This is a genomic window from Pseudomonas sp. GW531-T4, from assembly GCF_017349615.1.
GTDB classification, from domain to species: Bacteria; Pseudomonadota; Gammaproteobacteria; order Pseudomonadales; family Pseudomonadaceae; genus Aquipseudomonas; species Aquipseudomonas chlororaphis_I.
Genome location: NZ_JACMZT010000013.1, coordinates 57,672 through 113,670, shown reverse-complemented (window position 1 = coordinate 113,670; position 55,999 = coordinate 57,672). Strand labels below are relative to the sequence as shown.

At 62.9% G+C, this 55,999-nt stretch carries 51 protein-coding genes and 1 pseudogene (1 of these 52 running past the window's edge); 21 read left to right on the top strand and 31 right to left on the bottom strand.

Annotated features, from left to right (window positions below; genetic code table 11):
• Positions 1–112: 112 nt before the first annotated feature.
• Positions 113–574: a MarR family winged helix-turn-helix transcriptional regulator gene (locus J4D28_RS13195; RefSeq protein WP_007931403.1), complete on the bottom strand. Its 462-nt coding sequence runs from the start codon at positions 572–574 to the stop codon at positions 113–115.
• Between the two features lie 75 nt (positions 575–649).
• Positions 650–1,600, bottom strand: coding sequence for a LysR family transcriptional regulator (locus J4D28_RS13190; RefSeq protein ID WP_016704328.1), 951 nt, complete (start codon positions 1,598–1,600; stop codon positions 650–652).
• A gap of 108 nt (positions 1,601–1,708) precedes the next feature.
• Here J4D28_RS13190 and J4D28_RS13185 point away from each other — a divergent pair, with 108 nt between their 5' ends.
• Positions 1,709–2,458, top strand: a complete 750-nt coding sequence (locus J4D28_RS13185; RefSeq protein ID WP_038577195.1) for a sulfite exporter TauE/SafE family protein — start codon at positions 1,709–1,711, stop codon at positions 2,456–2,458.
• Here the strand turns inward: J4D28_RS13185 and J4D28_RS13180 are convergent.
• On the bottom strand, positions 2,448–3,302 hold the full coding sequence (locus J4D28_RS13180; RefSeq protein WP_162184990.1) for a LysR substrate-binding domain-containing protein: 855 nt from the start codon (positions 3,300–3,302) through the stop codon (positions 2,448–2,450). The two genes, J4D28_RS13185 and J4D28_RS13180, sit on opposite strands and share 11 nt — an antisense overlap.
• Before the next feature lie 97 nt (positions 3,303–3,399).
• On the opposite strand from J4D28_RS13180, the gene J4D28_RS13175 reads away from it, so the two are divergent.
• Positions 3,400–3,621 (top strand): DUF1127 domain-containing protein, encoded by a 222-nt coding sequence (locus J4D28_RS13175; RefSeq protein ID WP_009050122.1) that lies wholly within the window; start codon positions 3,400–3,402, stop codon positions 3,619–3,621.
• Positions 3,622–3,685: 64 nt separating this feature from the next.
• The gene (locus J4D28_RS13170) at positions 3,686–4,897 is read left to right on the top strand and encodes a winged helix-turn-helix domain-containing protein (RefSeq protein ID WP_103331000.1); all 1,212 of its coding nucleotides are present in this window, start codon (positions 3,686–3,688) and stop codon (positions 4,895–4,897) included.
• Positions 4,898–4,947: 50 nt separating this feature from the next.
• Here J4D28_RS13170 and J4D28_RS13165 read toward each other — a convergent pair whose 3' ends face one another.
• Positions 4,948–6,294: a class II 3-deoxy-7-phosphoheptulonate synthase gene (locus J4D28_RS13165; protein ID WP_009050120.1), complete on the bottom strand. Its 1,347-nt coding sequence runs from the start codon at positions 6,292–6,294 to the stop codon at positions 4,948–4,950.
• A 162-nt stretch (positions 6,295–6,456) separates the two neighbouring features.
• On the opposite strand from J4D28_RS13165, the gene J4D28_RS13160 reads away from it, so the two are divergent.
• Complete coding sequence (locus J4D28_RS13160; protein ID WP_009050119.1) at positions 6,457–7,212, top strand: spermidine synthase; 756 nt, start codon at positions 6,457–6,459, stop codon at positions 7,210–7,212.
• A gap of 77 nt (positions 7,213–7,289) precedes the next feature.
• On the opposite strand, the gene J4D28_RS13155 is transcribed toward J4D28_RS13160, so the two are convergent.
• Positions 7,290–8,081: a crotonase/enoyl-CoA hydratase family protein gene (locus tag J4D28_RS13155; protein WP_009050118.1), complete on the bottom strand. Its 792-nt coding sequence runs from the start codon at positions 8,079–8,081 to the stop codon at positions 7,290–7,292.
• Positions 8,047–8,382, bottom strand: a complete 336-nt coding sequence (locus J4D28_RS13150) for a hypothetical protein (protein ID WP_164485202.1) — start codon at positions 8,380–8,382, stop codon at positions 8,047–8,049. Before J4D28_RS13150 ends, J4D28_RS13155 begins: the two co-directional genes overlap by 35 nt.
• Before the next feature lie 85 nt (positions 8,383–8,467).
• Here J4D28_RS13150 and J4D28_RS13145 point away from each other — a divergent pair.
• A pseudogene (locus J4D28_RS13145) lies at positions 8,468–10,175 on the top strand (DEAD/DEAH box helicase).
• 112 nt (positions 10,176–10,287) lie between these two features.
• Here J4D28_RS13145 and J4D28_RS13140 read toward each other — a convergent pair.
• Positions 10,288–11,055 (bottom strand): class III extradiol ring-cleavage dioxygenase, encoded by a 768-nt coding sequence (locus tag J4D28_RS13140; protein WP_016704324.1) that lies wholly within the window; start codon positions 11,053–11,055, stop codon positions 10,288–10,290.
• A 101-nt stretch (positions 11,056–11,156) separates the two neighbouring features.
• Between J4D28_RS13140 and J4D28_RS13135 the strand changes: the two genes are divergently transcribed.
• Entirely contained in the window at positions 11,157–11,813 is a 657-nt protein-coding gene (locus J4D28_RS13135) for a thiopurine S-methyltransferase (RefSeq protein WP_016704323.1), read from the top strand.
• A gap of 65 nt (positions 11,814–11,878) precedes the next feature.
• Here J4D28_RS13135 and htpX read toward each other — a convergent pair whose 3' ends face one another.
• Both htpX and J4D28_RS13125 read right to left on the bottom strand, forming a co-directional pair.
• Entirely contained in the window at positions 11,879–12,769 is an 891-nt protein-coding gene (htpX, locus tag J4D28_RS13130) for a protease HtpX (protein ID WP_007931437.1), read from the bottom strand.
• A 303-nt stretch (positions 12,770–13,072) separates the two neighbouring features.
• Positions 13,073–14,284, bottom strand: coding sequence for a pyridoxal phosphate-dependent aminotransferase (locus tag J4D28_RS13125; RefSeq protein WP_009050115.1), 1,212 nt, complete (start codon positions 14,282–14,284; stop codon positions 13,073–13,075).
• A 224-nt stretch (positions 14,285–14,508) separates the two neighbouring features.
• Between J4D28_RS13125 and msrB the strand changes: the two genes are divergently transcribed.
• The 3 genes from msrB to J4D28_RS13110 all read left to right on the top strand — a co-directional run bounded on the left by msrB (position 14,509) and on the right by J4D28_RS13110 (position 15,957).
• A complete protein-coding gene (msrB, locus tag J4D28_RS13120; RefSeq protein ID WP_009050114.1) occupies positions 14,509–14,901 on the top strand; it encodes a peptide-methionine (R)-S-oxide reductase MsrB in 393 nt (130 codons plus the stop codon).
• A 112-nt stretch (positions 14,902–15,013) separates the two neighbouring features.
• Entirely contained in the window at positions 15,014–15,499 is a 486-nt protein-coding gene (locus J4D28_RS13115) for a glutathione peroxidase (protein WP_009050113.1), read from the top strand.
• Positions 15,496–15,957 (top strand): MarR family winged helix-turn-helix transcriptional regulator, encoded by a 462-nt coding sequence (locus tag J4D28_RS13110; protein ID WP_009050112.1) that lies wholly within the window; start codon positions 15,496–15,498, stop codon positions 15,955–15,957. Before J4D28_RS13115 ends, J4D28_RS13110 begins: the two co-directional genes overlap by 4 nt.
• Here J4D28_RS13110 and J4D28_RS13105 read toward each other — a convergent pair.
• Complete coding sequence (locus J4D28_RS13105) at positions 15,941–18,262, bottom strand: response regulator (protein WP_009050111.1); 2,322 nt, start codon at positions 18,260–18,262, stop codon at positions 15,941–15,943. The genes J4D28_RS13110 and J4D28_RS13105 overlap by 17 nt on opposite strands.
• Positions 18,263–18,426: 164 nt before the next feature.
• Here J4D28_RS13105 and J4D28_RS13100 point away from each other — a divergent pair, with 164 nt between their 5' ends.
• The gene (locus J4D28_RS13100; protein WP_009050110.1) at positions 18,427–19,317 is read left to right on the top strand and encodes an ATP-binding protein; all 891 of its coding nucleotides are present in this window, start codon (positions 18,427–18,429) and stop codon (positions 19,315–19,317) included.
• Positions 19,314–19,796 (top strand): GAF domain-containing protein, encoded by a 483-nt coding sequence (locus J4D28_RS13095; RefSeq protein ID WP_007931444.1) that lies wholly within the window; start codon positions 19,314–19,316, stop codon positions 19,794–19,796. Before J4D28_RS13100 ends, J4D28_RS13095 begins: the two co-directional genes overlap by 4 nt.
• 7 nt (positions 19,797–19,803) lie before the next feature.
• Here J4D28_RS13095 and J4D28_RS13090 read toward each other — a convergent pair whose 3' ends face one another.
• The 10 genes from J4D28_RS13090 to J4D28_RS13045 all read right to left on the bottom strand — a co-directional run bounded on the left by J4D28_RS13090 (position 19,804) and on the right by J4D28_RS13045 (position 37,381).
• Positions 19,804–22,752: an HD domain-containing phosphohydrolase gene (locus tag J4D28_RS13090; RefSeq protein ID WP_103330999.1), complete on the bottom strand. Its 2,949-nt coding sequence runs from the start codon at positions 22,750–22,752 to the stop codon at positions 19,804–19,806.
• A gap of 219 nt (positions 22,753–22,971) precedes the next feature.
• A complete protein-coding gene (locus J4D28_RS13085) occupies positions 22,972–25,176 on the bottom strand; it encodes an ATP-binding protein (protein ID WP_103330998.1) in 2,205 nt (734 codons plus the stop codon).
• A gap of 8 nt (positions 25,177–25,184) precedes the next feature.
• Positions 25,185–25,811 (bottom strand): response regulator transcription factor, encoded by a 627-nt coding sequence (locus J4D28_RS13080; RefSeq protein WP_009050106.1) that lies wholly within the window; start codon positions 25,809–25,811, stop codon positions 25,185–25,187.
• A 290-nt stretch (positions 25,812–26,101) separates the two neighbouring features.
• Positions 26,102–31,060, bottom strand: a complete 4,959-nt coding sequence (locus tag J4D28_RS13075) for a hemagglutinin repeat-containing protein (RefSeq protein WP_103330997.1) — start codon at positions 31,058–31,060, stop codon at positions 26,102–26,104.
• A 111-nt stretch (positions 31,061–31,171) separates the two neighbouring features.
• On the bottom strand, positions 31,172–32,896 hold the full coding sequence (locus tag J4D28_RS13070; RefSeq protein ID WP_103330996.1) for a ShlB/FhaC/HecB family hemolysin secretion/activation protein: 1,725 nt from the start codon (positions 32,894–32,896) through the stop codon (positions 31,172–31,174).
• A 742-nt stretch (positions 32,897–33,638) separates the two neighbouring features.
• Positions 33,639–34,970 (bottom strand): deoxyguanosinetriphosphate triphosphohydrolase, encoded by a 1,332-nt coding sequence (locus J4D28_RS13065; protein WP_028683053.1) that lies wholly within the window; start codon positions 34,968–34,970, stop codon positions 33,639–33,641.
• Positions 34,971–35,038: 68 nt separating this feature from the next.
• Entirely contained in the window at positions 35,039–36,202 is a 1,164-nt protein-coding gene (locus J4D28_RS13060; protein WP_009050102.1) for an EAL domain-containing protein, read from the bottom strand.
• Positions 36,203–36,340: 138 nt separating this feature from the next.
• On the bottom strand, positions 36,341–36,682 hold the full coding sequence (locus tag J4D28_RS13055) for a hypothetical protein (RefSeq protein WP_038634107.1): 342 nt from the start codon (positions 36,680–36,682) through the stop codon (positions 36,341–36,343).
• The gene (locus J4D28_RS13050; protein WP_009050100.1) at positions 36,679–37,065 is read right to left on the bottom strand and encodes a phage holin family protein; all 387 of its coding nucleotides are present in this window, start codon (positions 37,063–37,065) and stop codon (positions 36,679–36,681) included. The genes J4D28_RS13055 and J4D28_RS13050 overlap by 4 nt, the downstream gene beginning before the upstream one ends.
• Before the next feature lies 1 nt (position 37,066).
• Positions 37,067–37,381, bottom strand: coding sequence for a YqjD family protein (locus J4D28_RS13045; RefSeq protein ID WP_009050099.1), 315 nt, complete (start codon positions 37,379–37,381; stop codon positions 37,067–37,069).
• Positions 37,382–37,711: 330 nt separating this feature from the next.
• Here J4D28_RS13045 and J4D28_RS13040 point away from each other — a divergent pair, with 330 nt between their 5' ends.
• Positions 37,712–38,920, top strand: a complete 1,209-nt coding sequence (locus J4D28_RS13040) for an ammonium transporter (protein WP_103330995.1) — start codon at positions 37,712–37,714, stop codon at positions 38,918–38,920.
• Between the two features lie 49 nt (positions 38,921–38,969).
• Here the strand turns inward: J4D28_RS13040 and J4D28_RS13035 are convergent, their stop codons facing one another.
• Positions 38,970–40,928, bottom strand: coding sequence for a monovalent cation:proton antiporter family protein (locus tag J4D28_RS13035; RefSeq protein ID WP_009050097.1), 1,959 nt, complete (start codon positions 40,926–40,928; stop codon positions 38,970–38,972).
• A 204-nt stretch (positions 40,929–41,132) separates the two neighbouring features.
• Between J4D28_RS13035 and J4D28_RS13030 the strand changes: the two genes are divergently transcribed.
• From J4D28_RS13030 to J4D28_RS13015, 4 genes are all read left to right on the top strand, one after another.
• Entirely contained in the window at positions 41,133–41,369 is a 237-nt protein-coding gene (locus J4D28_RS13030; RefSeq protein ID WP_009050096.1) for a glutaredoxin family protein, read from the top strand.
• A gap of 112 nt (positions 41,370–41,481) precedes the next feature.
• A complete protein-coding gene (locus J4D28_RS13025) occupies positions 41,482–41,910 on the top strand; it encodes a S24 family peptidase (protein WP_009050095.1) in 429 nt (142 codons plus the stop codon).
• A 56-nt stretch (positions 41,911–41,966) separates the two neighbouring features.
• Positions 41,967–42,287, top strand: coding sequence for a hypothetical protein (locus J4D28_RS13020; protein WP_007923266.1), 321 nt, complete (start codon positions 41,967–41,969; stop codon positions 42,285–42,287).
• An 88-nt stretch (positions 42,288–42,375) separates the two neighbouring features.
• Positions 42,376–43,266 carry a pseudouridine synthase gene (locus tag J4D28_RS13015; protein ID WP_053269643.1) on the top strand — a complete coding sequence of 297 codons (891 nt, stop codon included), beginning with the start codon at positions 42,376–42,378 and terminating at the stop codon, positions 43,264–43,266.
• A gap of 82 nt (positions 43,267–43,348) precedes the next feature.
• Here the strand turns inward: J4D28_RS13015 and J4D28_RS13010 are convergent, their stop codons facing one another.
• Together J4D28_RS13010 and mobA are read right to left on the bottom strand one after the other, a co-directional pair.
• Positions 43,349–43,570: a YgdI/YgdR family lipoprotein gene (locus tag J4D28_RS13010; RefSeq protein WP_007923269.1), complete on the bottom strand. Its 222-nt coding sequence runs from the start codon at positions 43,568–43,570 to the stop codon at positions 43,349–43,351.
• 71 nt (positions 43,571–43,641) lie between these two features.
• On the bottom strand, positions 43,642–44,250 hold the full coding sequence (gene mobA, locus J4D28_RS13005) for a molybdenum cofactor guanylyltransferase MobA (protein WP_103330994.1): 609 nt from the start codon (positions 44,248–44,250) through the stop codon (positions 43,642–43,644).
• A gap of 79 nt (positions 44,251–44,329) precedes the next feature.
• On the opposite strand from mobA, the gene moaB reads away from it, so the two are divergent.
• Entirely contained in the window at positions 44,330–44,869 is a 540-nt protein-coding gene (gene moaB / locus J4D28_RS13000; protein ID WP_007923271.1) for a molybdenum cofactor biosynthesis protein B, read from the top strand.
• Entirely contained in the window at positions 44,853–46,079 is a 1,227-nt protein-coding gene (gene glp, locus J4D28_RS12995; protein WP_103330993.1) for a gephyrin-like molybdotransferase Glp, read from the top strand. Before moaB ends, glp begins: the two co-directional genes overlap by 17 nt.
• 58 nt (positions 46,080–46,137) lie before the next feature.
• Here glp and J4D28_RS12990 read toward each other — a convergent pair whose 3' ends face one another.
• Entirely contained in the window at positions 46,138–46,401 is a 264-nt protein-coding gene (locus J4D28_RS12990) for a hypothetical protein (RefSeq protein WP_009050091.1), read from the bottom strand.
• Between the two features lie 224 nt (positions 46,402–46,625).
• On the opposite strand from J4D28_RS12990, the gene yegS reads away from it, so the two are divergent.
• On the top strand, positions 46,626–47,528 hold the full coding sequence (gene yegS, locus J4D28_RS12985) for a lipid kinase YegS (RefSeq protein WP_009050090.1): 903 nt from the start codon (positions 46,626–46,628) through the stop codon (positions 47,526–47,528).
• On the opposite strand, the gene J4D28_RS12980 is transcribed toward yegS, so the two are convergent.
• From J4D28_RS12980 to J4D28_RS12970, 3 genes are all read right to left on the bottom strand, one after another.
• Entirely contained in the window at positions 47,525–48,184 is a 660-nt protein-coding gene (locus J4D28_RS12980) for a response regulator transcription factor (protein WP_009050089.1), read from the bottom strand. The two genes, yegS and J4D28_RS12980, sit on opposite strands and share 4 nt — an antisense overlap.
• The gene (locus tag J4D28_RS12975; protein ID WP_009050088.1) at positions 48,181–49,074 is read right to left on the bottom strand and encodes a sensor histidine kinase; all 894 of its coding nucleotides are present in this window, start codon (positions 49,072–49,074) and stop codon (positions 48,181–48,183) included. The genes J4D28_RS12980 and J4D28_RS12975 overlap by 4 nt, the downstream gene beginning before the upstream one ends.
• A gap of 503 nt (positions 49,075–49,577) precedes the next feature.
• Complete coding sequence (locus J4D28_RS12970) at positions 49,578–50,045, bottom strand: hypothetical protein (protein WP_009050087.1); 468 nt, start codon at positions 50,043–50,045, stop codon at positions 49,578–49,580.
• Between the two features lie 540 nt (positions 50,046–50,585).
• Here J4D28_RS12970 and J4D28_RS12965 point away from each other — a divergent pair.
• Positions 50,586–51,521, top strand: coding sequence for a chemotaxis protein CheV (locus J4D28_RS12965; RefSeq protein WP_009050086.1), 936 nt, complete (start codon positions 50,586–50,588; stop codon positions 51,519–51,521).
• Between the two features lie 99 nt (positions 51,522–51,620).
• On the top strand, positions 51,621–52,424 hold the full coding sequence (locus J4D28_RS12960) for an MOSC domain-containing protein (protein WP_038634095.1): 804 nt from the start codon (positions 51,621–51,623) through the stop codon (positions 52,422–52,424).
• Positions 52,425–52,510: 86 nt separating this feature from the next.
• On the opposite strand, the gene J4D28_RS12955 is transcribed toward J4D28_RS12960, so the two are convergent.
• The 4 genes from J4D28_RS12955 to J4D28_RS12940 all read right to left on the bottom strand — a co-directional run.
• Complete coding sequence (locus J4D28_RS12955) at positions 52,511–52,795, bottom strand: pyrimidine/purine nucleoside phosphorylase (protein WP_007930001.1); 285 nt, start codon at positions 52,793–52,795, stop codon at positions 52,511–52,513.
• An 82-nt stretch (positions 52,796–52,877) separates the two neighbouring features.
• Entirely contained in the window at positions 52,878–53,420 is a 543-nt protein-coding gene (locus J4D28_RS12950) for an exonuclease domain-containing protein (RefSeq protein WP_009050084.1), read from the bottom strand.
• 69 nt (positions 53,421–53,489) lie between these two features.
• A complete protein-coding gene (locus tag J4D28_RS12945) occupies positions 53,490–55,451 on the bottom strand; it encodes an acetyl/propionyl/methylcrotonyl-CoA carboxylase subunit alpha (RefSeq protein WP_038634092.1) in 1,962 nt (653 codons plus the stop codon).
• A 114-nt stretch (positions 55,452–55,565) separates the two neighbouring features.
• On the bottom strand, positions 55,566–55,999 hold the 3' portion of the coding sequence (locus J4D28_RS12940; RefSeq protein WP_038634090.1) for an enoyl-CoA hydratase/isomerase family protein. Its footprint extends 364 nt past the window's final position; 434 of the gene's 798 nt are visible here — the last part of the coding sequence; its start codon lies beyond the right edge, outside the window — the gene reads right to left on this strand; the stop codon is at positions 55,566–55,568.

The window sequence follows — 55,999 nt, the reverse complement described above, 5'->3', positions numbered from 1 at the left end:
TAATATTTTTATCGAGAAATTTTTCGTCGATACGCTGTTGGCGGCATCGAAATAGAGAGGATCGCGAGCAAGCGCTGCTGCAGGAGGGGCAGGCGTGCTCGCGAGAGCGCGGTTAAAGGCTGTCTTGCAGATGGCCGCGCAGGTTCAGCAGGTCGGCCTGCAGTTTGCGCAGCTGTTCCAGGGTCAGGCCGCTGGCGCCGAGGATGCATTGGGGAACGCCGCGCGCCCGGTCATACAGGGCCCGGCCTTGCTCGGTCAGCTCGATGATCACCACCCGTTCGTCTTCGCGGCTGCGGGTACGGCTCAGCAATCCCTCGGCCTCCAGGCGCTTGAGCAAGGGCGTCAATGAACCGGGATCGGTCAGCAGGCGGCTGCTGATTTCGCCGACGGTCAGGCCGTCCTGCTCCCAGAGCACCATCATCGCCAGGTACTGGGGATAAGTCAGGCCCAGCTCCTGCAGCAGCGGTTTATAGACTTTGGTCATCAGCAGCGAAGTCGAGTGCAGGGCGAAGCACAACTGGTTATCCAGCAGCAGATCGTCGCATTTTTCCGGGGTGGAGCCTTTGGTGTTCATGGTCGGGCCTTGATCGATACTCGCCCTGAATCTAGCGGGCAAATCTTTAATGCGCCAGATAATTCTCGCCGGCTCTCAGCCCATGGCGCTCTGCAGGGCCAGATCCCATGGCGGAATCGGGCTGAAGCGAGTCTTCAGGTATTCCAGCAACAGACGGCTGCGGGCGTTGGTGTGCTGTTCCAGGCGCAAGGCGTAGATACCGGCGCTTTCCGGTTTGGGCAGGCCGGTTTCGCAGAACAGCGGCAATAGCTCCCCGCGCAACAGGTATTCGCTGGCCAGCCAGGTCGGCAGGTGGGCGATGCCCAGCCCGGCCAGGGCTCCGGACAACAGGGCCTCGGCATTGTTGGCGCTCAGGCGGATGCGTTGTGGGCGGTGAGTCTGCAATTGCCCGTCCAGTTCGAAGCGCCAGGCGAACAGCGGAGCCAGGCCGTCCCAGTCCAGGCCATCATGCTGGCTCAGCTCGGCGGGATGGACCGGAGTGCCGCGAAGCTTGAGGTAGGCCGGGCTGGCACAGGCGATGCGCACGATGCTCGCCAGCGAGGTCGCCACCATGCGGGTATCGACCCTTTGCCCGGCGCGCAGCACCAGGTCGACCTTGCCCAGGTGCGAGCCCTGCATGTCGACGAAGCTGTCGATCAGGTGCAACTGCACATCCAGCCCCGGATAGAGCATCAGGAAATCGGCGATGGCCGGCGCCAGGTGTCGCCGGCCGAACGCCGCGGGCGCGTCGATGCGGATCAGGCCTTCCGGCGCATGGCTCAAGGACACGGCTTCCGCCCGGGCCAGTTGCAGTTCGGCGACGATGCGCCGGGCGCGTTCGGCGAAGGCCTGGCCAGCCGCCGTCGCCACCACCGCGTGGGTGGTGCGCATGAACAGCTTGCTGCCGACCGCGTTTTCCAGGCTGTCGATACGCCGGGCCACCGCCGAAGGGGTCAAGGGATGCCGGCGCGCGGCGGCGGAAAAACTCCCGGCTTCCAGGACATCGAGAAACAGGCCGAGCTGGTCGGTGAGGGCGTTGGGGTTCATGGCGGGCATTTGCCTGTGCGAAATTGGCAAAGCCATTGTGCGTTGCTGTGCGTTTCCGCACCAGAGCCGACTGCGTAGCATGCAAGGCCTGAGGTGAGGAGAGCGGCGGTGATCGATTTAGCGATGTATGTGGTGTTGGGCGCGGCGCTGGGCACGGTGGGCGGCTTGTTCGGGATCGGCGGCGGCCTTATCGCGATTCCGGTGCTGGGTGTGCTGTTCGGGCTGGACCAGCAGATCGCCCAGGGCACGGCGTTGGTGATGGTGGTTCCTAACGTGATGCTCGCGTTGTGGCGCTATCACCAGCGCAACCGGATCGAGGCACGGCATGCGCTGCCATTGGCCTTGATGGGCTTCTGTTTTGCCTGGCTCGGTTCGATCTGGGCGGTGGGCATCGATGCCCAGGTCATGCGGATCGGCTTCGTCGCGTTCCTGGTGGCCTTGTCGGCCTACAACCTGCTGCGCATGTTCCTGGCCAATGTCCCGGCTTCGGCGCAGATGCGTTACCCCTGGCCGTGGCTCGGTGTGCTGGGTGCAGCTTCCGGAACCATGGGCGGGCTGTTTGGGGTCGGTGGCGCGGTGGTTGCCACGCCGGTGCTGACCAGCGTGTTCGGCACCACCCAGGTGGTCGCCCAAGGGTTGTCGCTGGCCCTGGCCCTGCCGAGCACCGGGGTGACCCTGGTCACCTACGGGGTGCATCAGGAGGTGGACTGGATGATCGGCCTGCCGCTGGCGGCAGGTGGCCTGCTGAGCATCAGTTGGGGGGTGAAAATCGCCCACGCGCTGCCCGAACGAATGCTGCGCGGGCTGTTCTGCGGTTTCCTGGTGGTCTGTGCGGTGATGCTCGCCTTTAAAGTTTGAAGCCTTCGACTATGTGCTCGGCCAGGCATTCGGTGATGGGCGAGGGCGTGTTGAGGTTGCGCACCAGCATGATGCTGGCTTCGGGCAGCTGGGGCAGGTCTTCGGCGGCGCCCAGGATGCGCATGTCCGGGGTGATCAGGCTTTCCAGTTGCGCGGTGATCGCCAGGCCGGCGCTGACCACGGCCATCAGGGCGGCCAGGCTGGAGCTGTTATAGGCAATGCGATAGTCGCGCCCGGCGGCGTCCAGCGCATTGCAGGCCCACTGTCTGCAGAAGCAATCGCTGTTGAACATCGCCAGGGGCAGCGGCGTCTGTTCGTGGGGACAGAAGCCCTGGGCCTCGGCCCAGACGAAACGCTCCTTGCGCAGCAACTGGCCGATTTCGCTGCCCGGCTCGCGAGTGACGATGGACAGGTCCAGGTCCTGGCGCAGCAGCAGTTGCTTGGACGACTCGCAATGCACTTCGATCTGGATCAAAGGGTAAGCCTGGGCAAAACGCGACAGGATCCCCGGTAGAAAACGCATCACGTAATCGTCCGGCGTACCGATGCGCACGGTGCCGACCATGTGCGGCTCGCGCAGGGTATTGAACACCTCGCTGTGCAGTTTCAGGATGCGCCGCGCGTAACCCAGCAGCACCTGGCCTTCGGCGGTCAGGCGCACTTGCCGGCCCTCACGCTGGAACAGCTGGCGTTGCAGCACATCTTCCTCGAGCCGCTTCATCTGCATGCTCACCGCGGACTGGGTGCGATTGACCTGCTCCCCGGCCTTGGTGAAACCGCCCTGATCGGCGATGGCGACGAAGGTGCGCAGGACCTCGGTATCAATGCTTGGGTAGCTGGACAATTCATCAAACTCCGAGATGTATTGCATAAGAAACATTCGTTGGATTGATCTTATCCCCGGGTGGAGACTTGAGCCATCCCCACTGGAGGGCAAGACGATGAAAGGTCAAAAAGGTTTTGTACTGGCTCACCGATTTGCATGGCATGGCATTTCCGTGCGGCATCTGCTGCAGAGGATTGTCCGCTGGCATGAGCTGCACCGTGAACGGATCATGCTGGCCGGCATGAGTGACGAAGCGCTGAAGGATATCGGCCTCAGTCGCGCGGATGTGGAACGGGAGACCGTGCGGCCGTTCTGGGACGATCCGATGCACAAGTGAATGTCAAAGCGCTACACAAGCCACTTCTCACTGAGGTAGTTTGCGGGCAGACAAGGAGATTGCCATGCCCGCAGAACTGTCCTTTTCCCTCAAGCAAGCTCGGCGTCTGGCGCTGGCCGCCCAAGGTTTTTCCGGGCGGGCGCTGCCTGCGACGATCAGGCCGGCACAGGTCAATCGCCTGATCGCGCGCCTGGGCATCCTGCAGATCGATTCGGTCAACGCCCTGGTGCGTTCGCACTACCTGCCGCTGTTTTCCCGCCTTGGCGACTATCCCGCGCAACTGCTGGACCAGGCCGCCTGGAGCCAGGGCCGGCAACGCACGTTGTTCGAGTACTGGGGGCACGAAGCCTCGTTGCTGCCGCTGTCGCTGTACCCGCTGATGCGCTGGCGCATGCAGCGGGCCAGCCAGGGGCAGGGGATCTACCAGCAGTTGGCGCGTTTCGGCCAGGAGCAGCAGGCGACTATCCGCCGGGTCCTGGCCGCGGTCGAGGAACAGGGCGCCCTCGGCGCGGGCAGCCTGTCTACCCGCGAGGAACGCGCCGGCCCCTGGTGGGACTGGAGCGCGGAGAAGCACGCGCTGGAATGGCTGTTCGCCGCCGGTGAGGTGACGGTCGCCGGTCGGCGTGGATTCGAGCGTTTGTACGACTTGCCGGAGCGGGTGATTCCTTCGAGCATCCTGCAACATTCGCCGCTCAGCGAGGCCGACGCCCAGCGCGGTTTGCTGTTGCATGCCGCCAGTGCCTTGGGCGTGGCCACCGAGAAGGATCTGCGTGACTACTTTCGCCTGGAACCGGCAGACAGCCGGGCACGCCTGGCGGAGTTGCTGGAAGGCGGCGAGTTGCTGGCCTGCGAGGTGGAAGGCTGGAAGCAAGCGGCCTATTGCCTGCCGCAGGTGAAGGTGCCGCGTAGCGTGCCGGCCAGTGCCTTGCTTTCTCCCTTCGATTCGCTGATCTGGGAGCGCAGCCGCACCGAGCGCCTGTTCGATTTCCGCTATCGGCTGGAGATCTACACGCCGCAGCACAAGCGGGTGTATGGCTATTACGTGTTGCCGTTTTTGCACCACGAACGGATCGCCGCGCGGGTCGACCTGCGGGCAGAAAGGGCGCAGGGACGCCTGGCGGTGCATGCCGTGCATGAGGAAGAGCAGGGGCTGGACGAGCAGGGCATGCAGGCGCTGGCGAGCAACTTGCGGGATATGGCCAATTGGTTGGGGCTGGCCGACGTCCAGCTCAATTGCCCGAGGGCCAGCGCCCAGCGCTTGCGAGGGTTTCTTTGAAGCGCGTCGATCATCCAGCAGCGTTTCCTGGATGATCGAGCGCTACAGGTTCAACGCTTGACCTGTTTCAAGGTCTCGGCAATCAGGAACGCCAGCTCCAGCGACTGATCGGCGTTCATCCGTGGGTCGCAATGGGTGTGGTAGCGATCCGACAAGGCATCTTCGGTAATCGGCCGCGCGCCACCGATGCACTCGGTGACGTTCTGCCCGGTCATCTCGATGTGGATACCGCCGGCATAACTGCCCTCGGCTTCGTGGACCTGGAAGAACTGCTTCACCTCATTGAGGATCTGCGCGAAATCCCGGGTCTTGTAACCGCTGCTGGCCTTGATGGTGTTGCCATGCATCGGGTCGGAGCTCCACAGCACCTTCTTGCCTTCGCTTTCCACCGCGCGGATCAACTGCGGCAGATGGTCGCCGACCTTGTTCACACCCATGCGCACGATCAGGTTCAGGCGGCCCGGGTCGTTGTCCGGGTTGAGGATGTCGATCAGGCGGATCAGCTCCTCGGTGTTCATGCTCGGGCCGACCTTGACCCCGATCGGGTTATTCACCCCACGCAGGAATTCGACGTGGGCGCCGTCGAGCTGGCGGGTACGGTCGCCGATCCACAGCATGTGCGCCGAGCAGTCGTAATAGTCGTTGGTCAGGCTGTCGCGACGGACGAAGGCTTCTTCATAGTTCAGCAGCAGCGCCTCGTGGGCGGTGAAGAAACTGGTCTCGCGCAACTGCGGCGAGCTGTCCATGCCGCAGGCGCGCATGAAGGCCAGGGTTTCGTCGATGCGGTCGGCCAGCTGGCTGTACTTCTCGGCCAGGGCGGAGTTGGCGATGAAGTCCAGGTTCCATTTGTGCACCTGGTGCAGGTCGGCAAAACCGCCCTGGGCAAAGGCGCGCAGCAGGTTCAGGGTAGCGGTGGCCTGGTGATAGGACTGCAGCAGGCGGTCCGGGTCCGGCACCCGGCTTTTTGCGTCAAAGCCGATGCCGTTGACGATATCGCCGCGGTAGGCCGGCAGGGTCACGCCATTGATGGTTTCGTCATTGGCCGAACGTGGCTTGGCGAACTGGCCGGCCATGCGCCCGACCTTGACCACCGGGCAGCCGGCGGCGAAGGTCATGACGATCGCCATCTGCAGCAGGACCTTGAAGGTGTCGCGGATCTTCGCCGCGGAGAACTCGGCGAAGCTCTCGGCGCAATCGCCGCCCTGCAGCAGAAAGGCGCGGCCCTGGGTCACCTCGGCAAACTGGCGGCGCAGCTCGCGGGCTTCGCCGGCAAACACCAGCGGCGGGTAGCTGGCCAGGGTCTGCTCGACCTGCAACAGGTGGGCGGCGTCGGGGTAGGCGGGTTGTTGCTGGATCGGCAGGGCGCGCCAGCTGTCAGGACTCCAGGGTTGGCTCATCACGGACTCGGGTGTTTTTTAAGGTCGGACAGGCATGTTATCAGCAATTAGTGCGTGACCTGTTCCCGCCGGTTCGCGGACAATCGCGCCTTTCCCGCTCGGCGCCGAGCGGCCGGTTTATCGCGACGGCGAGGTTGAGCCCCGTCGCGGCTAGGAGAAGAGATGACTGAGGAGCGCGTCGAGCGCCTGCTCGCCGAAGTGCATGATGAGTTCGGCATGATTCGGGTACTGGAAGTGGCGGATTACCGCTTCCTCGAATTCGGCGATGCCATCGAGCAGAGCTGCGTGTTTACCGCCGACCCGAGCTGGCTGGAGTATGACTACACCCGGGCCATGCTGATCGGCGCGCTGTGCCATGAACAGCCCGAGAGTGCGCTGTTTCTCGGCCTGGGCGCTGGCACCCTGACCCAGGCCTGCCTCAAGTTCTTGCCGCTGGAAGATGTCGAGGCCATCGAGTTGCGCCCCGACGTACCGCGCCTGGCCATCGAGTACCTGGGGCTGGATGACGATCCGCGTCTCTATATCCGGGTCGGCGATGCGCTCGAACTGCTGGACAGCGCCGAGTCGGCGGACCTGATTTTCGTCGACCTGTATACCGACGTCGGACCGGGCGTCGGGCACCTGGCCTGGGGCTTCCTGGAAAACTGCCAGAAGCGCCTCAACCCGGGCGGCTGGCTGGTGATCAACCAGTGGGCCACCGACGATGGCAAGCCACTGGGGGCGGCCTTGCTGCGTGGGCTTTACCACCGGCATTACTGGGAGCTGCCGGTGAAGGAGGGCAACGTGATTCTGATCGTGCCGTCCGACCTGGACCAGGATCTGGACATGGACGGCCTGAGCGCCCGGGCCGAGGCGCTGGCGCCGCGCCTGGGCTATTCGTTGCAGTCGTTGATCAAGTGCATTCGGCCGGCGACCTGAGTCGGTTGGCCGAGCGCATCTGTAGGAGCGAGGCTTGCCCGCGATAAGGCCTCACATTTGGCAACTGCCTGAAGCGTTCAACACCCCTTGAACACCCCCGGCCGCTTCTCGACCATCGCTCGTACACCTTCCTTGGCGTCCTCGCTGTTCAATAGCTTCTTCACCAGCGGCGGCAGCCCCTGCGCCGCCGCGCTTTCCCCTTCGAGCCGGGCTTGCCGGGCCGACATCAGGGTCGCCTGAACCCCCAGCGGCGCCTGGCTGGCGATCCGTTCGGCGAGGGCCAGGGCGCGGGGCAGCAGGTCTTCGCTGGCCATGACTTCTTGCACCAGCCCCAGGCGCAGGGCTTCATGGGCGTCGAATTCGTCGCCGGTGAGCAACCAGCGCATGGCGTTGCCCCAGCCGGCGATCTGATGCAGGCGCAGGGTGGCGCCGCCGAACGGAAAGATGCCGCGTTGCACTTCCAGCTGGGCGAAGCGGGTATTGCTGGCGCACAGGTTGATATCCGCCGCCAGCATCAGCTCGATGCCTATGGTCAGGCAGTAGCCCTGCACCGCGACTATCACCGGTTTGCTGACCCGTGGCCCGGCGAAGACGCCCCAGGGATCGCAACCGCCGGCCGGCGCCTGCCAGCCTTTGGCGAGCTTGGCCCCGACGTTGGCCAGGTCCAGCCCCGCGGTGAAGTGCTCGCCATGGCCGAACACCACGGCGACTCGGGCTTCGGCACAGGCCTCGAACTCGCCATAGGCCAGGCTGAGTTGATCGAGCAACTGCAGGTCGAAGGCGTTGCGCTTGGCGACCCGGTCCAGGCCGATGAGGAAGAGATGACCACGTTGTTCACGGCTGACGCGACTGCAACTGGGCTGGCTCATGGGGCATTTCCTCGGACGGTAAAGAGTGTCTCGGACCGACGGTATCGGCCGGCAAGATGAACCGTTTAAGCGTCATCCCCCGACAGGCGTGGGCCTGTGCAAAATAGACCTTTGCCGGATTATCCGCAAAGCCTGTGACAACTAGGTATTCAGCGGGTTTTTCCGATAAAAAAAACTCCCTTTTTTGAGTAATTCCGGTATAGTGCGCGCCGGCCTTTAACCGGGCCTCGTTTAGGTGATGCAATTCCCCGAAGTCAGCTTCGGCTGCTTGTCCGCTGCGCGGACTATCCTTGACGTTCATTTCTTTCAATCGTTTTCGCAAATCCCCGCCGACAAAGCTGCCAGGGTGACTCTTGAGTCTTACACGGCATGCGCAGCTTTGGAGCATGGGTCTTTGCGGATGCACTTAGAGGCAGACCCATGACCCAGGAAATCGGCGGCTTCGCCGCTCTTGAACTTCATCCCAATATTGTCGCTGCAGTAGTCGCTACCGGCTATGAAGAGCCTTCGGCCATTCAGCAGCAGTCGATCCCGATCATCCTCGCCGGTCACGATATGATTGGCCAGGCGCAAACCGGTACCGGTAAGACCGCCGCGTTCGCCCTGCCTATCCTGCACCGCATTGATCCGTCCAAGCGCGAGCCGCAAGCTCTGATCCTGGCCCCAACCCGTGAGTTGGCGCTGCAAGTTGCAACCGCTTTCGAAACCTACGCCAAGCAAATGCCGGGCGTAACTGTTGTGGCTGTCTACGGCGGCGCGCCGATGGGCCCACAACTGAAAGCAATCCGTAATGGTGCACAGATCGTTGTCGCCACTCCGGGCCGTCTGTGCGACCACCTGCGTCGCGACGAAAAAGTCCTGGCGACCGTGAACCACCTGGTTCTCGACGAAGCCGACGAAATGCTCAAGCTGGGCTTCATGGATGACCTGGAAGTGATCTTCAAGGCCATGCCGGAAACCCGCCAGACTGTACTGTTCTCGGCCACCTTGCCGCAGTCGATCCGTGCGATCGCCGAGCGTCACCTGAAGGACCCGAAACACGTCAAGATTCAGAGCAAGACCCAGACCGTCACCGCGATCGAACAGGCTCACCTGTTGGTTCACGCTGACCAGAAGACTTCTGCCGTTCTCAGCCTGCTGGAAGTGGAAGATTTCGACGCCCTGATCATGTTCGTGCGCACCAAGCAAGCGACCCTGGACCTGGCCAGTGCCCTGGAAGCCAAAGGCTACAAAGCCGCTGCGCTGAACGGCGACATCGCCCAGAACCAGCGTGAGCGCGTGATCGACTCCCTCAAGGATGGCCGCCTGGACATCGTTGTGGCGACCGACGTTGCCGCCCGTGGCCTGGACGTACCGCGCATCACCCACGTATTCAACGTGGACATGCCGTACGACCCGGAATCCTACGTGCACCGTATCGGCCGTACCGGCCGTGCCGGTCGCGAAGGTCGTGCGCTGCTGCTGGTGACTCCACGCGAGCGCCGCATGCTGCAAGTGATCGAGCGTGTAACCGGTCAGAAGGTGGCCGAGGTTCGCCTGCCGGACGCCCAAGCCGTTCTCGATGCGCGCATCAAGAAGCTGACCAACAGCCTGTCGCCGCTGGTGGCTGACGCTGAATCGACCCACGGTGATCTGCTCGATCGCCTGACCGCCGATATCGGTTGCAGCCCGCGTGCCCTGGCCGCGGCCCTGCTGCGCAAGGCCACCAACGGTCAGGCGCTGAACCTGGCAGCGATCGAGAAGGAACGCCCACTGGTGCCGAATAGCGCGCCACGTGGCGACCGTCCTGAACGTTCTGGCGATCGTCCTGATCGCGGCGAGCGTGAGCGTCGTGCACCGATGCCTCTGGCTGAAGGTCGTGCCCGTTGCCGTACCGCGCTGGGCGCGCGTGACGGTATCGCGGCCAAGAACCTGCTGGGCGCCATCCTCAACGAAGGCGGCCTGGCCCGCGAAGCCATCGGTCGCATCCAGGTGCGTGACAGCTTCAGCCTGGTCGAGCTGCCGGAGGAAGGTCTGGAGCGTCTGCTGACCAAACTGAAGGACACTCGCGTGGCCGGCAAGCAGCTGAAGCTGCGTCGTTATCGCGAAGACTGATCGGCGCTGAGCTGATCGGTTGAACGAAAAAATCCCCGCCTGGTGCGGGGATTTTTTTTGCCTGGCGTTTTGATCCGGTAGGGCTCGCCAGGCTTCATGCCCGACAGTGGCATCAACCGAAGCGGTAGATATCCATGCCCAGCGCGCCCATGGTGAAGCCTTGATGGGCGATGCTGAAGTCGCCACCGGCGCCTCTGGCGAAGTACAGCGGCAGCAGGTGTTCGTCGCTGGGATGGCTGCGCACGGCATTGGGTGCCTGGCGACGGTAGTCGTGCAGCGCGGCTTCGTCGTTGGCGGCGAGTTTCTCGATCATCCAGTCGCGAAAAGCCTTGGCCCAGGGCTCGACGCTTTCCGGGCCAGCGTGCCAGTCCAGCTCGCGCAAGTTGTGGGTAATGCTGCCCGAGCCGATCAATAACACCCCCTGTTGCCGCAGGCTGGACAGTGCATGGCCGACCCGAGTCTGCAAGGCCGGGCCCATTTGGCTGGGCAGGGAAACCTGGACCACCGGAATGTCCGCCTGTGGGTACATCAGCGACAGCGGCACCCAGACCCCATGGTCGAACGGGCGCTGGTCGTCGAGCTGCGCCGGCAGGCCGTCGGCCCTGAGCAGCTGTGCCACCTGTTCCGCCAGTTCAGGCTGGCCAGGGGCTGGGTATTGCACGGCGAACAGCGCCGCAGGGAAACCACTGAAGTCATGCCAGGTTTGCGGTTGCGGGTTGCTACTGACCCGCAGGTCCTGGCTTTCCCAGTGGGCCGATACCAGCACTATGGCCTTGGGACGTGGCAGCTCGGCGGCCAGGCGGGCGAGGGCCGGGCCGCTGGCGCCGGGTTCCAGGGCAAGCATCGGCGATCCGTGGGAGATAAACAGGCTAGGGAGCATGAATAAGGTCCTGAGCGTTAAGATGCACCATCTTCAATCAGATCATTGATCTAAATCTAATATAAGTTTTTGTGGTTTTTGATCGAATTTCAGGGTGATTTATGCAGCCGGAGTTTTGGCACAAACGGTGGGAGCAGAATCAGATCGGCTTCCATTTGTCCGAGGTTAATCCTTATCTGCAGCGCTACTGGCCTCAGCTGGGACTGGCGCCGGGGTCGCGGGTACTGGTGCCGCTGTGCGGCAAGAGCCTGGACCTGAGCTGGCTGGCCAGCCAGGGCCATCAGGTGCTGGGTATCGAGTTGTCGGAGAAGGCCATCCAGGACTTTTTCAGCGAGCAGCAGTTGCAGCCGCAGGTCAGCCTTCGAGGTGGGTTCAAGGCTTATGAGTACGGTCCGATCCAGCTCTGGTGCGGCGATTTTTTTGCCCTGCGGGCCACGGATGTCGCCGACTGCCAGGCGTTGTACGACCGGGCGGCGTTGATCGCCTTGCCGCCGGAGATGCGCGAGCGGTATGCGGCGCATCTGCAGTCCATCCTGCCCCAGGGCTGCCAGGGGCTGCTGATCACCCTGGATTACGACCAGGTACTGATGGCGGGGCCACCTTTCGCCGTGCTCGATGACGAGGTCAAGGCCTTGCTCGGTAAACGCTGGCAGCTGCGGGTCGAGGAGGAGCGGGACATTCTTGGCGAGAGCTGGAAGTTTCTCCAGGGCGGCGTGACCCGCCTCGAAGAGCGGGTCTATCGCTTGCTGGTGCGCTGAGTTCCGGTTTCCACAGGCAATAAAAAAGGGCGACCTGGGTCGCCCTTTTTTGTGTTGCGCCAGCATTATCCGCGACGACGACTCAGTGCGTCGATACGCTCTTCCAGCGGCGGGTGGCTCATGAACATGCGAGCCAGGCCTTGCTTGAGGCCACCGTTGATGCCGAAGGCATTCAGGGTGTCGGGCATGTGCACCGGCAGGCCCTGTTCCGAGCGCAGGCGTTGCAGGGCGCCGATCATTGCCGCGGTACCGGCCAGTTGCGCGCCGGCTTCGTCGGCACGGAATTCGCGCTTGCGCGAGAACCACATGACGATGGCGCTGGCCAGGATGCCCAGGACCAGTTCGGCGAAGATGGTCGCGATGTAGTAGGCGATACCCTGGCCTTCTTCGTTCTTGAAAATCACCTTGTCGACGAAGTTGCCGATGATGCGCGCGAAGAACATCACGAAGGTGTTCACCACGCCCTGGATCAGCGCCAGGGTAACCATGTCGCCGTTGGCCACGTGACCGATCTCGTGGGCCAGCACGGCTTTCACTTCATCGGGCGAGAAGCGCTCGAGCAGGCCCTGGCTCACCGCGACCAGTGCGTCGTTCTTGTTCCAGCCGGTGGCGAAGGCGTTGGCCTCGTAGGCCGGGAAAATACCGACTTCTGGCATCTTGATCCCGGCTTCGCGGGACAGTTGCTCGACGGTTTGCAGCAGCCATTGCTCATGACGAGTACGAGGCTGGGTAATGATCTGGGTGCTGGTGCTCATTTTCGCCATCCACTTGGAGATGAACAGCGAGAACAGGGAACCGGCGAAACCAAAGACCGCACAGAAAACCAGCAGCTGATTGAGGTTGAGATCAACCCCATTGGCCGCCATGAACCCGTTGAAGCCGAAAAGGCTCAGGGTGATGCTGGCAATCAGCACGACCGCCAGGTTAGTGGCCAAGAACAGCAGGATGCGCATCATGGTTGTAGAAATCTCCTCATGCTAAAGATGTAGCGTTCTGCGGGGTATATAAGGTGCGGCACCGGCCTATTCAACCGGGTGACTATTTCAAACTGTGTCCTGCAGGCTGATTTTAGACGCTTGCATGAGCTTTCTGTCGCAGGTGGGGAAGGCACCGGAAGCTGACCAGCGCTTCAGAGGCGTGTTACCACTGGGCACGAGGTGCAAGGCAAAGATACAGAAGGGTAGGCGCAGCAGGGAGTACAGAAGTGTTGCTGAATTAATCGCAGTGCGACCCGGGGCGGTCGCACTGCGTCGCAAGGCTTACTGGCGATACGACTTGAGGAAGCTGCCGATACGGCCGATCGCCTGTTCCAGGTCATCGACCCGCGGCAATGTCACGACACGGAAGTGGTCCGGCCATGGCCAGTTGAAGGCGGTGCCCTGAACCACCAACAGTTTCTCCGAGAGCAGCAGGTCCAGGACGAACTTCTCATCGTTGTGGATCGGGCAGACTTTCGGGTCGATTTTCGGGAAGGCGTACAGCGCGCCCATGGGCTTGACGCAGCTGACGCCGGGGATGTCGTTGAGCAGTTCCCAGGTGCGGTTGCGCTGTTCCAGCAGGCGGCCCGGCGGCAGCACCAGGTCGTTGATGCTCTGGTAGCCGCCCAGCGCGGTTTGGATGGCGTGCTGGCTCGGCACGTTGGCGCACAGGCGCATGTTGGCCAGCATGTCGATGCCTTCGATGTAGCTCTGGGCGTGGTGCTTGGGACCGGAAATGGCCACCCAGCCGGAACGGAAACCGGCCACCCGGTAGGACTTGGACAGGCCGTTGAAGGTCAGGCACAGCAGGTCCGGCGCCAGGGAGGCGGTGCAGACGTGCACGGCGTCATCGTAGAGGATCTTGTCGTAGATCTCGTCGGAGAACACCACCAGGTTGTGCTGGCGCGCCAGTTCGAGCATCTCCAGCAACACTTCCTTGGGGTACACCGCGCCGGTCGGGTTGTTCGGGTTGATGATCACCAGGGCCTTGGTGTTCGGGGTGATCTTGGCCTTGATGTCGGCGATGTCCGGCCACCAGTTGGCCTGCTCGTCGCACAGGTAGTGCACCGGGTTGCCGCCGGCCAGGCTCACGGCCGCGGTCCACAGCGGGTAGTCCGGGGCCGGTACCAGTACTTCGTCACCGTTGTTGAGCAGGGCCTGCATGGCCATGACGATCAGTTCGGAAACGCCGTTGCCCAGGTAGATGTCTTCGATGCCGACGCCTTCCACCTGCTTTTGCTGGTAGTACTGCATGACTGCCTTGCGGGCGCTGAACAGGCCCTTGGAGTCGCTGTAGCCCTGTGCGGTCGGCAGGTTGCGGATCACGTCCTGGAGAATTTCGTCCGGCGCTTCGAAACCAAAAGGCGCCGGGTTGCCGATGTTCAGCTTGAGGATGCGATGGCCTTCCTCTTCCAGGCGTTTGGCGTGCTTGAGCACTGGGCCGCGAATGTCATAACAGACGTTGGCGAGCTTGTTCGATTTGCTGACCTGCATGGCGATGTGTTCCCGAAAATGAACGATCCAGACGGTGAGTGAGCTACCGTACTGGGAATCCTGCGTTTGCACACAGGCCTGAAGCCTGGGTTCGCGGCGGCAAAATCCGTTTGAACCCGTGTAACACGGCTGCCAGACTGGCGTCTAACGAGGCGCAATCATACGTGCCGCCCGATCCGTGGAAAAGATACAGATCGGGCTTTTTCAGTTGCAGAGGAAGGACCATGGAAAAGCTGGAAAAAACCCTTGAAGAATGGCGTGCCATGCTCGATCCGGAGCAGTACAACGTCTGCCGCCTCAAAGGCACCGAACGGCCGTTCTCGGGCAAGTACAACGCCACCAAGACCGACGGTGTGTATCACTGCATCTGCTGCAATGCGCCACTGTTCGACTCCAAGGCCAAATTCGACTCCGGTTGTGGCTGGCCGAGCTTCTACGAGCCGATCGGCGAGAGCGCCATGGTCGAGATCCGTGACCTGAGCCACGGCATGATCCGCACCGAAGTGGTCTGCGCCAAATGCGATGCGCACCTGGGGCATGTATTTCCGGACGGTCCGCCGCCGACCGGCCTGCGCTACTGCATCAACTCGGTGTGCCTGGACCTGGTTCCACGCTGATCGTAGTGGGCGCCCAAGGCGATTTTTCGAAATCGCTTTTTGGCTAATTAAATTGCACACAATTTAATTGAGCGCTATTTTTATCGCACCTTTCGTTTCTGGAGTCCGCGCCATGAGTGACACATTGCTGAACATTCCGTGCACCACCATCAAGGGCGAGCAAAAGACCCTGGCCGACTTCGCCGGCAAGGCCGTGCTGGTGGTCAACACCGCGAGCAAGTGCGGTTTCACCCCGCAGTACAAGGGCCTGGAAGAACTGTGGCAGACCTACAAGGACCGGGGCCTGGTGGTGCTGGGCTTTCCCTGCAATCAGTTCGGCAAGCAGGAGCCGGGCAACGAAGGGGCGATTTCCGAGTTCTGCGAGCTGAACTACGGCGTCAGCTTTCCGCTGTTCAAGAAGATCGACGTCAATGGCGCCGAGGCGCATCCACTGTTCGTGCAGTTGAAAAAACGCGCGCCGGGGGTATTGGGTTCCCAGGGCATCAAGTGGAACTTCACCAAGTTCCTGATCGGCAAGGACGGCGCGCTGGTCAAGCGTTTCGCCCCGGCTACCAAACCCCAGGACCTGACCCGCGAGATCGAAGCCCTGCTCCAATGACCGACCTGTCCGCCGATTCGCTGAAACTCGACAGCCAGCTGTGCTTCAAGCTGTACGCCGCCTCGCGGGCCGTAGTGCGGGGCTACAAGCCGATGCTCGACCAGTTGGGCCTGACCTATCCGCAGTACCTGGTGATGCTGGTGCTCTGGGAATGGCAGGCCACGCCGCCCGAGCTGCCGACGGTCAAGGCACTGGGGGAACGCCTGGCGCTGGATTCCGGGACCCTGACACCGCTGCTCAAGCGCCTTGAACAGCTGCAACTGGTGCAGCGCCAGCGTTCGTCCCGCGACGAGCGCGAGGTGCACCTGAGCCTGAGCGAGGCCGGCCTGACCCTGCGCGATCAGGTGCCGCCGCTCAAGGCCGCGCTGTTATGCGACAGCGGTGTCGACCTCGACAGCCTGAGCGAATTGCGCAATGGCCTGGACCGTCTGCTGGCCCAGGTCAAAGCGCTGTCGTAGTCGGCACCCAGAGGTCCAAGAGGGCGATCAGCTCTTCACGGCGGAAGGGTTTGGCCAGGTAGTCGCTCATGCCCGCGGCCCGGCAGCGCTCGCGCTCTTCGGGCATGGCATTGGCGGTCAGGGCGACGATCGGCAGGTCCGGCCAGCGGCCGCTGCGGCGGATCTGCCGGCTGGCCTCGTAGCCATCCATCACCGGCATGTTGCAGTCCATCAGCACCAGGTCGAAATGCTGGTGCTCCAGCACGTCCAGGGCTTCGGCGCCCTGGGAGGCGACCGTCACTTCGCAGCCGAGCTTGCTCAGCATGCCTTTGGCCACCAACTGGTTCACCGGGTTGTCCTCCACCAGCAGGATGAAGGCGCGGCGCAGGGGCGCCAGGGTTTCCAACTGGGTTTCATTGATCACCGCGGTTTCGGCCAGCAGGGCCCGGCGCAGGGTCTGATACAGGGCGTTGCGCGCCAATGGCCGCGCCTGTTGCTGCAACGGCGCCAGGGCGCTGGCTTCTTCGCTGGGCAGGAAACTGCCGTAGGCGGTGACCAGCAGAATCGGCGCGCTGATGCTCGGGCGCAGGCCGAACAGGCATTCCGGGCAGTCGGTGATCAACAGGTCCGGCTTCTGCCCGAGCAGTGATTCATCGAGATCGCAGCGCCGATATTCCAGCCCCCAGAACGGCAACTGCACGCTCAGCAGTTCGGCCAGCCCGCTGCCTTCGGAGGTAATGGCCAGGACCTGGCCGTGCAGAGGCGACGGTGGGCTGGCAGGCGTGTGGCAGGGCAGCGGCAGGTCGGCACAGAACTGGCTGCCAAACCCCACTTCCGAGCTGATGCTCAGGCGCCCCTGCATGGCTTCGCAGAGGTTGTAGGTCAGCGCCAGGCCCAGGCCGGTGCCGCCGTATTGCCGGGTGATCCCGGCGCCGGCCTGGGTATAGGGCTGGAAGATCTTCACCTGGGCCTCGCGGGCGATGCCGATGCCGGTGTCGCAGACTTCGATCCTGACCCCGTCTTCGAGCCTACGCAGGCGCACATCGACACGGCCGAAGCGGGTGAACTTGAGGGCGTTGGACAGCAGGTTGCTGACGATCTGCCGCACGCGCGTGGGGTCGCCGAGGACCAGCGCCGGGAACTCCGGCTCGATCAGGCAGGCCAGCTCGACACTCGGCGCGGCGTTCTGCGACAGCAGGTTGGCGGTGTCCTCCACCAGCACCCCGAGGTCGAAGGGGATGCGCTCCAGCTCCAGCTGGCCGGCGTCGAACTTGGACATGTCGAGAATATCGTTGAGCAGCTCCACCAGCACTTTGCCGGAGTCGTGGGCGATCGACAGTTGCTGGCGTTGTTCGGCGTTCAGCGGACTGTCCAGCGACAGGGCGATCATGCCCAGCAAGCCATTGAGCGGCGTGCGGATTTCATGGCTCATGTTGGCCAGGAAAGCGGCTCGCGCCTGGGCCATGTCGAGGGCGGTACTACGAGCGATTTCCAGCTCTTCGTTGGACTGGCTCAGCCGGTCGTTGATCGCCTTGAGCTCGGTGGTGCGCGCCGAGACGATATTTTCCAGCTGCCCGAGGTAGTCGGTCAGGCGGTTTTCGGCATTGCGCCGTTGCTGGATCTCGGTGGCCATGTTGTCGAACTGCTGGTTGGCGACCTTGACCAGTACGCCGATCTCGTCCTGTTCGTGGCTGGGCGGAAAGTCCAGTCGCGTCTGGTCGGGGTTGCGCGGATCGCGGCCGCTGAGCTCGCGAATGACGCCGACCAGGGGTTTGGTCAGCATCACGTAGAACAGCGCCAGGAGCAGACCGGTGAGGATCAGGCTGCGCATGAAACCGTTGATCAGGGTGATTTCCGCACGGCGCAGGAAGCGGCTGCCGAACGAGTAGGTGTCGACTTCCAGGTGCAGGACGCCGAGGGATTCCGAGGGCAGGTGATCGAGGTACAGGCGGTCCTGGAACTCGCGCTTGGCGCCGAACAGGAAGTCGCTGAGCATCCGGTAGGGGCTTTGCTGGGCCGGTCGGGTGACGTTGGCCAGCAAAGTGTCGTTGTTGTCGATCAGCCGGGCGCGGATGATCGCCGGCGAGCGCAGCAGGCCGAGCGTCAGCTCCTGGGCGAGTTCGGAGTCGATGTTGTAGGCGATACGCGAGGCCGGATTGTGGCTGATTTCCAGGAGCGCGTTGATTTCCCGGTTGATGGAGGCATCTTCGCTGGCATAATCGATGCCGATTTGCAGCAGACTGAGCGCCGTCCCCAGGACAAACCCGACCAGCACAGTGAGCCTGGCTTGCTTGTAAGACAGGCGGTTGGTGAACTTGATGTCCATGGGGTGTTGAACCAATTTCCGTTTCCCTTCGCTGGGCAAGCATAGCTGATCGTCAGTGTGTGCCGGCAGGGCCCGGCACCGTTCGCCTGCGATAGACCTGGCCGGCGGAAGGTCGTTTCGTCTGCGTGCCACATCATTACTGGGAACCTGCCCGAGGAGAAGTCGTGGAATCTCGATTGAATGCTTTTCTTGAACGCGCCGACGCGGTTCTGGCGCGTATCGAGCCGCTGTTGCCCGCGCCGCGACAAGCCATCGACTGGAGCCAATGCCTGGCCGCGCGCTGGCAGCGTGAAGGCCGCAGCGGTTTTCTGCTGCCGCTGGAGGTCAGCCTGGACATGCGCTTGTCCGACCTGATCGGCGTCGACAACCAGCGCGACCAGTTGGGGCGCAATACCCGGCAGTTTCTCGACGGCCTGCCGGCCAACCACGCCTTGCTGTGGGGCTCGCGTGGCACCGGTAAATCGTCGCTGGTCCGCGCGCTGCTGGCCGAGCATGCCGAGCATGGCCTGCGCCTGATCGAAATCGAGCGCGATCACCTGGCCGACCTGCCGCGGGTGGTGGAGCAACTGGTCAAGCTGCCGCAACGTTTCGTGCTGTTCTGCGACGACCTGTCGTTCGAGTCGGGCGAGGGCGACTACCGGGTACTCAAGAGCGTGCTCGACGGCTCGCTGGAGCAGGCCCCGGATAACGTGCTGCTGTATGCCACCTCCAACCGCCGGCACCTGGTGCCGGAGAAGGAAAGCGACAACGAGAACTGGAAGCGCGTCGATGGCGAGCTGCACCCGAGCGAGGCGGTGGAAGACAAGATTGCCCTGTCGGACCGCTTCGGCCTGTGGCTGTCGTTCTATCCCTTCACCCAGGAGCATTACCTGAACGTGGTCGAGCACTGGATCGGCGAGTTGGGAAGCAAGGCTGGCCTGCAATGGCAGCGTGACGAAGCCCTGGACATCCTCGCCGTGCGCTGGGCCACCGGCCGCGGCAATCGCAATGGTCGCTGCGCGTATCAGTTCGCGCGCTACTGGGTAGGTTTGCAGTTGTTGGAGCAAAAAGCATGATCGATCTGCAGAACACCGGCAAAGGCCTGGACGGCTATGCCTTGCTGTGCGCCCAGCTGGAATCGTTGCTGGCCGACGAGCGCGATTTCATTGCCAACGCCGCGCAATTCTCGGCGTTTCTGTTCAATCAGCTGGACGACTTGAACTGGGCCGGGTTCTACCTCAATCGCAACGAGGAACTGGTGCTCGGCCCGTTCCAGGGCCAGATCGCCTGTGTGCGCATTCCCTTCGGACGTGGCGTGTGCGGTGCGGCCGCGGCGAGCCTGCAGACCCAGCGGGTCGAGGATGTGCACGCGTTCCCCGGGCATATCGCCTGCGACAGCGCTTCCAACAGTGAGTTGGTGGTGCCCCTGGTCAAGGATGGACGGCTGATCGGCGTGCTGGATCTGGACAGCCCGAAAATCGCCCGCTTCACCCTCGAGGATCAGGCCGGCATCGAGCGCCTGGCGGCAATTTTCCTGCGCCTGACCGACTGCTGAGCCCGCGTCAGGCCCTGAGGCCGGCCTTGCCCAGCACGCCCTCGGGATCTACCGCATCGATCTGCTGCGGTTCCATGAAGCGGTCGGCGTACTGCTGGTAGATCCCGGTCTGGATAAACAGCTCGAACAGCTGTGGATCGATATGGGCATCGCGGCACATGGTCGCCATGATGCCCAGCGCTTCGCTCAGGGTCTTGCCCTTCTTGTAGGGGCGATCGGCCGCGGTCAGCGCTTCGAAGATATCGGCGATCGCCATCATCCGCGCCGGCAGGCTCATCTGCTCCCGTTTCAGCTGCCTGGGATAACCGGTGCCATCCATTTTCTCGTGATGGCCGCCGGCGATCTCGGTGATGCTGTTCAAGTGGCTGGGGAAGGGCAGGTGGCTGAGCATCCGGATGGTCTGCACCATGTGGTGATTGATCACGTAGCGCTCTTCACGGGTCAGGGTGCCTTTGCCGATTTTCAGGTTGTACAGCTCGCCACGGTTGTACTTGTAGGGCGGCACATCGAGCTTGAAGCCCCAGGGATTGTCCGCCGGAATCAGCTCGCAAGGGTTGCGTTCGATCAGATGCTCGGGCTTGTCGGCCAGCAGCGGTTCGATGACCGGCAGGGGCGCCGCCGGGGTACGTTGCTGGCGGCGGTTTTCTTCCCAGGACACGCCCAGGCGATCGTCCAGGGTGCGGCTCCAGGTGCGTTGGGCAATTCGTTCCAGGTGTTGCAGATCGGCCTCGGCCATGGCTTCGCTGCCGAGGTTGCAGCGGGCGATAAAGGCAAAGTCGTCGTCCAGTTCCGCCAGGCCGGCATCGCGGATCGCCGCCAGCGAAGCCTCATCGCCACCCTGGGCACGAGCCTGCCAATAGTCGATCCAGAGATCGCGCTTGAGCACCTCGAAGCGGGTGCGGATCTCGTGGATGCGGTCGTTCAGGGTTTCCAGCTTGGTGGCCTTGTCCACCACGTACTCGGGGGTCGTGATCTTGCCGCAATCGTGCAGCCAGGCCGCGATATGCAACGCCTCCCACTCGTCCTCGGTGGGCTGGTAGGCGCTGAACGGCGGTTGCTGGCTGGCCGCGGCGGCCTGGGCCAGCATCAGGGTCAGCGCCGGCACCCGCTGGCAATGCCCGCCGGTGTACGGGCTCTTGGCATCGATCGCCCCGGCCAGCAGTTGGATGAAGGCGTCGAGCAATTGTTTTTGCCGGTTCTGCAAGCGCTGGCTGTCGATGCTGACCGCCGCGGCGCCGGAGACTGCCTGCAAGAAAGCGATGCGGTCCGGGCGCAGCTTTTCCAGGTCGGCTTCCTGGCCGCTGTCGGCCAACAGCAGGACAAGGATGCCGACGGTTTCGTTGTGACGATTGTGCAGGCGGATACCGATCAGATGGACGCTGGGGCAATTCATGGCCAGCAGCACGCTTTGCAGGTCGGCCGCCTGCTCGAACCCCAGGGTCGTGACCACGTTCTCGCTGTTCGCCAGTTGCCGCAGCCACACCGGGCTTGCGTCGTGCTGGGCATCCTGGCTCCGTATGTCGAATGCCGGCAGGTCCTGGACATTGCCGGCGATGATCAGGCCGTGAGGCTCCAGGCTCATGCCTTCGTTTTCCCGCAGGTAGATCAGCCCGGCCTGGGCCTGGCCGATCTTCATGGTTTCAAACAGCACCCGTTGCAGCAGCGGGTCGAAGCGGGTTTCCGCGGAAAGGCTGGCGGTGATTTCAAAAAAGCTGGCCAGGGTGTCTTTCATGCGGGCCATCGACACGCTCAACTGGTCGACTTCCAGCACCGGCGAGCGGCGGGTCAGCGGGTAGTTGAAATCGAAGCTGCGGACGGCGTCGGCTTCCTGCACCAGGGCGCGCAACGGCCTGACCAGCACCCGTGAGGTCAGCCAGCCGAGTGGCAGGCACAGCAGCAGAATGCTCAGGGTGATCAGCGCGCCTTGCCAGCGCATGCGATAGGCGTCCGCCAGCAACTCGTCCTCGGGCACCAGCAGCGCCAGCTGCAAGCCACGGGGCCCACCTTCCTGCAGATGACGACTGGCAACTATCCATTGGCGATCCTTGAGTCGCAGGCGATTACCCTGGGCCTTGCCCTGCAACAGCGCATCGAGGGCCGGGTTCAGGTCGTTGGCGCGGATCAGCCGGGCACTCTGTTCTTCGACGATCAGGCGACGGCTGTCCGGATAAGCCACGGCATGGCCATTGCCATCCACCAGGGCGATTTCAGTGCTGGGCGTGACCCGATGCTTGGCCAGGGTGGCCGAGAGTTGTTCCAGGGTCAGGTCGGCGCCCATCACCGCGTTATGGCCACTGCGGCGGGCGAGGGTGGTACCGACGTTGCGGGTGGAGAAAAAGACGTACGGCTCGGTGGTGATCTGATCGGTATCGGCCTTGGCGTTGGCAAACCAGTTGCGGCTGCTCGGGTCGTAGGCTTCCTGGGAATTGTCCCGGCGGCTGACCAGGGCGAGGTCGGCGTCGTAGAACAGCGACTGTGAATGCAGTTGCCCGGTATGGCGGTCGCGCTCGATGCTCCAGACTTCATAGGCCGCGGGTCCGGGGGCCTGGCGGGCCTCCTTCAAGGCCTGGCTGCGCAAGGGCCGGACCATGAAAAAGTCCCCGTCGGCATAACCCACATAGAGGGAAGCCAACTCGGGATTGTCCTTGAGCGATTGGCTGAAAGGCCCGAGCAGCGCCAGGCGTTGCCCCAGATCGGTGGCCTGGACGGCCGGATTGCCCACCAGCAGGCTGAGCAGATGGCGAATCGGTTCGTAGGTCGCTTTCAGGTCCAGCTGCACGTCCTGTTCGATGCGCTGGAACAGTTTTTCGCTGCTGGAAAGGATGATGCGGGTGGTCTGCTGGTAATTGAAAACGCCCAGCACCACGCCGGTCAGCAGAAGCAGGCAAGTGAACATCACGCTGATATGCACATGGAGAGGAAATCGGCGTTTATCGAACGACAGCGTGCTCGGCATTACAGCTCTCTCCAGGGGGCGCGTGATGCGCAGCTCAACGTCTCAGCATAGTTAAGGCAGGTGCATTGTGCTCAGGGGAGGCGGCTCCGGGGGCGTTGCGAATTGCAGTCTGATGGAGACTCGCCATGAGGCTTTTGCGGCCGACTGACAGGATAGTGGCTTTTTGATATTTATCTGGCAACTAGCGGCAAACACAAGCTGTTGCGTTGGTGATGGGGCTCAGGTCAGGGGCGCGCTGGGCTGTTGATCGATCTGCCACAGCAGGGCCCGTTCGAGCTTGAGCATGGCCTGTTCCAGGGCGGTTCTGCGCTGCGTCAGGGTTTGCCTGTCCGCGTCTTCCAGAACGGCCTGCTCAAGGGCTTCGCACTGCGCTTCAAGGTCTTTGGCCTGCACCATCAGCGCCGAGCCCTTGATCTTGTGGGCCAGTTCCGCGAGTGCTCGGGGCGGTGGCTCGCAGGGCAGGGCCATCAGTTGCTGGCGGTCCCGATAGCTGCAATGCAGCAGTTCGGTGAGGATGCGCAGGGCGAACTGCGGTTTGCCACGGGACAGGGTGCGCAGCGCTTTCAGGCTGAACACGCCATTCCAGGGCCGCGGTTGCAGGCCAGCCAGTTTGTGACTGAGGGTCGCCAGGCTGACAGGCTTGAACAGGCAGTCATCGATGCCGGCCTGTTCGCACTGCTGTCTCTCTTGCGGTCGGGGGCTGGCGGTCACCCCCAATACCCGGCAGGCCGCGCGGGACTCCAGGCGTTCATGCTCGCGGATGGCGCGGATCAGCTCGTAGCCGTGCATGCCCGGCATGTTGCAATCGACGATGAGCAGGTCGAAGAACCCCTTGCACCAGAGCTCGAAGCCTTGCTCGACGTCTTCGGCGGTGCGGCAGCGGTGCCCGAGAAAATGCAGTTGTTCCCCCAGCAGCAGGCGGTCCGCCGAATGATCGTCAATCACCAGTACGTTCAAGGCCCGGGTGGCAGGGGCAATGAGTGGCTCGACGAGGGTCGCGGGTTTTCGCGCGGGCTGACAGGCCAGCGGCAACAGGACCCGTACTTCCGTGCCTATGCCCGGCTGGCTGGCCAGTTGCAGCGTGCCTTGCATGAGTTCGCAGAGGTGACGGCAAAGGGTCAGGCCCAGCCCGGCGCCGTCAGGCCGGGAAAGGGGGCGAGCCTGGGCCTGGAAGAAGGGTTCGAACAGCCTGTGCTGATCCTGCTCGTCGATGCCGATGCCGCTGTCCGTCACTTGCAGCATCAGTTGCACCTGTTGCGGCTGCGTGGCCGCTTGCAGGTCGAGATGGACCCTGATCTGGCCCTGTTCGGTGAACGTGATCGCGTTGTGCAGCAGGTTGCCCAGGACCTGCCTGAAACGCAGCGGGTCGAGCAGCACATCGACCGGCTCGAGGCTGGAGTGGAAGGTCGGCAGCAGCTTGAGATGCTTCTCCCGGACCTGGCTGTCGAACTCGCTGACAACGGTTTCGACAAGCAGGCGCGGGTCGAGCCATTCAGGCTTCAGCGCCAGGCTGCCTGATTCGATGCGGGCGATATCGAGGGTATCGTCGACCAGGGCCTGCATTGTCCGCGCCGAGCGATAAGCCATTTCAATGACCGGACCATCCTGGGACTGGCTGGCGGAGCGCTGCTGCAGCAGTTCCAGCGCACCGATCAACGCATTCATCGAGCGGCGCAGTTCGTGGCTGGTGCTGGCCAGGAATGCACTTTTCGCCCGGCAGGCCGCTTCGGCCTGTTGCCGGGCGGCCTCGAGGCTGTCGCTGAGCCGATGGCGTTCGCTGATATCGACCCAGCCGCCGATGATGCCCCGGACCTCGCCGTTCGCGTCCCGATAGGGCAGGACCCAGTGCTGGACGGTCAGTTCCTGCCCGTTCAGGCGCAGTGGCCGGTCACGCAGCAGCGGGCGGCCTTGCGCCATGACCCGCTGGTAGTCAGCGTGATATTCGCGGGCCTGCCCGGGATCGTCCATGACGCCCTGCAACAGGGTTTTGCCGATGAGCGCTTCGCGGTGGGCGGCGAGACTTTCCAGGTAACTGGCATTGCAGCTTTGCAGCAAGCCCTGGCGGTCGCGCACGTAAGTCGGATGCGGCACGCCGTCGATCCAGGCCTGCATGAATGCGAGCTGCTGCCCAAGATCATGCGCGGCCTGTTGCTGGCGGGCCAGGCGTAGGTGCAGCCAGGCATTCCAGCCCAGGGACGCCAGCAGCGGCACGCCAAGCCCCAGGCCAGCGAGCAGGAGCAGCCCGCGATGGCCGTTATCGAGAGGTGGGTCGGCAGCCGATTCAAGACAAGGCGCGGTGCCAGTGCACTGAGGGGCGGATGTTATTCCGGACTCTCGTTGCCCGGCCTCGACCAGGCCAAGAAACAGTACCGCCAGAACGGTCGTGGCCGTCAGGGTTAAATAATAAGAAATGTGTTTGAACATCCTGTTTCTCACACCAGTTCGTGACGTTGTGCCAACTCGATAAGTTCCGCCATGGAAGTCGCGCGAAGTTTGTGCATGATTCTTTTTTTATAGGTGCTGACGGTCTTGCCACTGAGAAATATGCTGTTGGCTATTTGCGTACTGGTGCTGCCCTTGGCAAAAAGTTGCAACACCATGAGTTCCCGATCACTGAGCAACATCAGGCGGTTCAGTTCGTCGTTCGAAGTTTCATCCTGCCTTGGCGTTTGCAGGGCATGACTCGGAAAGTAGTTGTAGCCGCACAGCACGGCCTTCATGGCGCTGAGCACTTCGCTCAGGTCTTCCTGCTTGCACACATAGCCGCAGGCCCCGGCCTGCATGCAGCGCCCGGCGAACAGGGCTGGCGACTGCGCCGTCAGCACCAGCACCCGCAGCGACTTGTCCAGGGCGCCGAATCGCAACAGCAGCTCCAGCCCGTCGAGCTTGGGAATGCTGATATCGAGCACGATCAGGTCCGGCATGCTGTCACGGACCATTTGCAGGGCATCGACCCCGTTATCGGTTTCGCCGACGACTTTATAACCTTCATGTTCCAGCAACATGCGGATGGCCAGTCGGATAACGGGATGGTCGTCGATGATGAAAACAGAACTCATGGTCAAACCCGTGGGAATAAATACAGGGCTGGACCTTAGCGCAGGCAGGACAGTGGATATATGCGGGTTAAGGCGGGGTTGGGGACAATAAGGCAGTTCTTACATGAAAGACGGTTTCGGATTACAGCGGTTTTTCAGTTGAAAGTAGGAATGAGTATCCAGCCATGTAAAAGGTAAGGAGATGTTGGCGGTTTAGTGCAGTTTTCGCAGGGCAATAAAGGGAGGAGGGAAGGGAACAGAGCGAGGCTGCCCCCCGTTCATGGGGGGCAGCCGATCACGGAGCGCTTGCCTCAGGGCGCTTTCTGATCGATGCCGGCCTGCAACAGCTGGCTGTCGCTATGGCCGCCGACGCGCAGCGGCCCCAGGTTGAACGCCTGATCCTTCTGGGTGGCCTCGTCCTGCTTGCGGGTCAGCTCATCCTTGGCGCCGAGGGCCAGGTTGACCGGCGACTTCGACAGGTTCAGCCCGACGTCGGCACGGTAATCCGTACCGGCCAATGCCGTGGTGCTGACGGTCGAGCCGCCGAGGTCGACCTTGCCCTCGCTGGCGCCGATCCGCGCGCCGCTCAGGCGGGTCTCCCCCGACACTTGCAGGCTCACGCCCCGGGTCCCGCTGATGCCTGAAGCCTCTGCCACGCTGTCCTTGCTCTGACGGCTGACATTCAGGTTCAGGGTCGGCGTGTAGGAAGTGTTGCCGCTCTTGTCGCCGAACAGCACGCCTTCCGCGGTGTTGGTCAGCTTGCTGCCAGCGCCGGTTTTCTCGCTGACGGCGTAGCTGTCGCTGGTTTTCGGCCAGACCCGTTCCTTGAGGCTGGAGAAGCGATCGCCCAAGGCTTCGGTCTTGTCGGCGAGGTAGCCCTTGGCTTTGTCCACGCCGCGACCGAAGGCGCCCTTGGGTTCCGGGTTGACGTCATAGCTGCCGCTGCGGGTGAATTTCTCGCCCAGGCGCTCCTTGGCGATTTCGGCCTTGTTCACCAGGGTGTCCTTGGCCGCCACCAGGCGCTCGGTGCCCTTGTCGACGACGTTTTCCAGCTTCTCGCGGTGCTTGTCGAAACTGCCTTCGGCCTTGGCCTGCAGCTTGTCCTTGAGCGGGCCGGTCTGCTTGGTCAGCTTGTCGACCACGCCAGGCTGGTTCTTCTCGGCGTCCAGGCGGGCGTCGAGGTTGACCGTGGTGCTGCTGAGCTGGTCCTTGCGGCTCTCCACCTTGAGATCGCCACCGATCCGTCCATCCACCTGATTGGCGTCGATGCGCGCCCCTGCCAGATGGGTGTCGCCGTTGCTGACGAGCGTCACCTGGTCGGCCTTGATCAGGCTGTTGTGCTGGGTGTTGCTGTGCACCTGCGCGACATCGATCTTGGCCCGGGCGTGGATACCGCGATCGGTTTTCGGCGAGTCGTGTTCGCCGGCGTCGGCGCGGGTGGTCTTGCCGCCATTGCCACCAGCGCCCAGGGTCAGGCCCCAGTTGTTGTGGGCCTGGGTGGATTGCGCCGACTCCTGGTAGATCCCGCCGCGGTCAGCGCTGAGGGTGACGTTTTTGCCCTCGACCTGGGTGCCCTGCAAGTGCAGCGCGGTGTTGCTGTCGGAGCCGCTGGCGAGTGTTACCTGGCCATTGCTGTGCAGTTGCCCGCCGGTCTGCTTCTGGTCCTGTTCCGAGACCCGGCCGATGTTGAAGTTGGCGCTCAGGTTGGCGCTCTTGCCGCTGCTCTGCTCGCTGCTGGTCTTGCTGGCGCCGCCGGTCAGGCCGCCACCGAGGTTGCTGCCCTGGCTGCTGTGGGTGTCGACCGCGGCCTGCAGGTCGAGTTTGCCGCCGGCGTTCAGGTTGATGTCGCCGGTCTTGGCGGTTTTGCTGCCGATGGTGGTGCCCTGCAGGATCAGGTCGCCACCGCTGGTCAACTCGACCGGGCCTTTGCCCTGGATGGTCGCGACCCGCGCCTGGCTGTCCTGTTGGTCCAGGCGCTTGTGGTCCAGTTGCACGCCAGCGCCGAGGTTGAGGTTATTGCCATTGGCGCCCGGGGCGCTGCCGACGGTGAGCGAGGCGTCGCCGCGCAGGCTGGAGTCGCTGCTGTTCTGGCGGTCATTGGCCTGGTTCAGCGCCAGTTCGCCGCCGCTGTGCAGCTTGACGCCGGCTTCGCCGCCATCGAACCGGCTGCCTTCGTACTGGCCATCGCCGCTCAGCGCGATGTCCACGCCCTGTTTGCCGACATAGCTGCCGACCACCGCCTTGCTGCTGTCGCTGCGCTTGTCGCTGCTGCCGCCAGCGCCGCTGCCACGTACGTTCAGGTCCTCGCCCGTGGTGGTGTAGACCCGTACGCCGGCCTTGGCGTCCAGCGCCTGCTCGCTGCTGCTGTGGGTATTGCTGGCGGCCTTGGCCACCTGGCTGCCGGCATCGATCTTCAGCGTGCCTTGGGTGGCCTCGTAGCGGCTGCCCTCATCCTGCAACTGGCCGGCTACCTTGACCTCCACCTGGCCGCCCTGGAACTGGCTGACCACGGCGTTGCTGCCTTGCTCGGTGCGCTGTTTGTTCTGGTGGCCGACTTCCACGTCCAGGCCGACGTTGGGTTGTTCCAGGGCGTCGAGCAGGCCCGGCTGATGGAACTTGCGCTGGGCCACGCCTTCGATGGCTTTTTCCACCGGGCGGGTCAGGCCCTTGTATTCGACGTTGGCGCCGACATCGGCGCTCCAGGTGTTTTCCTTGTGGCTGGTGGACTCAGTGTTGTGCACCGCGCGGTTGTCGACCTGCTCGGCATTCACCAGCAGCTTGCCGCCGGCCTTGACCTGGGCGCCCTCGGTCACCAGGGTGTTGCCGGCCTTGATGGTCAGGTTGCCGCTGGCGGCGATGCCGGTGGTGTTGGCGGTACCGGTGTCATGGGTGTCCTGGGTGCTGCTGTGGGCGAACTCCACACCGTTGCCCGCGCGGTCCAGGCCGCCGGTGTAGTAGAAACCGCCGCCGGTGGTGCGGGTGTCGGTGCTGTTGCTCTTCTGGTCGTGATCGGCCAGCAACTCGACCTGCTTGCCGCTGAGGCTGGCATCGCCGTGGGTGGCCTTCAGGTCGCTGCCCTTGATGCTCAGGTTGCCGCCCGCAGCGACTTGCAGGCTGCCGCCGCTGAGGCTTGAACCCTGTTGCTGGGTGTCGCTGGTCTTGACCGTTTTCTGCTGGTCTTCGTAACGCACGCCGGCACGGTATTGCCGGGTGCCCGGGGCATTTTCCTTGGCATAGGCGTCGAAGCCACGGGTGTGGGTGGTGCTTTCGCTCTGCGAGGTGTTTTGCGCCGAGTCGATCTTGATGTCGCCGCCAGCCTTGGCTTCGAGCTCGCCGGTCGCGGCCACGTGCGCGCCGCTGATGGCGATGTCCTGGGTGCTTTGCAGCTTGAGGTTGCTGTCCGAGCGCAGGTCGCTGGTGACGGTGGTGCTGTCTTTGCGGTTCTGCCGGCTTTCATCCTTGGTGATGCCGAAGAACTTGCTGTCCTTGCTGTAGCTGTTGTCGTGGGAGCGGTCTTGCACGCCGTCGATGGTCAGCGAGCCGTTTTCGCTGATCACGCTGGCCTGCTTGCCGCCACGGGCCTGGCTGCCGCTGATGCGGACCTCGTCGGCCTTGACGATCAGGTCGCCCTTGGCGTTGACCTTGCTGCCCTTGTTCAGGGTCTTGCCCTTGTCGCCGTCGCCGTTCTTGCCGAAGAAGCTGCCGCCGACCAGATCGCCGGAGTAGGACTTGTCGCTGTTGCTCTGGGTGCGGCTGGCACTGGTGATGTCCACCTGGCGCCCGGTCAGCTCGATATTGTTGCTGGCCAGTTCGGCGCCCTGCAGTTGCAGCTGCTTGCGACTGGTCAGTTGTAACTGTTCTTTGGCCTCCAACTGGCTGGTGATACTGCGCTGTTCGCTGCTGGACTTGTCCCAGTCGGCTTTCCACAGGTGCTTGCGGTGGTGGCCCTGGTCGCGTTGTTCGTGGGTTTCGGTGGCGGCGGTCAGGCGCAGGTCGGCGCCGCTGTCGACCGTCAGGTTGTTGCCGGCCTTGATCTGGCTGGCCTTGAGTTCGGTGTTGGCGCGGGCCTTGAGCTCGGCATCGCGGCGGGCGGTCAGCTGGTTGCCGTGCTGACGGCTGTCGCTGTCGGTCAGGGTGCGGTCGTAGGTTTCCCAGGTGATGCCGATGGTGCTGTTGCTCCACTGCTCGCGTTTTTCCTGGAGCTTGCGGCTTTCGATGGCGCTCAGGGTGAGGTTGCGTCCGGCATCGAGCTTGATGTCGCGGGCGCTGACATCGGTGGCGGCGAGGGTCAGGTCCTGGCCGCTGCGCAATTGCACGTCGCCCTGGCTGCTGTGCACGCCGGCACGGACGGCGTCGAGGCTGTCGGGCTTGGCCTGGCCGCTGATCTGCAGGTCGCCGGCAGACGCGATATCCACCCCGTCGTGACCTTTGACCTGCACCGCGCCGACCCGCACGCCGGCGCCTTCGGCGGTGCTGACAATGTTGATGCGCCCGGCCTGCATGGCGCCGAACAGGCTGGCGTCGATGCGTTGCTCTTTGGTGTTACCGGCCGGGTCGGTGCTGAGCACCTTGCCGCTGGCCGGGTCCACGCGGTTGCGTCCGACGGTGAGGTTGAGCTGGTTGCTGGCGGTGATGTCGCCCTGGCTGTCGATGCGCGGGGCGATCAGATTGATGCTGCCATTGTCGTTCTTCAGGCCTCGGCCCTCGACCGTCAACTGGCCTTTGGCGTCACCGGTGCTCAGGGCTTGCAGCTTGCCGTCGTTGAGCTCGGGGCGACCGACCAGCAGGCTGGCGTTCGGCGTGTTGATGAAGCTGCCGCCGTTGACCGAGATGCCATTGGGGTTGGCCAGCACATAGTCGGCGGCGCGGCCGAAGATCTCCTGGGTGCCGTTGAGCGCCGAGGCGTTGCGGCTGATCACCTCGTTGAGAATCACGCTGGCGTCCTGGCCGTGGAACTGCGGGTTGGCAGCCAGCTGCCCGGCCAGTTGCGAGGCGCCGGATTGCAGGGAGTTGTTCAGCACCACGCCCTGGCGATCGACGTTGTAGTCGAGGAACTGGTTATGGGAGAGCCCGGCGCCGTTGGGCGCGACGATGTTGACGATCGGCACGCCGTTCTGGTTTTGCAGCTGCGGGATACCGCCCGGGCCCGGGGCCACGGTGATACCGCCGGCCAGCGCCTGCGGCAGATGGGAGACCAGGAGCAGGCTGGCGATGGCCAGGCGCAGTTTGCCCCTGGGGGACAGGTGAAACACAGATGTGTTGTCGGGCATAAGAAGCTCTCTATGTGTGGGCCGAGTGGCGGTGCGCGCTGTTCGTTGCAACGCTGCTGTAGTGTTCAGGCTCGGCTGTTTTTTTCAGGCTGATGCACGGTTCGCGGGACCTCAGATCTGCACGCTCAGGCGGGTCAGCCAGGCGGGCGATTCATGGTGAAAACGCTGGGGTGTTTCCAGGCTGTGCTGGTAGTCGACATCGACTTGCACGTTCTTCCAGCTCAGGTTCAGGCCGATGCTGGCGCTGCTCAGGCGCTCGCTGCTGGCGCCTTCTTGCGCCTTGATCCGGCCGTGGTCGAAGGCCAGGCGCGGGGTCAGCTTGACGGGCAGGTCGTTCTGCAACGGCAGGCGCAGGGTGTTGCGCCAGATCCCGCCGATGGCGCCCGAGGCGCTGTTCTCGCGATAGCCGCGCACGGCGGAGTCGTCGGTGCCCAGCAGTTGTTCGATGGCCGGCAGCGGGTCGGGGCTGTACTGCAGCGACAGCTGGCTCTGCCACTGCCAGGGCTGGCTGGCGAAGTGGCCATTGCGCCATTGGCTGAGGCTGGCGCGGTATTTGCGAAACTGCGCCTGCGGCAGGTTTTTCTGCACCTGTTGCGAGTCGCGGTCGGCGCCGAACCAGGTCAGGCCCTGGGCGTAATTGATGTCGAGGTTCCACACCGCGCTGTCGAGCCAGAACAGGTTGAGCCCGGCTTCGGCCACGGTCAGGGTCGGGCTCTGGATGCCCAGGCGGACTTTCTCCAGGTAGCTGTCGACATCCTTGTGGGCCAGTTGCAGGTTGGCGCTCAGCTGGTGCCCCTGGTCGCGCCACAGCACACGATCGGCGCGCAGGCTGAGCAGGTCGGTGCGCCCGCTGTTGTAGAAGGTCACGCTGCTGAGCTTGAACGGCGCCCGGTACTCGGCATGGCTGGCGAACAGGCTGTAGGTCCAGTAGCCGTAGGGGATCGAATAGAAAACGCTGGCGCTGCGGCTGTAGCGCGGACCGTGATTGAGGGTGTCGCTGAAGTTCAGGTTGAGCGCGTCGTTGAGTTGCAGCGGGCTGTCGAGGCTCAGGTTGACGGAGTTGCGGTCGCGCCCGGTACTGGCGCTGCCGAGGTTATCCACACCCAGCCCGAGGGCCCAGCGCGAGGCGCCGCTGCTGCGCGAGCGCAGGATGATCCGCGAGGCGCCGGGTTGGCTGCCGGGAGCGATATCGGCGGTCAGGTCGAGGGAGCGCAGGCGATTGAGCTGGTCCAGGCCCTGTTCCAGGTCGCGCAGGTTCAGCGGTTCGCCGAGCATGCCGGGAAAGGCCCCGGCCAGGGAAACCGGCAGGCTCTGGTCGGCCAGTTCGACGGCCTCGACATAACCTTCGTCGACCACGATATCCAGCGAATGGCCGGCGGCGGGAGCGCTGCTCAGGTAGGGGCGGCTGGCGATGTAACCGGCCTCGACATAGATCCGGGTGATCTGCGCCAGCAGGTGGTTGATCCCATTCACCCCCATGCAGGGCGCGATATAGGGTTCGAGCTGGCGGTTCAACCGGTCTTTCTTGAACAGCGTGACGCCGGCGATCCGTGTGCCGCTCAGGGCCCAGCACTGTTCATCCTGGCCACCCTGGGTGGTTTCGGCGGGAGTGACCGCCGGGGTCCCGAAGCTGCCGCGCTGTAACTGGCGCTGGCGCTGTTCCAGTTGCAGTTGTTGCAGGTCGCGCTGTTGCTGTTGCTGCAGACGCAGGGCTTCCTGACCCGGTTGTGGCATATCGGCGGCGGCCACCGGCAGGGACCCGGCCAGCAGCGAGAGCAGCAACCAGCGGTGCAGGCTGGTATGGCAACTTGGGTGACTTGAGGACGTATGGGGCACTCGACATCCTTAACAGTGAAAAACGGACGAGGAAGTGCGGGAACAACTTATCGACACGGATTCATTCCGTGTACTCACTTCCATTTTGACGCTTGAGTCCTGGGCGTGCTCTTTGTTACAGCGAGGGGTGAAATTATTTTCGAACTAACCGTTGGCTTGAAGTTTGAGTGAAGGTACTTAGTTCGCTTGCTATTTGTTTTGCCGGCGATCATCCGGCCTGGGGTCATGAACGGGGAACGATCTATCGAGGCGTGAAATTAACCTTGTTAAGCCATTACGGTTCGAGACTAGCGGAAACGATAAAGTTGATTTGTACGGAATTTGTAATCGACGGGAACCTGCAGGGGCCTTGTGTTGCAAGGGGTTTGGTCCGACGGGTGAGCAGATGTATCGAAAGGTAAAGGTAGGATGTCTGGTTGTTTCGTTAACGGTCTGTTTAATTCAGGTTAGTTGGATTGATTGTTCAGCTACATATATCGGTCACTATCGCTAGTTATAGAGCAAGTGCTCTAGGTGCTGAAGGCTGCCTGGAATAGTGTCGAGACTTGATGGATGTCTAGTGAACGAGGTGGAAGTGAAGGCGCTGTCGAACAGTGCGCAGAAGGCAGCTGATCAAAGTTGAAGTAACGATTGCATCGGGATATTGCCTGATAAGGGCCTAGGGGAATCCCTTAGTTGCCGACTCACACAAGACCGCTCGAACGGCCACCTCGATAACGCGAGGCAGCCGTTCAACGACGGGTCATTGCGGGCTGGAACGCCCGGTCATTTCCCGGGCCATTTCGCTGGCGTAGCTGTCGGTCATGCCGGCGATGAAGTCGATCATGCGCAGGAAGGAGGTGTGCAGCGAACCGTTCGGATCCGGCGCGTTGTTGCCGAGCAGGTCGAGGATCCGCCGGTTCTTGAACGACGGTGTGCGTCCGCCGTGCTGTTCCAGCGCGGCGCCGCAGAACGAGTTGAGGAGGATTTCCAGGGTGGTGTAGGCACCGATCTCGTGCAGGGTCTTGCGCTTGTCCTGGAAGATCTTCTTGCGCGCGATGTCCTTGGCATTGAGCACGCAACGCTTGGCCGGGCCGTGCATGTGTTCCACCAGATCGCCGGGCAGGGTGCCGCTGAGCAGGGCGTCCTGCTGTTCGACGAAGGCCCGGGCGGCGGCGTTGGTCAGGTGCTCGATGGCCTTGCCGCGCAGGATCGCCAGCTTGCGCCGGCGCGAGTCCCGTGGGCCGAGCTGGCGATAGGTTTCCGGCAGGTCGTCGCCCACCAGGCCGAGCAGCAGCGACTCGACTTCGGCATAGTCGAGCAGATCCATCTCCAGCCCGTCCTCGAGGTCGATCAGGGCGTAGCAGATGTCATCGGCGGCCTCCATCAGGTACACCAGCGGATGGCGGGCCCAGCGTTGTTCCTCGAGTTGCGGCAGGCCGAGCTTGTTGGCGATCTGTTCGAGCAACGGCAGTTCGCTCTGGTAGCAGCCGAACTTGTGCTTCTTGTAGCCCAGGGAGTCGGCGTGGCGTGCGGTCCAGGGGTACTTCAGGTAGGTGCCGAGGGTGGCATAGGTCAGCCGCGTGCCGCCGTCGAACTGGTGATATTCCAGCTGGGTCAGCACCCGGAAGCCCTGGGCATTGCCTTCGAAGTTGAGGAAGTCGTTGCGCTCGTTTTCGCTCATGGCGTCCAGCCAGCCGCGCCCGGCGGCCTGCTGGAACCAGTGGCGGATCGCATCTTCGCCGGAGTGGCCGAACGGCGGGTTGCCGATGTCGTGGGCCAGGCAGGCCGATTGCACCACCATCCCCAGGTCGCTCGGTTCGCACCACTCGGGCAGGGCGTCGCGAATGGTTTCGCCGACCCGCATGCCCAGGGAGCGACCGACACAGCTGACTTCCAGGGAGTGGGTCAGGCGCGTATGGATGTGGTCGTTGCTGGACACCGGGTGCACCTGGGTCTTGCGGCCCAGGCGGCGGAAGGCACCGGAGAAGATGATGCGGTCGTGGTCCTTGTGGAAGGGGCTGCGGCCCAGTTCTTCAGGGCTGTGCAGCGGTTTTCCGAGGCGTTCGCGGGTAAGCAGGGTATGCCAATCCAAGGCGGGGTCTCTCCGTCGAATGACTGATGGGCTAGCTTCCCGGTTCGCGCCAGCGCCTGCAAGTGGAACTAAAGCCCCGCGGCATCGATATCGATCAACAGCAGGCGCTGGCCATTGTCGAAGAACTGCCCGGCGGTCAGGCAGTACTGGTTGCTGGTGGCGTCGCGGTAGGTGTTGGACAGGGTCAGCCGTCGCTCGTCCCAGCCTTCGGCCAGCAGGTGGTAGAAGTAAGGACGCCACGACCAGTTGTGGCCGACGTAGCTGTGGTCGGCCTGCCAGCGCTCGTGGCGCCATTCCAGGTTCGGCGTCAGCTGGGTGCCGTGGCGATCGCATTGATAGAAGCGCAACAACCAGGGAAAGGCATCCACCTGCGGTAACCGTTCGATCGGGGCCCGGGCCTGGGCCCAATCCTGCAGCAGGGTCATCAGCTCCGCGAGTTGCTGGCGCATCTGCATCAGGCGTCCGCGTTCGGCCAGTTTCTGCTGCACATAGCGCTGGCGCGCCCGGGCAAAAGGCGCGACGAAAGCATCGCTGGCGAAGAACGCCTGCTCGGCCCGGGCAAACAGGAAACCCTGGACATACCGCGAGCCGCATTCCAGGGCGAAGTTGAGTTCGGTTTCGCTCTCGACTCCTTCGGCGATGATCCAGCAGCCGGTCTTCTCGGCCATCTGCGCCAGGGCCTTGACCACGTCGCTGCTGGGCCCGCCACGGGCCGCGGCCTGGAACAGGCGCATGTCGAGCTTGAGAATGTCCGGTTGCAGGGCCAGCACTCGGTCGAGCTGGGAGTAGCCGGCGCCGAAGTCGTCGATGGCGATCCGCGCGCCGGCTTCGCGGTAGCGCGCCACCACTTCGCTCAGGCGCTGGCTGTTGCCGCTCAACTCGGTGATTTCGAAGACCACGCGCCGCGGATCGACGCCCTGTTGCTGCAATTGCCTGAGGCTCGGCAACGGCTGGCCGGCGCGCAGGCGGCTGATCCAGCGGGGCGAGATATTGAGGCTCAGGAACCAGTCCGCGGGCGCTTCATGCAGGCGGCTCAGGGCGTCGGCGCGAATCAGCCGGTCGAGCCGGCGCAGGGCGGTGGAAGAGGTCCGGGGATCGTTGAACAATGGGCCGACCGACAGCAGTTGGCCGTTCGGTTGGCGCAGGCGGCCCAGGGCTTCGACACCGGCAATGCGGCCAGTGGCGGTGTCGATGAAGGGTTGAAAGCAGGCAAGCGGTTGCCCGTCGATCACGGGGCCTCCTTGGTTGATCTTGTTGATCTTGGGCGGCGCGCCGACGCAACAGGCAGGCAAGGCCCGACCTCTCGTGAGAGAGGCCGGGGCGCAGCTATTGCGGGAACGGTTGCAAGAATGCAGCCAGATAGCGGCGGCTCAACGCTTGCTCGAAGAACCTTGCATGACCAGCTTGATCAGCGGCAACAGGCCGGCGCTGAGCCGTACCAGTCGGGCGAAGTTTCTGACGCTGCCGCTCTTGGCGCCCTTGCCGGTGAGAAACCCCAACAGGGTCACGGCGGCCACGCCCCACAACGGCGCGTGCTTGATGCCGAAGCCCTGTTGCCAGCTTTGGCCAAGGCCACGGACCCGCTGCAAGGGTTGCAGCAATTGATGGGATTCGTGGCGGATTTCCTGGCGATGCATTTCCATGCGCAGGCGGATCAGCGCCTTGCGCATTTCGCGCCGGGAATTGGTTTGCGGAATGTCCGGCAGGCTCATGGCAGCAGGCGCTCCCTGTCATTGGCCAGCTCTTCGAGGGTGGCATGGAAGGGCGAGGATTCATCGAAAATCGCCGCCTTCAGGCGCAGGGCGCAGAACAGCGCGGCCAGCGTATAGAAGACGCACAGCCCGGTGATGGCGGTCAGGCGATAGGTGTCCCAGAACAGGATCAGCACCAGCGTCGACAGGCCTACCAACAGCAGCAGGGCGAACACCAGGGTCAACCCGGCGAACAACAGCAGGCTGACGGTTCTGGCTTTCTGTTCCTGCAACTCGATACCGAACAGTTCGACGTGGCTGTGCAACAAACCCAGGAAAGCAGCGCCCAGGCGCCGCGTTGAGGAGCCTTGGCCCGCGGTGGAGCCGGATTCATCGATAGCCATATCAGCGCCGGGTCGCCAGCAGGCCGATCAGGAAGCCCACGCCCGCCGCGATGCCCACTGCTTGCCAGGGGTTGTTCTGCACATAGTCTTCGGTGGCAGTGACCGCCGCCTCGCCGCGTTCGCGCAGCGATTGCTCGGTCAGTTGCAGGGTCTCGCGGGCGCGCAGCAGGCTGTCGTGAATCTGTGTGCGCAATTCGTCCGCCTGTTCGCCCGCCAGGGTGGCGGTGTGTTCCAGCAGGCGTTCCGTGTCACTGACCAGTGCCTGAAAGTCCGCCATCAGGGTTTCTTGAGCTGTCTTGGTGGTTTTGCTGGCCATGATGATCTCCATAGTGGCGTTCTGAAGGGTTCGAGTATGAGCCTTGCGCGAAGGTTCAGTGCAATTGTCTGGTACAGCTTTTGCTTTGTCCTGGTGCGTAAACACGGGTGGTTGCGCCGAAAGCGCGCAGGATGCGGTGCCTGGCAGCTAAAACCTTACCCTAAAAAATCAACACTTATGGAAACACCCCCGAGCGATACACCTCTCTCGAAAAAGCGTCGCGCCAAAATGGGTCGCAATACGTAGGTCGACAGGACCTTCGGTGCCAAGTTGGTGCAAAAGCGCTCGAGCGGCTCGCGGATAATTCCTGCTATCAGGTCTGCCCATTCCATGGAAAATCTGCAAAGCGCTGTGGACACTCTGGTCCATGGTTCCAATACCCTGTTTATCCTCATCGGTGCGGTCATGGTCCTGGCCATGCATGCCGGCTTCGCCTTTCTCGAGGTGGGCACGGTGCGCCAGAAAAACCAGGTCAACGCCTTGTCGAAGATCCTCAGCGACTTCGCGGTCTCGACCCTGGCCTATTTCTTTATAGGCTATTGGATCTCCTACGGCGTCAGCTTCCTGCAACCGGCGGCGGTGATCAGCGCCGATCACGGCTACGGGCTGGTGAAGTTCTTCTTCCTGCTGACGTTCGCCGCGGCCATTCCGGCGATCATTTCCGGCGGCATCGCCGAGCGTGCGCGGTTCGTCCCGCAGCTCTGCGCCACGGCGCTGATCGTGGCCTTCATCTATCCCTTCTTCGAAGGCCTGGTGTGGAACGGCAACTACGGCCTGCAAGCCTGGCTGCAGGAGAGCTTCGGCGCAGGCTTCCATGATTTCGCCGGCTCGGTGGTGGTGCATGCCATGGGCGGCTGGCTGGCGCTGGCCGCGGTGCTGTTGCTCGGGCCGCGCAACGGGCGCTACCGCGACGGCAAGCTGGTGGCGTTCGCGCCGTCGAGCATTCCGTTCCTGGCCTTGGGTTCGTGGATCCTGATTGTCGGCTGGTTCGGCTTCAACGTGATGAGCGCGCAGACCCTGCAGGCGGTCAGCGGGCTGGTGGCGGTGAACTCGCTGATGGCCATGGTCGGCGGCACGGTGGCGGCGTTGATCGTCGGGCGCAACGACCCGGGCTTTTTGCACAACGGCCCGCTGGCCGGGCTGGTGGCGATCTGCGCCGGCTCCGACCTGATGCACCCGGTGGGAGCGTTGATCACCGGGGCGATCGCCGGCGCGCTGTTCGTCTGGTGCTTTATCGCCACCCAGACGCGCTGGAAGATCGACGATGTGCTGGGTGTCTGGCCATTGCATGGTGTGTGCGGTGTGTGGGGCGGTATTGCCTGTGGGGTCTTCGGCCAGAGCGCCCTGGGTGGCCTGGGCGGTGTCAGCCTGACCAGCCAGTTGATCGGTACCGGCCTGGGCGTGCTGGTGGCGCTGGTCGGCGGCTTCCTGGTGTATGGCGCGATCAAGGCGCTCTGCGGCCTGCGCCTGACCCAGGAGCAGGAGTACTACGGCGCCGACCTGTCGCTGCACAAGATCGGCGCGGTCAGCCAGGACTGAAGCTTTGCGGCCCGGGCTGGAGCCTCCAGCCTGGGCTGCTTGCCGCTGATCATTGGCCGCCGAGCAGGCGCGCCTCCGACGCTTCGATGGCCGCCAGCGGGCCGGACATCAACACCGTATCGCCGGCTTGCAGCAAGGTGCCGGCGGTCAGCTCCAGGTCACGGCCATCGCGCTGCACGCCTTGCACATCCACGCCCAACTGCTCCAGCGCCAGCTCGCCCAGGGCCAGGTCGCAGGCGTGGGCCGCGCTGCCGAGATTGACCGCATGCATCAGCACCCGTGGCTGGCCGCGGTTGTCCAGCAGGTCGGTCTGCGCGCCATGGTAGAAGCCGTGCAGCAGGCTATAGCGGTTGTGGCGGACTTCATCGACCTTGGCCTGTACCTGGTGTTCCGGCAGCCCGAGCATCACCAGCGCATGGGACGCCAGCATCAGGCTCGACTCCAGCAGCTCCGGCACCACTTCGCTGGCGCCGGCGGCTTTCAGTTCGGCCAGTTGGCTGTCGTCCCGGGTGCGTACCAGGATCGGCACGTCGCTGTTGATCCGGCGCGCGCTTTTCAGCACGTTGAGGGCGATGTCGGTCTTGTCCACGGCAATCACCAGCAGCCGCGCGCGTTCGAGGCCGACCGCCGCCAGCAGCTCGGCGCGGCGGGAGTCGCCGTAATGCACGCAGCTTTCGCCGGCCGCGGCTTCCTGGACCCGCACCGGGTCATCGTCCAGGGCAATGAAACGCTGCTGTTCGCGGCGCAGGAAGCGGCCGATCGACTGGCCGACGCGGCCATATCCACAGATCACCACATGGCCCTGCAATGCGGCGTTGAGGGCGCTGATTTCTTCCAGGTGGGCCTCCTGGTTCGGCTTGCGGTGCAGGCGCGCGGCAATGCCCGGGGCGGCGCGCAGCAGCAAGGGGGTCAGCAACATCGAACAGAAGGTCGCGGCCAGCAGCAGGCCGCTCAGCTCGGCCGGCATCAACTGGCTTTGCTGCATCTGCGCCATCAGCGCAAAACAGAACTCGCCGCCCTGGGCCAGGGCCAGGCCACTGCGCCAGGCCGTCTCGCCGTCGCTGCCGCGCAGCTTGAGCAACAGCGCCACCACGGCGCCCTTGATCAGCATCAGGGCCAGGGTCAGGCCGAGGATCAGCAGGGCATGGCTGGCGAACAGTTGCAGGTCGATCAGCATGCCGATGCTGACGAAAAACAGCCCCAGCAGAATGTCGCGGAACGGCCGGATATCAGCCTCGATCTGGTGCCGGTAGCGGCTTTCCCCCAGCAGCATGCCGGCGAGGAACGCGCCAAGGGCAGGGGACAGGCCGAGCAGGTGGGTCAGCCAGGCGGTCAGCAGGACGATGACCAGGGCCAGCAGCACGAACAGCTCGGCGGAATGGGAGGCGGCCACCTCGTGGAACAGCCGTGGCAGCAGCCAGCGGCTGGCCAGCGCCAGGCCGATGAACAGCAGGGCGGTCTTGCCCAGGGTCAGGGGCAGGGCCCAATACCAGGCCTGTTCGGTATTGCCGGCGAATACTGGCACCAGGGTCAGCAACAGCACGGCCACCACGTCCTGGAACAGCAACACGCCGATCGCATTCTGCCCATGGCTGCTGAATATTTCCCCTAGGCTGCCCAGCTCCTTGCTGACGATGGCGGTGGAGGACAGCGCCAGGCCCGCGCCGAGCAGCAAGGCCGGGATCAGCGGCCCGCCGGCGAGGATCAGCAGGCCGCCGAGGACGGCGCCGCTGCACAGCACTTGCAAGCTGCCCAGGCCGAAGACCACCTGGCGCAGGGCCAGCATCTTCGATACGGAAAACTCCAGCCCCAGGGAAAACAGCAGGAACACCACCCCCAACTCCGCCAGGTCAGGCAGGTTTTCGTTGTCGTTGACCCAGCCGAAGGCGGTCGGCCCCACCAGCAGGCCCACGCACAGGTAGCCCAGCACGGGCGGCAGGTGCAGGCGGCGGAACAGGGCGATCACCACCAGGGATGAAGCGAGGATGATCAACAGATTGGCAAACACAGGCATCTCCGGCGGCGGGTTGGAATACAGAGCGTAGAGGCAAAAAAAGCCGCGAGGGTCGCTCAATCGCAAGTTGGCGACGCTGACCTGCATCAGCTGTTTGGCAGAATGCCCGACGATGACCGCACGCTGCCGTGTTCATCGGTCGACGGCTTTTTATCGCGGGCCTAGAATAAGCGCCTGTCTCTTTTCGGTCTGTATGTCATGCCTCCTGAATGTCAGCTGTTCGGCACCCTGGGTTGCCACCTGTGCGAACTCGCCGAAGCGGAGTTGATGCCGTTGGTGGAGCACGGGTTGTTGGTCGAGCTGGTGGATATCGCGGAAGACGAAACCCTGTTCGAGGCGTATGGCCTGCGTATCCCGGTCCTGCGCCGGGTGGACAACGGCGCCGAGCTGGGCTGGCCGTTCGATGCCGAACAGGTGGTGGCCTTCCTGCGCTGAGCCGGCTGTCGCTGGCACGACCCTTTCCGTTTGTCGCCTTCGCTGCAATCCCTTGGCGGGATCCCGATTATTCGGTTACTGTATATGCGTACAGTTATCGGGATGGTTCGTCATGTCTCTCACAATCCTTGCCCGCGCCGAGCGTTTGCAACACCTGTCGCCCGAACATGCGGAGCACGGCGGGTTTGCTGCCGGGCTCCAGTTCGAAGGCGGTTTTTCGCTGGATCGCACCGTGGGTCTCGGAGCCCCGCAGATCCGCGCGGTGCTGGTGGATGACGACAGCCTGCTGGGCTTTGGTATCTATCCCGGCGACCGGCTGATCGTCGATCGTTCGGCAGCCCCGGCAGTGGATCAATACGTGGTGGCCCATCTCGATGGCGAAGACGCCTATGGCGTGCGCCTGCTGGCTCCCGACCCCAAGGGCGGGCTGCTGCTCAAGGCGGCGCGACCTTCGATTGCACCGATTCCCCTGGACGATCGGGATTCGGCGCAAATCTGGGGCGTGGTGTTGTGGGTGGTCAGTTACGTCGGCCGTGGCTGATATCGATGCGCAGGGCGTGTGCTCAGTGGATGAATGAGAGGGTAGAAGGACTGATGATGGTCAATGTCGAACAATTGAAGAGCAGTGTGAACCGCATGTCCGCCGATGTGGTGCGCGAAGCGGTACTCGAGCTGCGCCTGGACGGGCTGGTCACGGAGGGCAAGACACCGTTCAACAAGCTGCATTTCAATACCTGCTTCGCGGAAATCGAAGCGCTGTTCCAGCGTGCGGGTTATCACCGGCAACTGGACGTGGTGGGGTATCAGGGTTTGTTGTATGCGTTGTATGACCCGGCCCGCTGGGAGGCGGTCGATGTGCTGCGCTGGCTGAAGGAGTTCACCGATGCCGCCGCGCAGGCTGGAGTGGCCCGCGCCTAGTCGTTGGTCCCGAAGGGGGAAACTCTCCTAGGTTCCCCGGGACCCATGTTGGATAATGCCGCTCTGCATTGTCCGCTCGAGCTTTTGTATGTCCTCCGTACCTTTTTCCGCCGCACAGCATCAGGCCAGCACCCTGTACCTGCCCCCCGGGTCATGGCCAACCGTACTGGACTGCCTGTGTGATCACTTCAGTACCATCAGCCGCGAGCAGTGGCTGAGCCGGATCGTCCGTGGCCGGGTGCTCGATGGACAGGGTTTGCCGATCAGCGTCGACCTGGCGTACCGCGAAGGCCTGCGCATTCATTATTTCCGCGAAGTACCCGACGAAAAGGTCATCCCGGTGCAGGAATCGATCCTCTATGTCGATGAGCATCTGGTGGTGGCGGACAAGCCGCATTTCCTGCCAGTCACCCCGGCGGGGGAATATGTCGAGCAAACCTTGCTGCGCCGCCTGATCCGCAGCCTGGACAATCCCCACCTGGTGCCTCTGCATCGCATCGATCGGCATACGGCGGGCCTGGTGTTGTTTTCGGCCAATCCGCAAAGCCGCTCGGCTTATCAGTCGCTGTTTCCGACACGCAGGATCGACAAGCGCTACGAGGCCATCGCCCCGGCCTTGCCCGGTCTCGAGTTCCCGCGGGTGCATAAAAGCCGTCTGGTCGATGGCGAGCCTTTTTTCCGCATGCAGGAGGGGCCTGGTACACCTAATACGGAAACAGCAATTGAGGTCCGGGAAAAGAACGGTGACCTCTGGCGTTATGGGTTGTATCCGGTGACTGGCAAAAAGCACCAGTTGCGGGTGCACATGAGTGCGCTGGGGGCGGCAATCTGCAACGACCCGTTCTATCCCGATGCGCTCAAGGATGTGGAGGACGATTACGCCAAGCCGCTCAAGCTGTTGGCTCAGGGGCTGCGTTTTACCGATCCGCTGAGCGGGGAGGAGCGTGAGTTCGAGAGTCGGATCACCTTGCAGTGGTAATCCAGGTCACTGCTGGTTGTTGCCCGGAAACGATAAAGCCCGCGAAAGCGGGCTTTATCGTTCAAGGCTGTAACGCTATGGATTACAGCTCTTTTACCGTACGAACCTGATCCTTGTTGATACGGGTTTGTTTGCCGTCCAGTTGTTCGAACTCGTAGAAGCCGGAATCCTCATCGTATTTCGGCGTATCGACGGCCTGGATTTCGCGACCGTCATTCAGGGTGATCACAGTAGGCGATGCGCAACCGGCGAGAGTGGCAAGGCCCAGTGCGAGCATGAGAGTGGCGAGAGTCCGCTGAATCATTATGTGTCTCCGAGATGAATACTTTTAGTTGCTGTGCTTGAGACGTATACAACGCCTGCAAGTTCCTTGAGTTAAGGGCATTCTGACACGCCGTGCTGCTGGCTTAACAGCGCTGGTGTATTCAGATTAGCCAATCGGGGATCGTTTGCCGGACATTGCAGGGCCTGAGCATCCAGCCCGCGCATGATACGTCCGGGGCTGCGTTCACCGTTCTGCCAGGCGCCGTCGAAGGTGCCGAGCAGGGCGCGCGGAATGATACACAGCAGGGGTTCCCAGTGCTCGCCATGGCGCAGCATCAGTGGTTTGTCCGGGTGCCGGGCGGCGCTTTGTCGCATGGCGTCGATCAGTTGCGCGTCGATACGCGGTACGTCGCAGGGCAATACCAGCAGTCGGGCATGCCGGGCGACCGCCAGTCCGGCACGAATACCTGCCAGCGGCCCGGGGAAATCGTTGCTTTCGTCCTGCACCAGTTGATCGGCATAAGGCGCGTACTGCTGCTGATTGCGGTTGCAGGAAATGATCAGGTCATCGCTCAGGCTGCGGGTCAGTCGATGCAGGTGGGCGATCAATGGCCGGCCCTGCCACTCGATCAACCCCTTGTCCCTTCTGCCCATGCGTTGGCCGCGCCCACCGGCCAGGAGCAGAATGGAGCAGGGCGGCAAATCTGCGCGCTGGGTCATGGCACGTCTCCACAGGGGCGGGCAAAGAGAGCGCTGTGATATAACACCGGGCTGTTTCTCCTACAACTGGATCGAGCCTATGAAAGCCAAGGCTGATGTACCTTTTGCACCCCTGAACATCGCGGTGCTGACTGTCAGTGATACCCGGACCCTGGAGACCGATACATCCGGCCAGGTCTTCGTCGATCGTCTGAGCGCTGCTGGCCATAACCTGGCCGCGCGCGTCCTGCTCAAGGACGATCTCTACAAGATTCGCGCACAAGTGGCGACCTGGATCGCCGACGATCTGGTCCAGGTGGTGCTGATCACCGGCGGCACCGGTTTCACCGGCCGCGACAGTACCCCGGAAGCCGTGTCTTGCCTGCTCGACAAACAGGTCGACGGATTTGGCGAGTTGTTCCGCCAGATCTCGGTGGCCGATATCGGCACTTCCACCGTGCAGTCCCGAGCCCTGGCTGGCCTGGCCAACGGCACGCTGGTGTGCTGCCTGCCGGGTTCGACCAATGCGGTGCGTACCGGTTGGGACGGCATCCTCGCCGAACAGCTGGATTCGCGGCACCGTCCGTGCAATTTCGTCACCCACCTGAAACAGGCAGCGCCTTGTGAATCCCGTGGGTAAGCCGGGCAAGACCGGTGCCTTGATGCCGGTCGAGGTCGCATTGGCCCGTTTGCTCGAGATGGCCGAGGCTACCCCCATTCTCGAACGCGAACGGTTGCCACTGGCGGCTGCTCAAGGCCGGGTATTGGCCGACGACTTGATTTCCACTCTGGATCTTCCGCCCTGGCCCAACAGCGCCATGGACGGTTACGCCTTGCGTGCCTCGGACTGGAAGGGCGAGCCCTTGGTGGTCAGCCAGCGCATCTTCGCCGGCCAGGCGCCTGAGCCTTTGGCACCTGGCACCTGCGCACGCATCTTCACCGGGGCGCCGGTCCCGGCGGGAGCCGACTGCGTGGAAATGCAGGAGAACGCCAAGGTCCAGGCCGATGAGCGGGTGGCTTTTACCGAGCCTCTCGGCGCGGGGCAGAACATTCGTCCGCAAGGCCAGGAAACCACGGTTGGCGAGTGTGTGCTGGTGGCCGGAACGCAGCTGGGGCCGATCGAGCTGGGGCTGGCTGCGTCCCTGGGTTGCGCGGAGCTGGATGTGGTGCGCCGCGTGCGGGTCGCCGTGCTCTCCACTGGCGATGAACTGGTCGAACCCGGGCGGGCGCTCGGTCCCGGGCAGATCTACAACAGCAACCGGGTCCTGCTGTGCAGTTGGTTGCAGCGTCTGGGCTGCGAGGTGATCGACGGCGGAATCCTGCCGGACGACCTGCCCACGACCCGGCGTCGTCTTGCCGAGCTGGCGGATGTGGATCTGATTCTGTCCACCGGCGGCGTATCGGTGGGCGAAGCGGATTTCCTGGGGATCGCCTTAAGAGAAGAGGGTGAACTGGCCCTCTGGAAGCTGGCGATCAAGCCTGGTAAGCCGTTGACCTTCGGGCATTTCCGCGGTGTGCCGGTAATCGGCCTGCCCGGTAACCCGGCCTCGACGCTGGTGACCTTTGCCTTGCTGGCCCGCCCCTATATTTTGCGGCGCCAGGGAGTGAAGCAACTGCATCCCTTGCAGTTCCAGGTTCCGGCTGGATTTGCCTGGCCGAAGCCGGGGAACCGCCGAGAGTATCTGCGCGGGCGCCTGGAGCAGGGCAGGGCAATCATCTACCGGAACCAGAGTTCCGGGGTCTTGCGCAGTGCCGCCTGGGCCGAGGGGCTGGTCGAGGTGCTGGAAGAGCGAACGCTGGTCGAGGGCGATTGGGTCAACTTCATTCCGTTGAGTGAAGTCCTGGGCTGACGCCAGGGGAGGCGGACCTGGTCGGCAGGGCCGGGTCCATCCTCGAGAGCCCTACCTATCAACGCAGCAGTAGAAGGATCAGCAAGCCAAAACGGCTGTTCAGGCCCCAGGACAGCAGTGCCGATAGAAACCCGGCATAGGCCAATATCCACGCGAGTTTCTTGAGCAAGGCGTGAAGCTTGCTGTCGGGCTTATGCTCGCGGTCATGGGCATGTACTTGATGGACACTCAGTTCCGGGTGTTTGCCTGTACTGAGCAGGATGCTTCCTTCCAGCCGGTTGAGTGCGGAGTTCGAGCGTTCAAAGCATTTCTTGTCATCCATGTGTTTCGCTTCCCTGTTTGAGGCGTCGTTCGCCTGCCATGAACATTCTCCGATTGTCTGTTTCGGGTCAATTCAGGTGATTCTCAATCTGCGGTCAGAAAAGTTACCGGTCAGCCAGCAGACGGCCTGATGGGGACAAATTCATTACATTCCGGTCGGACTTTTTCTCATGGGGCGAGGGTCAACATCCTTCAATGGCCCTCGAATGACAGGAGTGATGAGCGATGAGCGAACGCAAGGCGATGCTGATATTGCACGGCAAGCAGGCCCTCAACGAAGAGGTCCGCGACGCTGTCGAACGCAAGCGCGAAGAGGGTTGGGAGCTGGCGGTCCGCCTGACCTGGGAGGCGGGCGATGCCCAGCGCCTGGTGGATGAAGCCCTCGCGGGCGGTTATACGCGCCTGATCGCAGGAGGCGGTGACGGCACCTTGCGTGATATCGCCGAGGCCATGGCGGCGCAGGCCAACGATGCCAGTCTGGTGTTGCTGCCGCTGGGGACGGCCAATGATTTCGCGCGGGCGGCCGGCGTTTCGTTGCTGCCCCATGAGGCATTGAGCCTGCTCGACGTGCCGGCACGGACGATCGACCTCGGTGAGGTCGGTGGCCAGGTATTCCTCAACATGGCCACGGGTGGGTTCGGCAGCCAGGTGACGGCCAATACCTCCGAGGACCTGAAAAAGATCCTGGGGGGCGCCGCCTATCTGTTCACTGGCTTGTCCCGCTTCAATGAGCTGCATGCGGCCTATGGCGAGCTGCAGGGGCCGGATTTCCATTGGCGTGGCGAGCTGCTGGCCCTGGGGATCGGCAACGGGCGCCAGGCCGGTGGCGGTCATCTGCTATGCCCTGAGGCGATGGCCGATGACGGGTTGCTGGATGTCAGTATCCTGCCGGCCCCTCAGGAACTGGTGGGCACCTTGAAGGATCTGCTGGCCGGCGGCTGGGGGATCGACAATCTGTTTGTGCGTACACGCCTGCCCTGGGTGGAAATCAAGGTGTCCGAGGGGCTGGATATCAATCTCGACGGTGAGCCCCTGCAAGGCGAAAACCTGCGTTTTCGCGCGCTTCCAGGGGCATTGCGGGTGCATTTACCGGAAGACTCCCCGCTGTTGGGAGCTTCGGCGCTTTAATCGTCGAGGCTGATGATCTGCTCGCGGACGGCAAACAGGACCAGGCCGGCTACGTCGTAGATCTGCAGGCGTTTCATGATCTGCGAGCGGTGGGTTTCCACAGTCTTGATGCTCAGGCCCAGCCCGTGAGCGATTTCCCGGGTCGATTTGCCGCGAACGATCAGGCGCAGGATCTCCAGCTGGCGGGCGGTCAGGTTATGGGTTTCAACGGGTTCTGGATGGGGCTTCTGCACGCGGATCAGCGCCTGGTTGATCACCGTATGGGCAATGGCCGGGCTGAGGTAACGCTCGTTGTTGCGCAAGGCGTCGAGCGCGTGCTCGAGCTCGTTGGCGGTGGTGTCCTTGAGCAGGTAGCCATGAGCACCGGATTCCAGGGTCTGCATGATCAGCGCCGGATCGGTATGCATCGAGAGAATCAGGACTTTGCTCTGCGGATGCACCACCTTGAGTTTCTTCAGGGCTTCAAGGCCGCTGACATCCTTCATGGAAATATCCAGCAGGATAATGTCTGGCGACAGCCTTTCGACCATTTCCAGTACTTGTGCGCCATCGTTGGCTTCGCCGATCACGGCATAGCCAGGAATGTCCATGACCAGGGCACGCACGCCAGCCCTGATGAGCGAGTGGTCATCCACCAGAAGTAAATTGCAGGTCAATGTAAAACCTTATTCGTACTGGCCCGTTCGAGTGCGCGAGGCGCCCAGGGGAAGAGTGCTTCGATTTGTGTGCCCTGGTCGGGCTGGCTGGAAACCTTCAGGGTGCCACCCAGTTGCGCGATTCTTTCCGACATGCCCGCCATGCCGCGTTGTCCTTGTGCGCCAGGATTGGCCGCCGGGGAAAAACCACGACCATCGTCGCTGATAAACAGCGAAAGCCCCTCGGGCAGGCGTTGCAGGCGTACCAGCAGGTTATCCGCCTGGGCGTGACGCAGCATGTTGGTGACGGCTTCCTGGGTGATGCGAAAGGCGGCCACCGCCATCTCTTCGGGGATGCCAGCCAGGCGTTGCTTGCATTCCAGGCTCCAGTGCACGGAGGTGTTTTCCAGGGTCTTCAGCAAGTGGGCCCGCAGGCTGGCTTCCAGGCCCAGGCTGGCCAATTGCCGGGGATTGAGAATGGCCGATACATCGCGGACCTTGGCCAGGGTTTCTTCCAATGTGCTTTGAAGCGTCGTGCAATGCTGTTGCAGCTCTTCGGGCAGGCGGCGCTTGAGCCATTCGCTTTGCAACTTGGCGGCGGTCAACAACTGACCAATATCATCATGCAATTCACGACTGAGGCGATGGCGCTCGTTTTCCTGGACTTCCAGCAAACGGTCCGCCAGTTCCTGCGGCTGGAACTTGATCGATTTGCGCGAATCGCCGTAATAGGCCCAGACACTGGCCAGGGCCGCCAGATTCAGGATCAGCAGGCTGAGGGGAAAGGTAGTCGACAGGCAATAGACGGCCAGGCTTCCAAGTGCCGAGCATGAGCACAGCAACAGGTTGAGCCGGCGCAGGTGTATTCGAGAAAGAAGCCTGGTGGCGGTTGACTTGAGGCTGGCGTACATAGCGGATGGAGCCAATGAATGTTCGCTGCGGGGAGACCGGTCAAGTCGGCTGACGGGCCCCGGTTTGGAAAACGGTATTGTTTGAGTATGCGGCTTCAATTAACGCGGTCTATTCGTTGGGAGCAAGCCTTGCACTGATCCGGTGTGTAACAAGATCAATCTGAAGTCACAGTGCCATTAAGTACATCGGTTAGTGGTTGGCATAGTACCAGCTTAGCTACCGTTGGTCGCGCCTCTATATATGTCCAGAAAGTCAGGAATATCGCCTTTTGGGACGTATGTGCCGATTTGCTTGTTTCAACTGGCCACCCTGAAACAGTGACTGTATCTCGCCTTGAGCGAACGGGCAGGCGAAATTCAGGACACTTGAAGTCTCGGGATTGGTTTTATTTAGTTGCGCTAGTTGGTTCTGTCGTTAACAGGCATGAAATATTGAATAACGACATGATGCTGATCAATGTCACAACATATCTAACGGCTGAAGTTAGGGATTAACGACAGGTTTATGCGTTTCTCTTGGCGATCGAAAAAACTTTAAACGAGTTGTGTTGGCAGGACAGGGGCGCAGGCAGAGGATCCATTTGCACGGCGAGGGTTTCGATGAGGGTGGCCTGTTCGTTGCCGTCGAGGTTCAGTTGCCCGGTCACCGGATCGACGAGTTCAAGCTGCCAGGCCATCAGGCTGAAGCACTCCCCGAGGGTGTCGAGAATCTGCTCGTTCATGTCCGGATGAGGATGGGAATGATCCAGCAACGCATGAACCTGGCGCGAGAATTCGGCGGTGCTGCGCAGCGCCAGCGCGTCGGTTTTCTCGGCAAGCTTGAGCAGAGTGGACAACATGCAATCGATGGCGTCCTGATCGTTCTTGATCAGATTGAGATGGTTCAGGCACTCAACCGACTTGGCCAATAGTGCTTCTGCCTCAAGCAGAAAGTCAGGTGATTGGTGCCACGTTTGATCGTCGATCAGCATGCTTGTCTCCACGACGCCACGTCAGATGATGGAATGGTCCGTTTTGTGAGCGGCTGTAAGGTATTACGCCGGTTATGCCGTGGGATATAGGACGAATCTGATTGGTTCTGAATGGACGAAGACGATGGGCTGGTGTTTAGTCTGCAGGATGCAACTCGTCGGGCACGGTCTATCGGCCACGCTTGGACAGCGGAGGTGGGGGGGCTCGAAAGGGCACCAGCCCATCTTCCTGCGATCACAAACAAAAGCCTGACTCCATTCATGCAATGAGAATGGCGTCACATTAATGGCTATTGGATATTGCGAATATCAGGTTGGTCCTGATTGCCGATAGGGGATTCCCTTACAGAGGGGAACCAAGCGCTGAAATAGAGGTCGCGGCGGGGAAGTTGCGTGGATGAAATCGCGAAGCCAGTAAAGCATGATGTTAATGTGACATCAATGCCTTTGCATGGCATTTTGTATGCGGGTCAAGATTCGGCGAATTGCGCCGATAACCCGCGTTAGTGAATTCATCAGAACAAGCCCAGGAGTCATTACATGGCCGGCATTCTCGACACGGTAGATCAACGCACGCAACTGGTGGGTGAGAATCGCCTGGAAATCCTCATGTTCCGTCTGGCCGGGCGACAGTTGTTCGCGATCAACGTGTTCAAGGTGCAGGAAGTCCTGCAATTGCCGAAGCTGACGCTGATGCCCCAGCGCCATCCGTTCGTCTGTGGCGTGGTCAACCTGCGGGGGCAGACGCTGCCGGTCATCGACCTGTCCCAGGCGATCGGCATGCGGCCGCTGGTGCCGGGGCCCAACAGCACCATCATCGTCACCGAGTACAACCGCTCGGTGCAGGCTTTCCTGGTGGGAGGCGTCGACCGTATCGTCAACATGAACTGGGAAGCCATCCTGCCACCGCCGACCAGTGCCGGGCGCCAGCATTACCTGACGGCGATCAGCAAGGTCGACGATCAACTGGTCGAGATCATCGACGTGGAAAAGGTCCTGGCCGAAATCGTCCCGTACAACGCCAAGGTCTCTCGCGACAAGCTCGACGACCCGGTGCTCGAACGTGCCCGCGGCCGTGAAGTGCTGCTGGTGGACGACTCCAACGTGGCGCTGACGCAATTGCGCGACACCCTGGGCCAGCTGGGGGTGAAGATGCACATTGCCAGCGACGGCCTGAAAGCCCTGAAGATGCTCAAGGCCTGGGCCGATACCGGGGTCGACATGACCGACAAGCTGCTGATGGTGTTCACCGACGCCGAAATGCCGGAAATGGACGGCTATCGCCTGACCACCGAAATCCGCAACGATCCGCGTCTGCGCGGTCTTTATGTGGTGTTGCACACCTCGCTGTCCGGCAGCTTCAACGAGTCGATGGTGAAGAAGGTCGGTTGCGACAACTTCCTGTCCAAGTTCCAGCCGGACAAACTGGTCGACGTGGTGCGCCAGCGCCTGATGCTGGACGAAGTTCCCGCCTGACGGGAGCAGTGGCCGGAGTGATGCCTGCGCCGCAGGTGCTTCTTTGATTCGCGGGCCGGCTCGTATAAGGTTGCTTTTTTTGCCTCCCGGGAGCTGGCCATGCGTCTCAGCGCGCTTTATCGATACCCCTTGAAGTCCGGCAAGGGCGAGTCCCTGCAACAGGTCGCGCTGGACAGGCTGGGGCTGGAGGGAGATCGACGCTGGATGCTGGTCGATGAACCCAGCGGACGCTTCCTGACCCAGCGCGCGGTCCCGCACATGAGCCAGCTGTCGGCGCTGTGGAACGCCGACGGTGGGCTGACCCTCAGCGCTCCCGGCTACCCAGCCCTCGATGTGCCACTGCCTGGTGCGGATGCCCCGTTGCGTGGCGTGACCATCTGGCGCGATACCCTGCGCGTGCCGGATGCCGGCGAGGCGGCCCATGCCTGGCTGAGCGAGTTCATCGGCAAGCCGACCCGCCTGGTACAGGTGCCCCTGGACCGTGCGCGCACCACTCAGGCCGGTTACGGCAAGGATGACGATCAGGTGGCCTTTGCCGACGGTTTTCCGTTGTTGCTGATCGGCGAGTCTTCCCGGGAAGACCTGTCCAGTCGCGTCGGCCGTCCCCTGGAGATGCTGCGTTTTCGTCCCAACCTGGTGATCGAAGGCTTCCCGGCATTCGCCGAGGACGGCTGGAAGCGCATTCGCATCGGCGATATCGAGTTTCGCGTGGTCAAGCCTTGTGCGCGTTGCATCCTCACCACCATCGATCCGCAGACCGGCGAGCGCAGCGTCGACCGTGAACCGCTGGCCACGCTGCAGCAGTACCGGGCGCAAGAGGGTGGGGCGATGTTCGGGCAGAACCTGGTGAATGATGGCATCGGCCGGCTGGAAGTCGGCATGCCGGTCACCGTGCTGGAATAAAGAGTCGACAGCGTTGCAACGAAAAATGCCCGTATCGCGAGATACGGGCATTTTTTATGACCGACAATCAGTCCCCGGGGGAGGGATCAGCCGCGGTATTCGCACAGGTAGGCGGTGTCGACGGCGACCTTCAGCTGGAACTTGCTGTTGGCAGGGACGTTGAACTGGCTGCCGGCGGCAAAGGTTTCCCAGTCGTTGCTGTCAGGCAGCTTGACGGTCAGGGCACCGGAAACCACGTGCATGATTTCCCGTTGAGCGGTGCCGAACTCGTATTCGCCCGGAGCCATGACGCCGATGGTGGCTGGACCTTCGGCCGTGCCGAAGGCAATCGACTTGACGGTGCCGTCGAAGTACTCGTTGACTTTAAACATGGGCGATTCCTCAAAAAAGGGGTCAAAAAGGCCGGCCAGTATGCACAAGGCCTTCAGATGCGTCACCTGTTGCGCTGACGGATCAGCCGGGAAGAATCAGAGGCAATAAACGCGCCGTATTGCGGGCATCTTCCAGGGCGCGATGCTGCTGGCCGGTGAACTGCAGCCCGGCGAGTTGCAGCGCGCCGTTCAGGCCCAGCGGCCGTTCGAGGCGACGCGCCTTGGCGAAGCGTTGCTTGAGGTTCATGTGCGGCAGTTGGGCGAGGGCGCTGTGCAGTTGCGAGCGTTGCCACTCCTGCAGCAGCTGCTTGCGATCGTAGTCGCCCCAGCTGGCCCAGCCTTCCAGGCGCGCATGGTGCTGGCCCAGCCAGCGTTCGAACAGCGGCCAGACCTCGCTCAACGGCTGGGCGCCGTCGATCTGGGCCTGGCTGATGCGGGTCAGTTCACGGCAGAACGGCGTCAGCATCGGCCGCCGCAGCGGGCGCACGAAGCGCTGGAAATGGTCCAGTTCACGCCCTTCGCGGTTCACCAGGGTGGCGCCGATCTCGATGATTTCCATATCGGTCACCGGCCAGCCTCCTTCGTCCGTGGTGGCTTCCAGATCAATTACCAACCAGTGGGGCATCACAGGCTCCAGCTTCAACATCCCGATGAGGCTTGAGCGTAGCCAAACCCGACGCCTGCGCCTAGCGGCTTATTCCACCTCCAGCAGAACCTGGCGGTTTTTCACCTGATCGCCGAGGTTGACCTGCAGCCGCTTGATCACGCCATCGATCCCGGCCTTCAGCGGATGCTCCATCTTCATCGCCTCCAGCACCAGCAGCAGCTGGCCCTTGCTGACGGTCGCGCCCTCGCTGACCAGTACGTCGACGATGGCGCCGTCCATGGGCGCCTTGAGCATGCCGCTGTGGGCGCCGGCCTGGCTGGCGACCGGTGCGTGGCTCAGGTCTTGAAGGTGCAGGCTGCCGGGACGGGTAAACAGCCAGAGCTGCCCGGCTTCCAGGGTGTAGGCGTAGTGGCGGCGGATGCCGTCGATGGTCGCGCAGGCCCAGCGGCCATCCGCTTCCAGCAGCTGTACCTCGAAGCTTTCGTCGGCGTGTTGAATCTGTAGCGTCCCGGCTTGCTGGTTATTCAGTTCAAGGTTCCACACGGCCTCACCCGAGCCCAGGCGATAGTGCAGCGGCACACTGGCGTTGTTGCGCCAGCCGGCCAGCGCCGCGCCGTGGCGTTGGGCCGCGTGCTGATACAGCAGCGCCGCGGCCAGGGCCAGTTCGGCGCCGCTTGGCGGCTGGGGATGCAGACTTGGGTCGTCGGCGAAATGTTCGGCGATAAACGCGGTGCTGAATTCGCCGCTGGCAAAACCGGGATGGCGCAGCAGGTTCGCCAGCAGTTTCTGGTTGCTTGCCACGCCCGTCAGCACCGTGTCTTCGACCGCGCGCAGCAGCTTGCGGCGCGCCTCTTCGCGGGTGGCGCCATGTGCGATGAGCTTGCCCAGCATCGGGTCATAGAACGGGCTGACGCTCTGGCCTTCCAGCAGGCCATGGTCGATGCGCACATCGGTGCCCAGCGCCGGCTCCCAGCGCCGTACCTGCCCGGTTTGCGGCAGGAAGTCCTGCGCCGGGTCCTCGGCATACAGCCGCACTTCGATGGCATGGCCCTTGAGTTCGACCTGCTCCTGGCGCAGCGGCAGCGCTTGTCCGGCAGCCACCTGCAGTTGCAGGGCCACCAGGTCCAGGCCGGTGATCATTTCGGTGACCGGGTGTTCGACCTGCAGCCGGGTGTTCATTTCCAGGAAATAGAACTGCCCCCGCGCATCGAGGAGAAACTCCACGGTGCCGGCGCCGACATAGTTCACCGCCCGGCCCGCCTTGAGGGCTGCCTCGCCCATGGCCTGGCGCAGCTCGGCGGTCATCACCGGGCAGGGCGCTTCCTCGACGACTTTCTGATGACGGCGCTGGATCGAGCAGTCGCGCTCGCCGAGGTAGATCAACTGGCCGTGGCAGTCGCCGAACACCTGGATTTCCACATGCCGCGGCTCGATCAGCGCCTGTTCCAGAATCAACTCGTCGCTGCCAAAGGCGTGCAGCGCCTCCGAACGTGCGGTGCGCACCTGTGCCAGCAGTTCATCGGCGTGCTGAACGAAGCGCATGCCGCGTCCGCCGCCACCGGCGCTGGCCTTGATCATCAGCGGGTAGCCGATGCGTTCGGCTTCCTGTTGCAGAGTCGTATCGTCCTGTTCCGCGCCCTGATAACCGGCGATGCAGGGCACGCCCGCCGCGAGCATCGCCAGCTTGGACAGGCGCTTGCTGCCCATCAGTTCGATGGCCTCGGCGCTGGGGCCGATAAAGGTGATGCCGGCCGCCTCGCAGGCGCGGGCGAATTCGGCGTTCTCCGACAGAAAGCCGTAGCCGGGATGCAGCGCATCGGCGCCCGTGCGCAAGGCTGCATTGAGGATTGCCTGGCTGTTCAGGTAGGACTGCTGCACCGCTGCCGGGCCGATGCGCACCGCCTCGTCGGCCATCCGCACATGCAGCGCATTGGCGTCGGCGTCGCTGAACACCGCCACGGTGCGATAACCCAGGGCTTGCGCGGTGCGCTGGATGCGGCAGGCGATTTCGCCACGGTTGGCGATCAGGATTTTGCTGAAGGCGGGCATGGAGTGGTTTCCTGAGATCGGTGGTGTTTGGTCGGGCGTTTCGCGAGCAAGCTCGCTCCTACAAGGAGTAGGCAGGTCACGGACCTGTAGGAGCGAGCTTGCTCGCGATGGGGCTCATGACGCCCACGCCGGTTTGCGTTTCTGCACGAAGGCCATGGTCCCCTCGATGCCTTCGGCGCCAGTGACGGCGGCGGCGAACTGCTCCGCCGCGCGATCGAGCAGGGGCGCCAGCGGTTCTTCAGCGCTGGCCAGCAACAGGGCCTTGGTCGCGGCATTGGCTTCGGGCGCGCAGCACAACACATGGGCCAGTACCTCATCGAGGCGTTCGGCCAGGGCCTCTGGGCTGTTTTCGACAAAATGCACCAGGCCCAGCCGCTTGGCTTCGTGGCCATCAAAGCGCGCGGCGGTCAGCGCCAGCCGGCGGGCCTGGGTCAGGCCGATGCGCTTGACCACGAACGGGGCGATTTGCGCCGGCAGCAGGCCGAGGCTGGTTTCCGGCATACCGAACTGCGCCTGATGATCGGCGATGGCGATATCGCTGACACAGG

Bases quoted from the DNA above. Each gene is read 5' to 3' on its own strand.
- J4D28_RS13195 (WP_007931403.1), bottom strand. From the start codon at position 574: ATGAACACCAAAGGCTCCACCCCGGAAAAATGCGACGATCTGCTGCTG.
- J4D28_RS13190 (WP_016704328.1), bottom strand. From the start codon at position 1,600: ATGAACCCCAACGCCCTCACCGACCAGCTCGGCCTGTTTCTCGATGTC.
- J4D28_RS13175 (WP_009050122.1), top strand. From the start codon at position 3,400: ATGAAAGGTCAAAAAGGTTTTGTACTGGCTCACCGATTTGCATGGCAT.
- J4D28_RS13170 (WP_103331000.1), top strand. From the start codon at position 3,686: ATGCCCGCAGAACTGTCCTTTTCCCTCAAGCAAGCTCGGCGTCTGGCG.
- J4D28_RS13165 (WP_009050120.1), bottom strand. From the start codon at position 6,294: ATGAGCCAACCCTGGAGTCCTGACAGCTGGCGCGCCCTGCCGATCCAG.
- J4D28_RS13160 (WP_009050119.1), top strand. From the start codon at position 6,457: ATGACTGAGGAGCGCGTCGAGCGCCTGCTCGCCGAAGTGCATGATGAG.
- J4D28_RS13155 (WP_009050118.1), bottom strand. From the start codon at position 8,081: ATGAGCCAGCCCAGTTGCAGTCGCGTCAGCCGTGAACAACGTGGTCAT.
- J4D28_RS13150 (WP_164485202.1), bottom strand. From the start codon at position 8,382: ATGAACGTCAAGGATAGTCCGCGCAGCGGACAAGCAGCCGAAGCTGAC.
- J4D28_RS13140 (WP_016704324.1), bottom strand. From the start codon at position 11,055: ATGCTCCCTAGCCTGTTTATCTCCCACGGATCGCCGATGCTTGCCCTG.
- J4D28_RS13135 (WP_016704323.1), top strand. From the start codon at position 11,157: ATGCAGCCGGAGTTTTGGCACAAACGGTGGGAGCAGAATCAGATCGGC.
- htpX (WP_007931437.1), bottom strand. From the start codon at position 12,769: ATGATGCGCATCCTGCTGTTCTTGGCCACTAACCTGGCGGTCGTGCTG.
- J4D28_RS13125 (WP_009050115.1), bottom strand. From the start codon at position 14,284: ATGCAGGTCAGCAAATCGAACAAGCTCGCCAACGTCTGTTATGACATT.
- msrB (WP_009050114.1), top strand. From the start codon at position 14,509: ATGGAAAAGCTGGAAAAAACCCTTGAAGAATGGCGTGCCATGCTCGAT.
- J4D28_RS13115 (WP_009050113.1), top strand. From the start codon at position 15,014: ATGAGTGACACATTGCTGAACATTCCGTGCACCACCATCAAGGGCGAG.
- J4D28_RS13110 (WP_009050112.1), top strand. From the start codon at position 15,496: ATGACCGACCTGTCCGCCGATTCGCTGAAACTCGACAGCCAGCTGTGC.
- J4D28_RS13105 (WP_009050111.1), bottom strand. From the start codon at position 18,262: ATGGACATCAAGTTCACCAACCGCCTGTCTTACAAGCAAGCCAGGCTC.
- J4D28_RS13095 (WP_007931444.1), top strand. From the start codon at position 19,314: ATGATCGATCTGCAGAACACCGGCAAAGGCCTGGACGGCTATGCCTTG.
- J4D28_RS13090 (WP_103330999.1), bottom strand. From the start codon at position 22,752: ATGCCGAGCACGCTGTCGTTCGATAAACGCCGATTTCCTCTCCATGTG.
- J4D28_RS13085 (WP_103330998.1), bottom strand. From the start codon at position 25,176: ATGTTCAAACACATTTCTTATTATTTAACCCTGACGGCCACGACCGTT.
- J4D28_RS13080 (WP_009050106.1), bottom strand. From the start codon at position 25,811: ATGAGTTCTGTTTTCATCATCGACGACCATCCCGTTATCCGACTGGCC.
- J4D28_RS13075 (WP_103330997.1), bottom strand. From the start codon at position 31,060: ATGCCCGACAACACATCTGTGTTTCACCTGTCCCCCAGGGGCAAACTG.
- J4D28_RS13055 (WP_038634107.1), bottom strand. From the start codon at position 36,682: ATGAGCCTGCCGGACATTCCGCAAACCAATTCCCGGCGCGAAATGCGC.
- J4D28_RS13050 (WP_009050100.1), bottom strand. From the start codon at position 37,065: ATGGCTATCGATGAATCCGGCTCCACCGCGGGCCAAGGCTCCTCAACG.
- J4D28_RS13045 (WP_009050099.1), bottom strand. From the start codon at position 37,381: ATGGCCAGCAAAACCACCAAGACAGCTCAAGAAACCCTGATGGCGGAC.
- J4D28_RS13040 (WP_103330995.1), top strand. From the start codon at position 37,712: ATGGAAAATCTGCAAAGCGCTGTGGACACTCTGGTCCATGGTTCCAAT.
- J4D28_RS13030 (WP_009050096.1), top strand. From the start codon at position 41,133: ATGCCTCCTGAATGTCAGCTGTTCGGCACCCTGGGTTGCCACCTGTGC.
- J4D28_RS13025 (WP_009050095.1), top strand. From the start codon at position 41,482: ATGTCTCTCACAATCCTTGCCCGCGCCGAGCGTTTGCAACACCTGTCG.
- J4D28_RS13020 (WP_007923266.1), top strand. From the start codon at position 41,967: ATGGTCAATGTCGAACAATTGAAGAGCAGTGTGAACCGCATGTCCGCC.
- J4D28_RS13015 (WP_053269643.1), top strand. From the start codon at position 42,376: ATGTCCTCCGTACCTTTTTCCGCCGCACAGCATCAGGCCAGCACCCTG.
- J4D28_RS13010 (WP_007923269.1), bottom strand. From the start codon at position 43,570: ATGATTCAGCGGACTCTCGCCACTCTCATGCTCGCACTGGGCCTTGCC.
- mobA (WP_103330994.1), bottom strand. From the start codon at position 44,250: ATGACCCAGCGCGCAGATTTGCCGCCCTGCTCCATTCTGCTCCTGGCC.
- moaB (WP_007923271.1), top strand. From the start codon at position 44,330: ATGAAAGCCAAGGCTGATGTACCTTTTGCACCCCTGAACATCGCGGTG.
- J4D28_RS12990 (WP_009050091.1), bottom strand. From the start codon at position 46,401: ATGGATGACAAGAAATGCTTTGAACGCTCGAACTCCGCACTCAACCGG.
- yegS (WP_009050090.1), top strand. From the start codon at position 46,626: ATGAGCGAACGCAAGGCGATGCTGATATTGCACGGCAAGCAGGCCCTC.
- J4D28_RS12975 (WP_009050088.1), bottom strand. From the start codon at position 49,074: ATGTACGCCAGCCTCAAGTCAACCGCCACCAGGCTTCTTTCTCGAATA.
- J4D28_RS12970 (WP_009050087.1), bottom strand. From the start codon at position 50,045: ATGCTGATCGACGATCAAACGTGGCACCAATCACCTGACTTTCTGCTT.
- J4D28_RS12965 (WP_009050086.1), top strand. From the start codon at position 50,586: ATGGCCGGCATTCTCGACACGGTAGATCAACGCACGCAACTGGTGGGT.
- J4D28_RS12960 (WP_038634095.1), top strand. From the start codon at position 51,621: ATGCGTCTCAGCGCGCTTTATCGATACCCCTTGAAGTCCGGCAAGGGC.
- J4D28_RS12955 (WP_007930001.1), bottom strand. From the start codon at position 52,795: ATGTTTAAAGTCAACGAGTACTTCGACGGCACCGTCAAGTCGATTGCC.
- J4D28_RS12950 (WP_009050084.1), bottom strand. From the start codon at position 53,420: ATGCCCCACTGGTTGGTAATTGATCTGGAAGCCACCACGGACGAAGGA.
- J4D28_RS12945 (WP_038634092.1), bottom strand. From the start codon at position 55,451: ATGCCCGCCTTCAGCAAAATCCTGATCGCCAACCGTGGCGAAATCGCC.